Source organism: Streptomyces sp. NPDC002787 (assembly GCF_053592095.1).
In genome coordinates this window covers 1-56,798 of the sequence record NZ_JBSFVC010000007.1, presented here as the reverse complement: position 1 = coordinate 56,798, position 56,798 = coordinate 1, and the positions used below count along the sequence as shown (strand labels likewise).

The following is a 56,798-nucleotide window of genomic DNA, read 5'->3' as shown; positions in this document are numbered from 1 at the left end:
CGTGACGTGGCCGACCACCTCGCCCGCGTCCAGGAGCAGGTCGTCGGCTTCGACGAGCTCCTCAACTCGATCCTCCAGGCGAACCTGGCGCAGGCCTCCGTCGCGCAGAACGAGGACATGCGCAAGATCACGTCCTGGGCGGCCATCATCGCCGTACCGACGATGGTGTGTGGCGTCTACGGCATGAACTTCGAGTACATGCCGGAGACGCAGTGGAAGTACGGCTACCCGGTGGTCCTCGGGGTGACGGTCGCGCTCTGCCTCGGTATCCACCGCACGCTCAAGCGGAACGGATGGCTGTAGGTCGGCGGGGAGCGGTGGCTCCGGGGCGGCGTGGCCGGGGGCCTTCGAGGAGGCCCGGTTAGGCTGCCTCCATGACCGCCGACTCGCTGGGCGCCGACGCGCTGCTCGATCAGGCCCTCGTGGAAGAGGCCACCAAGAAGTCCGGGCTCATCTGGGTGCGGGGGCAGGGGCCGGGTGAGCCGTCACGTGTGTTGTGGCACGTCTGGCACGAGGGCGCGGCGTGTGTGGTCGGTGACGGGCCGGGTGAGCAGCCGTTGACCGGGCTGGCCGACGGGGGCTCGGCCGTCGTCACCGTCCGCAGCAAGGACAAGGGCGGTCGGCTGGTGAGCTGGGCCGCGAGCGTCGTGGAGCTGGCCCCCGACTCCCCCGAGTGGCAGGCGGCCGTGGCCGAGCTCAAGGGCAAGCGTCTCAACGCCCCCGACGGCGAGGCGATGCCGGCGCGCTGGGCGAGGGAGTGCCGGGTGCTCCGGCTGCGGCCGACGGGCCCGACCCTGCCGCTGCCCGACGGCGACCTGGCGGAGGCGCCGGTCCCCACACCCGCGACGACCCGCCGGCCGATTCCGGCGGGGGTCCCGCGGCTGCTCTTCGGCCGCCGCAAACGGAAGTAGAGGGGCCCGAGGCCAAGGAGTCGGCGGGGCCGGATCAGCCGGCGGGGACACCCGACCGACCGACAATCTGTCGGCGGGGACAGCCCACCCGGTACCGACCGACAAGCCGTCGCTGCTCAGCCTGCGGCGGCGGAGCGTCGCGTCACGACGTCGGGAGTTGCTTGCCGTAGTCGACGACCGACTTCTTGTCCGGCTCCTCGAGGGTGAAGTTCTTGCCCCAGTCGGTGAGGAGGATGGTGCCGGCGTCGCCCGCGCGGACGAGGCGGAGGGGGTAGGGGGTGCCTTCGAGGGAGACGTCGAGGGTGCCGCCGGAGCCCTTGTCGCCGGTGATGCGGATCGTGCGGGTGCCCGACTGCTCGTGGTGGCCCTCGGTGGACAGCGTGCCGTGCAGGGTGAGGAGGCCGTCGAGAAGGACGTCCTTGTCGGTGAAGCCGCTGAAGCGCTTGTAGGCGGGGTCACCGGTCGGCACCTTCACATACATGCCGTCCAGTTTGTCCGCCGCGGCCGCCTCCGAGTCGTCCTGCTCCTCCCCGTTCCCGCCGCCCTTCCCGGAGTCCTGGTTGTCCCAGAAGTCCTTGTCGGCCTTGAGGAAGAGGTGCTCGCCGACCTTCAGCAGCCGGAAGGTGGAGCCCTCGGACGTCACCGAACCCGTACCGCCGTCCTCCTTCAGGCGCATGTCCAGCCTGTAGGTCCTGCCGTTGCTCACCACGGACCCGGACAGCCGCACCGTGTCCGCCGCCGTGGCGGCCGCCTTGGTCCTGCTCTGGATCTTCGCGGGTTCCAGCTTGCCGACCCCGTTGGTGCCCTCGTTGGGATCCTCGCCGCACCCCGTGAGCCCCAGCCCGCTGACCACGAGGGTGCAGACGGCGCTCACCAGTGCGGCCCTTCGCGGACGGGGAATCACAGTCACAGGCGATGCACCTCTTCGTGGGGAGTCCAGGCCTACCGCAGAGTACCGGGGGTCCCGGCATGCCACGGAGCCAGTCCGTCCGCACCGCTCACCAGGGCATATCCGATCGGGACGGGCTAGCCTGAAGCCCTCCTCGGCGGACAATCCCCCTGCGACGGAAGGAAAGGGGCGGCTCATGGCGGCGGTGGCGCCCCGGATCTTCGTCTCCCACCTCTCCGGCGTCGCCGTCTTCGACCCGAACGGCGACCAGGTGGGCCGCGTCCGCGACCTCGTGACCATCCTCCGGGTGGGCCGGAAGCCCCCACGGCTGCTCGGGCTGGTCGTCGAGCTGTCCACGCGCCGCCGGATCTTCCTGCCCATGACCCGGGTCACCGGCGTGGAGTCCGGCCAGGTCATCACCACCGGTGTCCTGAACGTACGCCGGTTCGAGCAGCGGCCCACCGAACGGCTCGTCGTCGGGGAACTGCTCGACCGCCGCGTACAGCTGGTGGAGACGGGCGAGGAGGTGACGGTCCTCGACATCTCAGTGCAGCAGCTGCCGGCCCGCCGGGACTGGGAGATCGACCGGGTGTTCGTGCGGAAGGGGAAGGGCGGGGCCTTCCGGCGGCACAAGGGCGAGACGCTGACGGTGGAGTGGTCGGCGGTCACCGGGTTCTCGCTGGAGGAGCACGGGCAGGGCGCCGAGAACCTCCTCGCGACCTTCGAGCAGCTCCGCCCGGCCGACCTGGCCAACGTCCTGCACCACCTCTCCCCCAAGCGCCGGGCCGAGGTCGCCGCCGCCCTCGACGACGACCGGCTCGCCGACGTCCTGGAGGAGCTGCCCGAGGACGACCAGATCGAGATCCTCGGCAAGCTCAAGGAGGAGCGGGCCGCCGACGTCCTGGAGGCCATGGACCCCGACGACGCCGCCGACCTCCTCGCCGAACTGCCCAAGGACGAGCAGGAACGCCTGCTGACGCTGATGCAGCCGGACGACGCGGCCGACGTCCGGCGGCTCATGGCGTACGAGGAGAAGACCGCCGGCGGTCTGATGACCACCGAGCCGATCGTGCTGCGCCCGGACGCGACCGTCGCCGACGCGCTCGCCCGGGTCCGCAACCCCGACCTGTCCCCGGCGCTCGCCGCCCAGGTGTACGTGTGCCGGCCGCCGGACGAGACCCCGACCGGCAAGTACCTCGGCACGGTCCACTTCCAGCGGCTGCTGCGGGACCCGCCGTACACCCTGGTCAGCGCGATCATCGACGACGATCTCCAGCCGTTGGACCCCGAGGCGGCGCTGCGGGCCGTCGCCGGGTTCTTCGCGACGTACGACATGGTCGCGGCGCCCGTCGTCGACGAGAGCGGATCGCTGCTGGGCGCGGTGACCGTGGACGACGTGCTGGACCACATGCTGCCCGAGGACTGGCGGGAGACGGAGTTCCATCTGCACGAGGACAACGGCGTCGCCGACGACGAGGGGGCCGCCGATGGTTCCCGAGCGTGACGGGCGCGAGGGGCGGGACGGGGGGCGCGAGAGGGCGCACTCCGGTGTGGGCGCACGCGAGCGCACACTGCACTCCGGGGCGCCCCTGCGGGAGCGCACGCTCTCGGGGGCCACAGCCCGCCCGCGTACACGTCTCGACCAGCCGCTGCCGCGCCGGGCCAGGTTCCTCCCCGAGTGGGACCCGGAGGCGTTCGGACGGCTGTCGGAGCGGATCGCACGGTTCCTGGGCACGGGCCGGTTCATCGTCTGGATGACCGTCGTCATCATCCTCTGGGTGGTGTGGAACGTCTCCGCCCCGCGTGACCTGCGCTTCGACAACTACCCCTTCATCTTCCTGACCCTGATGCTCTCCCTGCAGGCCTCGTACGCCGCCCCGCTGATCCTTCTCGCGCAGAACCGCCAGGACGACCGCGACCGGGTCAACCTCGAACAGGACCGCAAGCAGAACGAGCGGTCGATCGCCGACACCGAGTACCTGACCAGGGAGATCGCCGCGCTGCGGATCGGCCTCGGCGAGGTCGCCACCCGCGACTGGCTGCGCTCGGAGCTTCAGGACCTGGTCAGGGAGCTGCAGGAGCACGACGGTGACGGGCCGCGGGGGACGCGGACCGTATTCCCGCCGGAACACCCGCGCGGACGTGACATGGGCGACCGCTGACGGGGCTCCCAGGGGCCCCGCGGGTCGCCGTACCATCGTCCTTATGGCTACGGAAGACGCGGTGCGCGAAGCACTGTCGACGGTGAACGACCCCGAGATCAACCGACCCATCACCGAACTCGGGATGGTCAAGTCGGTGGAGATCGGTGCGGACGGAGCGGTCGCGGTCGCCGTGTACCTGACGGTCTCCGGCTGCCCCATGCGCGACACGATCACCCAGCGTGTGACCGAGGCGGTCTCGAGCGTCGAGGGCGTCACCCGCGTCGACGTCGAACTCGACGTCATGAGCGACGAACAGCGCAAGGAGCTGGCGAGCGCGCTGCGCGGCGGCCAGGCCGAGCGCGAGGTCCCCTTCGCCAAGCCGGGCTCCCTCACGCGCGTGTACGCCGTCGCCTCCGGCAAGGGCGGCGTCGGCAAGTCCTCGGTGACGGTGAACCTGGCGGCCGCCATGGCCGCCGACGGCCTCAAGGTCGGCGTCGTCGACGCCGACATCTACGGCCACTCCGTGCCCCGCATGCTGGGCGCCGACGGCAGTCCCACCCAGGTCGAGAACATGATCATGCCGCCGTCCGCGAACGGCGTGAAGGTCATCTCGATCGGCATGTTCACCCCGGGCAACACCCCGGTCGTCTGGCGCGGCCCGATGCTGCACCGGGCGTTGCAGCAGTTCCTCGCGGACGTCTACTGGGGCGATCTGGACGTCCTGCTCCTGGACCTCCCGCCGGGCACGGGCGACATCGCCATCTCGGTGGCCCAGCTGGTCCCGAACGCCGAGATCCTCGTCGTGACGACCCCTCAGCAGGCGGCCGCCGAGGTCGCCGAGCGCGCCGGTTCCATCGCCGTGCAGACCCACCAGAAGATCGTCGGCGTCGTCGAGAACATGGCGGGCCTGCCCTGCCCGCACTGCGACGAGATGGTCGACGTCTTCGGCACGGGCGGCGGCCAGTCCGTCGCCGACGGCCTCACCCGCACCACCGGCGCCACCGTCCCGGTCCTCGGCTCCATCCCCATCGACGTCCGCCTCCGCGAGGGCGGTGACGACGGCCGCCCGGTCGTCCTCTCCGACCCCGACTCCCCCGCCGGCTCCGCCCTGCGAGCCATCGCGGGCAAGCTGGGCGGCCGCCAGAGGGGCCTGTCGGGCATGAGCCTGGGAATCACCCCGAGGAACAAGTTCTAGGGGCGCCTGTCGAAGCCAGGGCCGCTGGAAAGGGGCGCGGGGAACTGCGCGACAAGCCACGACGCACCCGCACCCCCGAACCACCGAATCCCCAACGGCGATGAAGGGCACCGCAACACAACCCTGCGGTGCCCTTCGGGACTACGCGTACGCCTCGATGTCCTTGATCACGGCGAAGCCGAGCCCATACGCGCTCATGCCCCTCCCGTAGGCGCCCACGTGCACCCCCTGCGAGGTCGACCCGGCGAGCACCCACCCGAACTCGGACTCCCGGTAGTGGAACGGCGTCGGCACCCCGTCCACCGGCAGGGACAGCGTCGACCAGTCCGGACCGGCGAGATCGTCCGCGAGGACCCACGCCGTCTCGGTCTGCTGGTCGAGCCAGTCGTCCCGCCGGGTGTGGTCCAACTGCCCCGGCCAGGTGAAGGACAACAGCCCCACGCCCGCCAGCCAGGCGGCGGAGGAGACCGACGTGGCCTCCAGCACTCCCGTCCCGTCGGCGCTGCGACGCACGTCGTTCGCCGCGACGGTCACCACGACCGCGAAGCGCTCCTTGACCTCGTCGTCCGCCCCGGCGGTGTACTCGTTGCGCACCGAGGGCTCGTCACCGTGGCCGATCGAACCGTGCTCGACGGCTCCTTCCGCCGACGTACCGACCTGCATCAGCCAGCGCGGTCCCGTGAAGGCCTCGTCGAGGCCGTACCACGGGAAGGGCGCCAGCAGGTAGCCGTCGACCGTGCGTCGGGCGGAGGGGACAGGTTGTCCACCCTCCGCGGCCGACGCCTGCGCGCCTACCCGACTCGTCGTCTCCATCTGCCCGGACGCCTCCTCGCTCTCGGCGGACCGGAGCGGCCCGCCCCCCACTCGGGCGTCGTCGCTCGCTCTCCTTACGGTCCGCACAACAACTGGGCAGCATAGCCACAGCTCTCCGAGCAGCAGGGAAAGCGCCCGGCGCGTAGGACGGCGTACGGGCGGCTTCAGGCCGTACGAGGGTGCGTGGCGGTATGAATCGCGTCACGTACGGGGCGCGGCGGCACACGGGCGTACGGCACGGAAGGGCAGGCCTGAGGCGGTACGGGCGGTGAGCGGGCGTAAGACGGCGGGACCTACGACGGCCGGGCTTACAGCGGCAGGACCTACGGCGCGCCGGAGTCAGGGCGTCCCGGGCTTAAGGCGTGCCGGGCCTACCGCTCAGGTGGCGTCCATGTCGTACGGCGGACGCTCTTCGATCTCGAGCTTCTTCTTCGTCATGTCGACGGCACCGCCGGTCGAGCCCGAGGAGGAGCCACCGGAGTCGGCGCCGGACGACGAGGAGGCCGACGACTCTGACTCGCGGCCGTGGACCGCGTCCGTGAGCTCGGCCATCTCCTTCTTCAGGTCGAAGCCGTTGCGGATCTCCTTGAGCCCCAGCTCGTCGTTGTCCAGCTGCTTGCGGAGGAACGTCTTGGGGTTGAGGTCCTCGAACTCGAAGTCCTTGAACTCCGGGCCGAGTTCGTTGCGGATGTCCGCCTTGGCGCTGTCCGAGAACTCGCGGATCTTGCGGATGGTCCGCGTGACGTCCTGGATCACCTTCGGGAGCTTGTCCGGACCGAAGACGAGCACGGCGAGGACGACGAGCGTCACCACCTCGAGCGCACCTATGTCATTGAACACCTGAAGCTCCTTGCGATGTCCTCGGTCCCGTCCTCGGGCCTCGGCAGGTCTTCCGTGGTCCGGGCCGGATCCACGGTACCCGGCGATGCCGCCGATCCGGTACCGTCGGGCGGCTTCGGACCAGGTCCGCCCGGCGGGTTTTCCCAGCTGTTTGCCTGGCGGAATGGGGTACGGGACCCTCTTCTGTGAAGTTGCTGTCAGTCGCCGGACGAGCCGAGGGTCAGGGTGACCGTCTGCTCCTCGCCGTTCCGCTGGAGGGTCAGCTCCAGCCGGTCGCCGGGCCGGTGGGCGCGGACCTTGACGATCAGCTCGTCGCCGGAGTGGACGCGCTGGCCGTCGACCTCGGTGACGACGTCCCCCGAGCGGATGCCCGCCCGGTCGGCCGGGCCGCCCTCGGTCACCGCGGACCCGCCGCCGCTGCCCTCCTCGCCGATGCGGGCGCCGTCACCCGAGTAGTCCATGTCGAGGGTGACCCCGATCACCGGATGGGTCGCCTTGCCCGTGTTGATCAACTCCTCGGCGACGCGCTTGCCCTGGTTGATGGGTATCGCGAAGCCGAGCCCGATCGAACCGGCCTGTCCGCCGTCCGACTCGGAGCCGCTGCCGGCGGAGCGGATGGCGCTGTTGATGCCGATCACCCGGCCCTTGCCGTCGAGGAGCGGGCCGCCGGAGTTGCCCGGGTTTATCGGCGCGTCGGTCTGCAGCGCGTCCACGTACGACACGTCGCTCACGCCGCCGGCCGTGATGGGCCGTTCCTTGGCGCTGATGATGCCGGACGTGACGGTGTTGGCCAGGTCGAAGGGGGCGCCGATGGCGACGACCGGGTCGCCGACCTGGACCTGCTCCGAGTTGCCGAGGGTCAGCGGCTTGAGTCCGCTGACGCCGGACACCTTGACGACGGCCAGGTCGTAGCCGGTGTCCCGGCCGACGATGGTGGCCTTGGCCGTCTCGCCACCGCTGAACGTCACCGATATGTCGCCGCTCGTGCCGGCGGGGTCGACGACGTGGTTGTTGGTGAGGATGTGGCCCCGCTCGTCGAGCACGAACCCCGTGCCGGTGCCCTGCGCGCTGCTCCCGCTCACATGCAGGGTCACGACGCTGGGCAGGGCGCTGGCGGCGATCCCGGCGACGCTGTCGGGCGCCCGCCCTGTCACCCCGTCGGCGGCCTGCGGCAGTTCGACCTCGCCGACCCCGCCGTTGCGCTCCAGATACGCGCCCACGACACCGCCGACGCCGCCGGCCACCAGAGCGATCAGCAAGGCCCCGGCCAACAGCCCCTTCCCTCTCCGGCCCCGCCGCCGCGCGACGCCGCCCACTGCGGCCCCGTTCTGTTGCAACGACCCCGAACCGGCCCAGGGGTCGTAGTTCTGCCAGGGCCCGGGCGATGTCTGCGGCACGGCTCGGGAGGCGTCCGCGTAGCCGGCCGACGGAGGCTGAGCCCCCTCCGCGTACGGAGTCGCCGCAGCACGCGCCGCCTCCCCGAAGGGCGGCGGCCCCGGCTGCGACGGATAGGCATAGGAGGCCCCCGGGGGCTGGGGCGCCACCTGGGGCTGCTCCGGTTCGGGGGCCACCCCTGGCTGACCTGCCGCCGCCGTGGGCTGAGGCACGGTCGGGGGTACGGCGGTGCCGTGGGCCGGGGTCACCGAAGAGGGCGGAGGCGCTGCCGAGGCCGCTTCCGCGAGGGGTGTCGACGTGCTGGCCGAAGGGGGGCCCGAGTGCGCCAAGGCACCCGCCGCCGTCTCCCCGGCATGGGTTGGCACCCCCACCGAGGGGGCGTCGACGTGCGTGCCGTGCGCGGGAGTCGTCGCCGGGTGCTGGACCGGCGGAGCGGGCGCCCAGGGGCCTGGCTCGCCGTACGGAGGGGTGCTGTAGGGATCGGGGTCGTGCAGCGGCTTGGGGCGCTCGGAGAGCCCTCCAGCGGCGCTCAGGGCACCTGGCTCACCCGACAGCTGGGCCTCAGCGACAGCCGTGGCGGCCACCGCGGTGGCTGCCACAGCGGCAGAACCGGACCCACCGGGCTCCCCCGCGCGCCGGGCCACAGCCGCCTGGGAAACAGCTGCAGCCCCCGTGGCACTCTTCTCCAGCCCGAGCCGCGCGGTCACCTCATCGGAAGCCGGTGGACTCGCCCCGGCCCCCCGCGCGTCGCCCGCGTCGGCAGTACGGGGATCGCCCCCGTCGGCGTTCGTCGGCATCGCCGCCCCGTCGCCGTGGCGCGCGGCCTCGGCTGTAGCGGCCCCTTGGGCGACGCCGTCCGCCGCCTCGGCGAGCACGGCTCCGTGACTCGCCCCGGCCGCAGCACCACGCCCCTCCTCCGTCAGTGCCGGCCGCTCCAGCTCGAAGTCGCCGTTCGTGTCGGGAACCGGCGTGGAGCCGGACCGGTGCGGGGCTTCGGCGGCCGGGCGGGCCAGTTCGAAGTCGGTGTCGGCGGCGGTGTCGGCGCTGCGCGTCGCAGGCGCCGACGCCGGTCGTTCCAGCTCGAAGTCGCCCTCGCTGTTCGGCCCACCGACCGCGTCCTCGGGCACTTCGGTGTGGTCCCCCGTCGTCCCGGCCCCCGCGCCGTGCGCTCGGGGGCGGCTCCACCATTTCGCCTTCGTGGGCTTCCCCTCGTTCATGCTCTCCCCACACCTAGGGCCTGCCCCAAGGACCGGCCCGCCGCCCACCGTTTGCCGAGTGCCGCAGGCCGGAACCGGCCCGAGCGGACACGGCCCACTCTGGATTCAACCAGGTTCGCGGGCCGGCGGGCAGAACGCGGGGTCAGCGAAGGACGGGCGAGGTGGGTGTGGGAGACGAGGTGGCGTCGGGAGCCGTCAGCAGGCCCGGGCCGATGAGCTCGGGTGCCGGGGACAAGTCGGTCAGCTGGAGCGGCGGTGCGGCGGTGAGCGGACGTATGAGCGGTGACATGACGGCGGCGCCGGCCAGCACGGGTGTGGTCAGCGGGTGTACGGCCTGACGGTCCTGCCCGGCCGGAGCGGGGACTCCGGGCAGCAGGGGTGCGGAGATCTCCGTCGGGGCGACGGGCACCTCACCCAGGGACTGCTGACCCTGTCCGAGCAGCGGCCCGACGGTTCCCCGGCGGCGCTGCGACTCGGGGGACGGGACCGTCCCCGAGGGCTGGTTCCGCAGCGGGGTGACATTGCTGCCGGTGCCGGAGCCACCCCGGGCGTCGGCCGTCTCGACCGGCATCCCGTTGGTCACGCCGCCGAGGGCGATCGCGGCCAGCGAGACCGCGCCGGCCGCCACGAAGGCGAACCGCATGCCGCGCGAGGCCGAACGCTCGGCCTCCTGGCGGCTGACGTCATGGATCCGAAAGCCACGGTCGCCCGTGCCCCCTCTGTCATCCGCGGATCTCTCCTCGCGGTCCGGGCCGGCGTCCGCGTCCCTGGAGAGGTCACGTCCGCCCCCGAGGAAGCCACGCTCGCCCAGCGCCCCCCGGTCGCCCAGGAAGCCGCGCCCGCTCAGGAAGCCCCGGTCACCGAGGAACCCACGACCGCCGGACAGTCCTCGGCCGCCGAGCAGTCCGCGGCCCTCCGACGGCGTCAGCGCGCCGCCGTGTGGTCCCGACGGGACGTACCCGAAGGAGTCACCGGGTCCGAAGACACCGAAGTCGGCGAAGTCCCGGGAGTCGGAGGGGTCACCAGGCAGGCCCGGCCTGCCGGCCGCGCCCCCGAGTCTTCCTCCGAAGCCACCGGACAGCGGCGAGCCGCCGTCGGTGTCGCCGCCCGCCGGGAGCATCTGCAGACGGGCCAGGAAGCTCTCGGAGGGAGGCGGCGGGGCGGCCTCCGCGAACACGTTCTTCAGGCGGCGCTGCTCGTCCGCCTCCGTCTTGCACTTCGCACAGGTGGCGAGATGTGCCAGGACGCGGTCGCGCGCCTCATGACCGAGCTCTCCGTCGACCAGGGCGGAGAGACGGTCTCCCAGGTGCTGCTCTGCGGGCGTAGGACGGGATCCACTCACGCGGTCGCGCCCCCTCCTCCCAGCACGGGCACCCGGGGCACCGTGAACCCGCGGCGCTGCTCGGCCCGGGCCTCCGGGGAGCGGTGCGCGAGGGCCTTGCGGAGCTGCGAGCGGCCGCGGTGGATCCGGGAGCGGACTGTGCCCAGCTTGACGCCCAGGGTCGCGGCGATCTCCTCGTACGACAGTCCTTCGATGTCGCAGAGGACGACGGCGGCGCGGAACTCCGGCGCGAGCGTGTCGAGGGCCTGCTGGACGTCGGCGTCGAAGTGCGCGTCGTTGAAGATCTGCTGGGGGGTGGGCTCGCGGCTGGGCAGGCGCTCGGCCGCGTCCTCCCCCAGGGCGTCGAAGCGGATGCGCTGCTTGCGCCGGACCATGTCCAGGAAGAGGTTGGTGGTGATGCGGTGCAGCCAGCCCTCGAAGGTGCCGGGCGTGTAGGTCGACAGGGAGCGGAAGACGCGGACGAAGACCTCCTGGGTGAGGTCCTCGGCGTCGTGCTGGTTGCCGGTCAGACGGTAGGCGAGCCGGTACACGCGGCCGCTGTGGGTGCTGACGATCTCCTCCCAGGTGGGCGGAGTCCACGCCTGTGCGTGCGCGTCCGTGGTGAAGGTCGCGGTCTGTGCTCCGCCCGCGGCGAAAGCGTCGGCGTGGCTGTGGTCAGCGGTGTCGTTCACGGATTTCGGCCTGCCCGCCGATCCGAGAAAGCGCCGCAGCACTCCTCCCCGATCCACAGGCGCAGCCGCACCTCCCCTGTCGGCTCTGGTGGTGTCCAGTGGAGCCCCTACCATAGCCACCTCGCCCGTTAGCTCCGGATAAGCGGTTTTATAAGAAATTGATGTGCGCTGATGTGGCTCATATGGCTGATGCGGCCCATATGGCTTTGTCAGCACCCGCACCGATGCCCGCACCTGCTCGTCGGTCCGATCCATCCCGTGCCCCCCGTCGCGGCCCCCGTCACTCACTCATCCCTTTAAACGACCGGTCCCATCAGCAGGTTCCCGACGGCAACGGATACAGTCACGCCCAGGCAACCACGGGGACATAAGGAGAGGGTCATTACCGGCAACCGGCTGACGAGCTGGGCGTTCGCCGACGCCTTTGTCGCCGAGGACGACGCGCTGCGCTGGGCCCGTGACCGGGCCCGGGAGGCAGGGCTGCGCTCGGTGTCGCCCGGCACGGGCGCCGCGCTGCGGGTGCTCGCCGCCACCGTGGACGCGAAGGCGGTGGCGGAGATCGGGACCGGGACCGGTGTCTCCGGGATCCATCTGCTGCACGGCATGCGGCCGGACGGGGTGCTGACCACCGTGGATCCGGAGCCGGAGCACCAGCAGTTCGCCCGGCAGGCGTTCCGCGCGGCCGGCTTCGCCAGCAATCGGGCGCGCTTCATCCCGGGCCTCGCCCTGGACGTGCTGCCCCGGCTCGCGGACTCCGGGTACGACCTGGTCTTCTGCGACGGCGACCGGCTGGAGTCCCTCGACTACCTCGCTGAATCGTTGCGCCTTCTGAGGCCCGGCGGCCTCGTCGCCTTCGAGGGCGTCTTCGCCAGCGGCCGCACGGTGGACTCCAACCCCCAGCCGACCGAGGTCATACGACTGCGGGAGCTGCTGCGCACGGTCCGCGAGAGCCCCGAACTCGTCCCGTCCCTGCTCCCGGTGGGCGACGGCCTGCTGTGCGCGGTCAAACGCTGAGGGACACCTCGGGCCGGTGCGTCGGCTCCGCGCGCACCCCGCCACAACAGCGCCCCGGCACCGCCGGGAGGGGCGGTGCCGGGGCGCTGAAAGGGTATGGTCGCTACGCGCGTCAGCCGACGACCTTCTTGAGGGCGTCGCCGAGTGCGTCGGCCTCGTCCGGGGTCAGCTCGACGACGAGCCGACCGCCGCCTTCGAGCGGAACGCGCATGACGATGCCCCGCCCCTCCTTGGTCACCTCGAGCGGGCCATCGCCCGTCCGCGGCTTCATGGCCGCCATGCTCGTACCCCTTCCTGAAACCAGCTCATCGCCAAAGCCGACGGCCCTGAAGGGCAGGCGCGGTCCCACCTGGGGACACGCGACACCGGCATCGAACACATTGCTTCCAGGCCATTATCCCGCATCTCATGACCCGATGACCAACATCGGTCGGCATCGCTTGGGCAACGCGCGCGAGCAAAACCACCCAATTCGGCGATGTGACTGCGATACTGCGCCACCGCACGGTCCCGGGTCGTCGCTCGGCCGTTGGAGATTCTTTGACGCAGGTCACACGTCCGACCCCCGCCGCCACCCGTGATCTCCGCCATGCTGTGCTGTGACGCAGGACGTACTGACCAGTACGTCGCCAGCCGTGACACCGGAGGGGAACCCCTATGGCCGACACCGTGCTCTACGAGGTGCGCGACGGACTCGCGACGATCACGCTGAACCGACCCGAGGCGATGAACGCGCTGAACATCGCGACCAAGGTGGCCCTGCGGGAGGCCGTGGAGGCCGCCGCCGGGGACGACGCCGTGCGGGCGGTGCTGCTGACCGCCGCCGGTGACCGGGCGTTCTGTGTGGGCCAGGACCTGAAGGAGCACATCGGGCTGCTGGCCGAGGGCTCGGGCCAGGTCATGAGCACGGTCAAGGAGCACTACAACCCCGTGGTGAAGGCCATCACCGGGATGGCGAAGCCCGTGGTGGCCGGGGTGAACGGTGTCGCGGCCGGTGCCGGTCTGGGGTTCGCGCTCGCGGCGGACTACCGCGTGGTCGCGGAGACCGCCTCCTTCAACACGTCGTTCGCCGGGGTCGCGCTCACCGCCGACTCCGGGGTCTCCTGGACGCTGCCCCGGGTGATCGGCCCGGGTCGGGCCGCCGACCTGCTGCTCTTCCCGCGCAGCATCAAGGCCCAGGAGGCGTACCAGCTGGGGATCGCGAACCGGGTCGTTCCGACGGCCTCGCTGCACTCCGCCGCCGAGCAGGTGGCCCGGATGCTGGCCGAGGGTCCGACGGTGGCGTATGCGGCGATCAAGGAGGCGGTGGCGTACGGGTTCTCCCACTCTCTGACCGAGACGCTGGACAAGGAGGACGAGCTGCAGACTCGGGCGGGGGCTTCGGAGGATCACGCGATCGCTGTGCGGGCCTTCGTGAACAAGGAGACGCCGGCCTACTTGGGGCGGTGACGGCTCGTGGGGAACCGCGGGTTCAACGTGGTCGATCAAGCAGTTCCGCGCGTCCCTCGAGGGGCGCTTCTGGCGACGCATGTCTCCAGGTGGTCGTTCACCAAGCCGCACGCCTGCATCAGCGCGTAGGCCGTGGTCGGGCCCACGAAGCGGATGCCCTGCTTCTTCAGAGCCTTCGACAGGGCCGTGGACTCGGGGGTGACCGCCGGGACGTCCGCGAGGGTTCGGGGGGCCGGGCGGGTCGTCGGGTCCGGGGCGTGGGACCAGATGAGTGCGTCCAGGTCGCCCGGGGTCCAGGTGGACAGCACGCGCGCGTTGGCGATCGTCGCCTCGATCTTGGCTCGGTTGCGGATGATGCCGGGGTCGGCGAGGAGGCGTTCCTGGTCGGCTTCCGTGAAGGCGGCCACCGAGGCGATCTTGAAGTCGGCGAAGGCGGCGCGGAAGCCCTCGCGGCGGCGCAGGATGGTGATCCAGGAGAGGCCGGACTGGAAGGCCTCCAGGCAGAGCCGCTCGTACAGGGCGTCGTCGCCGTGGACGGGGCGGCCCCACTCCTCGTCGTGGTACGCGACGTAGTCCTCGGTGGACAGGGCCCAGGGACAGCGGAGGGCGCCGTCGGAGCCGGCCAGGGCGGTGCCGTCACTCACTGGTGGTCGCCCTCCTCCGGCTTGTGCAGCGAGGTCACCGTCGCCGCGCGGACGCCCGCGAGCGCGGACTCCAGGTCGGCGATACGGGCGTCCCGCTCGGCGATCTCGGCGCTGAGGCGGCCGAGGGCGTCGTCCACGTCCACCATGCGGTAGCCACGGAGGGCGAGCGGGAAGCGGAGCGCGTCGATGTCCGCGCGGTTGACCGGGCGGTCCGTCGGCAGCGGGTCCTGGAGCCGCTCGCCCTCGGCCTCCGGCAGTGCCGCGCTGTCGCCGCCGCCCACCACGGCGAGCGTCACCGCGGCGACCACCACGGCGAGCGCGACGACCAGGAACAAGAACATGAACATCGCTGGGTCCCCTCGAGTGTGTTCGGCTCCGATCGTGCCATGCGAGTCTGACAGTTAAGGTCGCAGGCGGTTGGGCAAGGTGGTCCATCACGGGGCGTACTGGGAGAGGTCACAGCGGATGCTCAAGCTGGGCAAGCGGGAATTCGGCCCGCACGAGCCGGTGATCATGGCGATCGTGAACCGGACCCCGGACTCCTTCTACGACCAGGGCGCCACCTTCCGGGACGAGCCGGCGTTCGCACGTGTGGAACAGGCGGTCGCGGACGGCGCGGCCATCATCGACATCGGTGGGGTGAAGGCCGGGCCCGGCGACGAAGTGACCGCGGCGGAGGAGGTCCGGCGGACCGTGGGGTTCGTCGCGGAGGTGCGGCGGCGGTTTCCCGATGTGGTCATCAGCGTCGACACCTGGCGGCACGAGGTCGGTGAGGCGGTGTGCGAGGCCGGAGCGGATCTGCTCAACGACGTGTGGGGTGGGATCGATCCCCGGCTCGCGGAGGTCGCGGCGCGGTATCGGGTGGGGCTGGTGTGTACGCACGCGGGTGGGGCGGAGCCTCGTACGCGGCCGCATCGGGTCGAGTACGACGACGTGATGGCCGACATCCTCCGGGTGACCGGGGGGCTGGCGGAGCGGGCGGTGGCGTTGGGGGTGCCTCGGGAGTCGGTGCTGATCGATCCGGGGCACGACTTCGGGAAGAACACGCGGCACAGTCTTGAGGCGACTCGGCGGTTGGGGGAGATGGTCGCGACGGGGTGGCCGGTGTTGGTGTCCCTGTCCAACAAGGACTTCGTGGGCGAGACCCTGGACAAGCCGGTGAAGGAGCGGGTGGTGGGGACGTTGGCGACCACGGCTGTCTCGGCCTGGCTGGGGGCTCAGGTGTTTCGGGTGCATGAGGTCGCGGAGACTCGGCAGGTGGTGGAGATGGTGGGGGCGATCGCCGGGTATCGGGGGCCTGCCGTTGCCCGGCGGGGGCTGGCCTAGATTCTTTTCACCCCCGCCGCCCCTACCCGTCCCTCCCCCAGGGGCTGCGTGCCCCTTCGGCCCCCGGTCAAAGACTCGGGGCTCCGCCCCGGACCCCGTTCGCGCAGTTCCCCGCGCCCCTGATTCGCGCGGTTCCTCGCGCCCCTGGACAGGGGCGCGAGGGGGTTCTGCTGGTTACCGGCCCGCCTCCTTCGAGACCAGGGCCACCGCCTCGTCCACGTCGTCCGTCACGTGGAACAGGGTCAGGTCCTTCTCGGCGGCCTTGCCCTGGGCGATGAGGGTGTTGGTGAGCCAGTCAACCAGGCCGCGCCAGTAGGACTCGCCGAAGAGGACGATGGGGAAGCGGGTGACCTTCTGGGTCTGGACGAGGGTGAGGGCCTCGAAGAGTTCGTCGAGGGTGCCGAGGCCGCCGGGGAGGACCACGAAGCCCTGGGCGTACTTGACGAACATCATCTTCCGGACGAAGAAGTAGCGGAAGTTGAGGCCGATGTCGACGTAGGGGTTGAGGCCCTGTTCGAAGGGCAGCTCGATGCCGAGGCCGACGGAGGTGCCCCCCGCTTCCAGGGCGCCCTTGTTGGCCGCCTCCATCGCGCCCGGCCCGCCGCCGGTGATCACGGCGAAGCCGGCCTCCACCAGGCCGCGGCCGAGCCGGACGCCCGCCTCGTACTCCGGTGAGTCGGCCGGTGTGCGGGCGGAGCCGAACACGCTGATCGCGGGCGGGAGTTCGGCGAGGGTGCCGAAACCCTCGATGAACTCGGACTGGATGCGCAGGACGCGCCAGGGGTCCGTGTGGACCCAGTCCGAGGGACCGCCCGCGTCCAGCAGCCGCTGGTCCGTGGTGCTCGCCTGCACCTGGCCGCGTCTGCGCAGCACCGGCCCCAGCCGCTGCTCGTCCGGTGGCTGCTTCTTGCCCTCGGGGTTGCCGGTCGCCATGTCCGCTCCCTCCGCCGTGCTGGTGGTTCACCTCAGCGTAGATCCATGCGGGTTACGGAGGGGGGACGCGAGCGTGTCCGCCATGAACCGCCGTCCCGGACACTTCACGCCGTCAGCCAGGACCTCAGCCGTTCCTCGCCGACCAGGATCTTCGCCGTATCCACCCGTTCGTCGCGGCGGTGTGCCAAGTGCGGGTTGCCGGGACCGTAGTTGACGGCCGGCACACCGAGGGCGCTGAAGCGGGAGACGTCCGTCCAGCCGTACTTGGGCTGGGCCGTGCCGCCGACCGCCTCGATGAAGGCCGCGGCCGCCGGGTGGGACAGACCGGGCAGCGCACCGGGGCTGTGGTCGTCGACGACGAACTCCTCGACCCCGCAGTCGGCGAAGACCTCGCGGACGTGCGCGATGGCCTCCTCCTCCGAACGGTCGGGCGCGTAGCGGAAGTTGACCGTCACCACGCACGCGTCGGGGATGACGTTGCCGGCCACGCCACCCGAGATGCCGACCGCGTTCAGGCCCTCGCGGTACTCCAGGCCGTCGATCATCGGGTAACGCGGCTCGTACGACGCCAGCTTCGCCAGGATCGGGGCCGCCGCGTGGATGGCGTTGGAGCCCATCCAGCCGCGAGCGGAGTGGGCGCGCTCGCCCTTGGTCGTCAGCAGCACCCGCAGAGTGCCCTGGCAGCCGCCCTCGACCTCGCCGTTCGTGGGCTCCAGGAGGACCGCGAAGTCACCCTCCAGCCACTCGGGGTGGGCCTCGGAGACGTGCTTCAGACCGTTCAGGTCGGCGGCGACCTCTTCGTTGTCGTAGAAGACGAAGGTCAGGTCGCGGTTGGGGGCCGGGACCGTGGTCGCGATCCGCAGCTGGACCGCGACGCCGGACTTCATGTCACAGGTGCCGCAGCCCCACAGGACGCCGTCCTCGTCGAGGCGGGAGGGGACGTTGTCCGCGATGGGCACGGTGTCGATGTGGCCGGCCAGGATCACGCGCTCCGCCCGGCCCAGGTGCGTACGGGCGACGATGTTGTTGCCGTACCGGTCGACCATGAGGTGGGGCAGGCCACGCAGGGCGGTCTCGATCGCGTCCGCGAGGGGCTTCTCGGTGCCGCTCTCGGAGGGGAAGTCGACGAGCTGCGCGGTGAGCCGCGCGGCGTCCAGCGTGAGGTCAATCGGGGTCTCGGCCATGCCCCCGACCCTAACGCGCCGCCGGCGCGGGGCCGCCCGGCGAGTGGATCCGGTCAGCTCCCCTGTGAGTGTTCACAACTCCTGCACGTCCGCCATTACTCTCCAGTACCTTGGACCGCGTGTCAGAGCCGTACCCCTTTTCCCCAGCTGCTCGCCCCCGCCGTCGCGGCCGTCGTGTGCTGCGCTTCCTGGCGGCGCTCGTCGTTCTGACCGCCCTCGGGGCGTATCTCGCCGTCCAGTATCTGACCGGCGGGAACGGCACACCGCGGTGCGTGGTCGTGTCCGGGACGGACGACGGGGCGTCGTACGAGTTCACGCCCGAGCAGGCGGCGAACGCGGCGACGATCTCGGCGGTCGGCACCTCGCGCGAGCTGCCCGAGCGGGCCGTGACGATCGCGCTGGCGACCGCGCTCCAGGAGTCGAGCCTGCGCAACATCGCCCACGGCGACCGGGACTCGCTCGGGCTCTTCCAGCAGCGGCCGTCGCAGGGCTGGGGCACCGAGGAACAGATCCAGGACCCCGTGTACGCGGCGGGCGAGTTCTACGAGCACCTCGTCAAGGTCGAGGACTACGAGCGGCTGCCGCTGACCGTCGCCGCCCAGCGGGTGCAGCGCAGCGGCTACCCGGATGCCTACGCCAAGCACGAACCGGACGCCGCGCTGCTCGCCGCCGCGCTGACCGGACGGTCGGCGGCCACGCTGACCTGCGAGGGGCGCCGGGACGCCACCGGCGCCTCCGCCGCCTACGCGGGCGGCCCGGACGCGGTGCGCGGCGCGCTCGCGCGGGACTTCGGGGACGGCGCGTTCGAGGCGGCAGGGGCGGTCGTGAGCACGGAGGGCGATGCCTCCGCCCAGGCGAGCCCGACGCCCAGCCCGGCCGTCTCCCCCGCCGCCGGGACCGTCACCATCCCCCTCACGGACACCGGTGACGCCGGCGAGGTCCGGCGGCGCGGCTGGGAGCTGGCGCACTGGGCCGTGGCCAACTCCTCCCGTCTGGGCGTCGAGCGCGTCTCGTACGCGGGCCGGGAGTGGATCGCCGAGGGCCGGGCCGGGGCGTGGCGCAAGGCCAGGACCGCGGGGGGCGCCCTTGTTGCGGGCTCCACCGCCGAGGTCCGAATCGTCACTGGACAGTAGGGCGCACGGCTCACCCGTGCGGGGTAGGTCCGGCGCGTCGGGTGGACGGGACGCGCAGCTTTTCGCCCGCTCACCCTCGTATCGCGGAAATCCTTGAGACCACAGGGCTGTAAGGATTCGGCGGACTTTCGAACCGGGTGACGTTCGTACGCTTTGATCCGCATTTGATAATGAGACGCATTACCAACTCTTTACGTGGAGTCGCCGCAACCTTCGCGGACTTCGAGCGGTAGTCACTGCGTCCGAGCCCGGAACGATCAACTCCCGGGTGCGGTCGGACACTTCAACGTTCTCTTCCGTCAAAGGAGCACCATGTCCCTCCCCCTGACCCGCCGGATCGCCCGTGCCGCGCTGCTCACCGCAGCGGGAGCGGCCTCCGTGGTCGGTGCGGCCGGCTCCGCGAGCGCGGCGCCCGAACTCCCGGCCACCCCGAACCTCGGCGGCCTGTCCGCCGTCGACGGGGCCAACGCCGGCAACACCGTGGACGGCGCGGCGCAGAACGTCACCGGGGTCGCCGGCGACGCCGGTACCAAGGCGACCAAGCAGACCCTGCCGACCGTGAGCAAGACCGGCGGGAAGGCCGTCAAGACGACGACGCCCGTCGCGCAGAAGGCCGCCGGGGAGGCCGCCGGCTCCGCCGGTACCGTCCTGGGTGACACGACCAAGACGGCCACCAAGGGCGGGCTGCCCACCGGGCAGCTCCCGGCGAAGAGCCCGCTCGGCTGACGCCTGGTTCGACCGCGCAGGGGTCCGGGGTCTCCCCCGGGCCCCTTCGGGTTTCGTGCGGCGGGGCCGGGACAGCTACGCCTGAGCCAGGCGCTCCACCGCCGCCGCCACCCTCTCGTCCGTCGCCGTGAAGGCCACGCGTACATGGTGGTCGCCCGCGGGGCCGTAGAAGTCGCCGGGTGCCACGAGGATGCCCAGGTCGGCGAGGTGGGCGACGGTGGTCCAGCAGGATTCGCCCCGGGTGGCCCACAGGTAGAGGCTGGCCTCGCTGTGTTCGATGCGGAAGCCGTGGGAGACGAGGGCTTCGCGGAGGGCCGCGCGGCGGGCCGCGTAGCGGGCGCGCTGCTCCTGGACGTGGGCGTCGTCTCGGAGGGCGGCGACCACGGCGGCCTGGGTGGGGGCCGAGGTCATCATGCCGCCGTGCTTGCGGATCTGGAGCAGGGGGCCGAGGACGGCCGGGTCACCGGCGAGGAAGGCCGCGCGGTAGCCCGCCAGGTTGGACCGCTTGGAGAGGGAGTGGACGGCGACGATGCCCTCGTACGAGCCGCCGTTGACGTCCGGGTGGAGGACGGAGACCGGGTCGGCGTCCCAGCCCAGCTCCAGGTAGCACTCGTCGGAGAAGATCAGGATGCCGTGTTCGCGGGCCCAAGCGACGATCCGGGTCAGTTCGGCCTTGGACAGGACCTTGCCCGTCGGGTTGGACGGGGAGTTCAGCCAGAGGAGCTTGAGGCCGGCGGGGTCCAGGACGGTGGGGTCGTCGTAGACCTCGTGGTCGGCGCGGGCGAGGCGGGCGCCCACCTCGTACGTCGGGTAGGCCAGGCGCGGGTGGGCGACCCGGTCGCCGGGGCCGAGGCCCAGCTGGGTGGGGAGCCAGGCGACCAGTTCCTTGGAGCCGACGATCGGCAGGACGTGGTGGTGCGTGACGTCCCGGGCGCCGAGGCGGCGCTCCAGCCAGCCCGTGATCGCGTCGCGCAGTTCGACGGTGCCCCAGACGGTCGGGTAGCCCGGCGAGTCCGCCGCGGCCACCAGCGCCTTCTGGATCAGGTCGGGCACCGGGTCGACCGGGGTGCCGACGGAGAGGTCGACGATGCCACCGGGGTGAGCGGCGGCCGTCGCCTTGTACGGCTCCAGCTTGTCCCAGGGAAAGGTCGGGAGGCGGTCGCTGACTGCGGACACGGGATCTGGCTCACTTTCTCGTACGTACGTTCCCGAGCGGTGGGCCGGACGCGTACGTGCCGCTCGTACGGCGAACGCCTCGGTCCCGTACGGCGATCATGGTGATCGGGCCGTACGGGACCGAGGCGGCGCGGATGCGGGCCGCCGGGGCGTCACCCCGGGGCCTGCGGCGTCGCTCTCAGGCCTGCGGCGGGAGTGCGGCGACGAAGGGGTGGTCGCGCTCGATCAGGCCGAGCTTGCTGGCACCACCGGGCGAGCCGAGCTCGTCGAAGAACTCGACGTTCGCCTTGTAGTAGTCCTTCCACTCCTCCGGGGTGTCGTCCTCGTAGAAGATCGCCTCGACCGGGCACACCGGCTCGCAGGCACCGCAGTCGACGCATTCATCCGGGTGGATGTAGAGGGACCGCTGACCCTCGTAGATGCAGTCGACCGGGCACTCCTCGATGCACGCCTTGTCCTTGACGTCGACACAAGGCTGCGCGATGACGTAGGTCACGCTGTCGTTCCTCCTCGATAGGGCGCTGGCGGGCCTCCTCAGGCTCCGCCGCCTGGCGCGCGGGAGCGCGGCGTCGTCGATGCCCGCACCTAGTATCTCCGTTCCTGGGCATGATCCGAACAGGAGGGGTGAACTGACCTGTGGAAATCTCTGCCGGTGGACGTCTCGAGATCCGTGTCTCCGCTGCTGACGTGGGCAAACGCGTCTCCGTGCGGCGCGTGGACGACACTGCCGCGGGGGGTGGGAAATTCACTGACACGGTCGGTGTTCTCACATCATGGGACGACGGTGTCCTGCTGATCACCCGCCGGGACGGCGAGCGGGTGCGGATCGAGGAGTCGTCGCTGGTCGCGGGAAAGGTGGTGCCCGCCGCCCCCGCCCGTCGGCGCGGTCCCGCCGCCTCCTATGAGGAGCTGGCGCGGGTCGCCGCGCGGGCCTGGCAGCCGGTCGAGCGGGAGCGGCTCGGTGAGTGGGAGCTGCGGGCCGCCTCCGGCTTCACCCGTCGCGCCAACTCGGTGCTGCCCCTCGGTGACCCCGGCCTGCCCCTGGACGACGCGCTGACGGCCGTACGCGGCTGGTACGCGGCCCGGGGGCTGCCCGCGTTCATACAGCTGGCCACGGGCGCCGAGGGCACCCAGGAGCTGCTGTGCGCCGAGGTGGCGGACCGGGGGTGGGTGCGGGAGGTCACGGCCGAGCTGTGGACCGGGGCGCTCGCGCCGGTCGCGGACCGGGAGGCGCCCGGGGTCGAGCTGTCCCGGACGGCGGACGAGGCGTGGCTCGGCCGCTACCGGCGCAAGGGCGTCGGGGAGGTCGCGCTGAAGGTGCTCGGGAGCGGACCGTCGGTGTGGTTCGCGACCGTGCCGGGGGCCCAGGACGCGGGGCCGGCCGCCATCGGGCGGTGTGTCGTGGACGGGCGCTGGGCCGGTTTCGCGGCCGTCGAGGTCGACCCCGCGCAGCGGCGGCGGGGGCTCGCCACGGCCGTGATGGCCGCGCTGGCCCAGCGGGCGCTGGACGAGGGGGCGTCCGCGGGCTGGCTGCAGGTGGAGACGGACAACGCGGGGGCGCGGGCGCTGTACGGCGCGATGGGGTTCTCGGCGCATCACTCGTACCACCACTACCGGGAACCTGGGAGTGGCCGTCGGGGGCCGGGGAGTGCGGCCGAGGGCTCCGGCTTCGGCTCCGAGTCGTATCGATCGTCGTGAACGGGCATCACCCTGCTGTGCCGGGTCCCTATCCCCCTGAGCCGGAGCGGGCCGCTGAGGTGCGGCGGCGGTTCGCCGAGGAGGCGCGGGCCGAGCGGCCCGATCTGGCGATGCTGTGTCTGCTGGTGGGCGCGGCGGGAGACGGTTCGCTCGACGAGGACGGTGTCGACGCCGCCGAGATCGAGCTCGACCGGCTGGCCGGGCTGATGCCGTACCGGCCCGGTGAGCCCCGTGCGTGGGCGGTCGCGGCGGCGGAGCTGCTCGGGGAGCGGTGCGGGTTCCGTGGTTCCGCCGGGGACTACCAGCGGCTGGAGTCGTCGCTGCTGCACCAGGTGCTCCTGCGGCGGCGGGGGCTGCCGATCCTGTTGTCGGTGGTGTGGATGGAGGTGGCCCGGAGAGCGGGGGCGCCCGTGTACGGGGTGGCGCTGCCGGGGCACTTCGTGGTGGGGTTCGGTCCGCGTGAGCGGCAGGTGCTCGCCGACCCGTTCGACGGGGGGCGGGTGCTGACCGGGAGCGATGCGGAGCTGCTGGTCGCGGGGGCCACGGGGGCTCCGCTGGACCCCGGGATGCTGAGCCCCGCCGATCCGTTGGACGTGGTGGTGCGGATCCTCAACAACGTGCGGGCGTGGGCGGCGGCGCGGCCCGAGCGGTCGGATGTCGCGTTGTGGGCGCTGGAGTTGTCCTTGGCGATGCCCTCGCATCCGGCGCGGTTGCGGTACGAGTGGGCGCGGTTGCTGGTGCAGCGGGGGGAGTTTGTGCGGGGTGCTGCCGCGTTGGAGGAGTATGCGGAGGTGGTGGCGGGCGTGGATGCGGGGGCGGCCGAGAAGGTGCGTCGGCAGGCTGATGCGGCTCGGGCGCGGCTGAACTGAGGGCGCCTGTTCGCCTCGGGTTTGTTGTGCGTTGGCGGGTGCGGGTGATTCGTGGCTGGTCGCGCGGTTCCCCGCGTCCCTTCGGGGCGCGCTACAACCAGCCCTTCTCCCTTGCGGTGCGGACCGCCTCCGTTCTGTTGCGTACCGCCAGCTTGTGGATCGCCGTCGACAGGTAGTTGCGGACCGTGCCCTGGGAGAGGTGGAGGGCCTTGGCCAGTTCCGCGTTCGTCGAGCCGTCCGCCGCTGCTCGCAGGACCTCTCGTTCGCGGTCGGTCAGGGGGTTCGCGCCCTCGGCCAGGGCCGCTGCCGCGAGCGTCGGGTCGATGACCCTTTCGCCTGCCAGGACCCTGCGCACCGCGTCCGCGAGTTGGGCGGCCGGGGCGTCCTTGACCAGGAACGCGTCGGCGATGGCGTCGGCCTCTTCGAGGTAGTGCGTGGCGAAGAGGACCGTGCGGCCCTGGTCGGCCTGTTCGCGCATGGTGACCCAGAAGGCCTGGCGGGCGGAGACGTCCATGCCGGTGGTGGGCTCGTCCAGGACGATCAGGTCGCTGTCGCCGGCCGTGGCGAGGGCGAAGCGGACCCGCTGGGCCTGGCCGCCGGAGAGCTTGTCGACCTTGCGGCCGGCGATCTGGGTGATGCCTGCGCGGGCGAGGACGTCGGGGACCGGGTACGGCCTCGGGTGCAGGGCGCAGGCGAGCCGGACCAGTTCGGCGACCGTGACCTCGTCCATCAGGCCGCCGCTCTGCAGCATGGCGCCCACGCGGCCGGCGACGATCGCCTCGCGCGGGCTGGTGCCGAAGAGGCCGATCGTGCCGCTGTCGGCGTTCTTGAGGCCGAGCAGCAGGTCCAGGGTGGTGGACTTGCCGGCGCCGTTCGGGCCCAGCAGGGCCACGGTCTCCCCCGGGTGCAGGGCGAGCGTCAGACCGTCCACGGCCCGCACGTCGCCGTACACCTTCGTCACGTTGTCGAATCCCACCACCGTCGAGTCGGTGGCCGTCGTCGTGGTCGTCATGGGCACCATCGTCGGCGCGCCGGGGGTGGGAGCGGCAGTGTCGGTGGTCCCTACCCCGGGATGACAGAAGTCATAGCCGGGACAGTGACGAGGGGGCACCCGGCGTTCGCCGGGTGCCCCCTTCACGGCTGTGGAGCCACGGAACTAGCTCGGGTCCGTCTCGATGACCGCCGTACGGTCCGTCGTGCTCTTCAGGGCCTGGCGGAGGGCGCCGTAGACGTCCTCGACGGTGACGGGGGTCTTCTCGCCGTTGCCCCGGGTGATGAGGACGCCGTCGAAGGTGCCGCCGTAGAGCTCCTTGAGGGCCTTCTCGTCGTAGGAGTCGACGAGCTTGCCGTCGATGGTCTTGACGGTGAGGAACTTCCAGAGGGAGTTCTCCGGGCTCAGCTCGATGCTGTGCGCGGCGTCCGTCTGCACGATGACGTTGGCGGACATGGCCGGCTCCGCGAACTCCTTCATGAACCGGTCGACCTCGGCCTTGTCGACCGACGGGTCCTTGGTCGTGGTCGGCAGCTGCACGGCCGCGGCCTTGCCGGTCTCGACCTGGGTGCGGTAGGCCTCCTCGACGGCGTCGGTGGACTCGCCGACCGCGATGCCCTTGCCGGCCTTGCCATAGACGGGCACGGCCTTGCCGGCCTCGTACTTGACGGTGCCGTCGCTCGCCGAGCCGGAGCTGCCCGCGGCGCGCTCCAGGGCGGCCTGGAGCTTCTCCTCGTCGACGGGCATGACGGGCTCGACGACCCGTTTCTGGCCGAAGAGGGCGCCGACCACCGAGACGGGGTTGTAGTCGCTGACGGCGGCGGCGCTGACCGTGGCCTGCTTGTCGAACTGCAGTCCGGCCTGGTCGGGTTTGAGGGAGACGGTCTCGCCGTCGACCGTGAGCTTCAGCGCCTCGTCCGTGCGGTCGCCGAAGGCCTCGTCGAGCTTGTTGACGGCCTCGTCACGGGTGCTGCCGCCGATGTCGACGCCGAGGACGGTGGTGCCCTTGGGAACGTCGGAGTGGTTCAGCAGCAGACCGGCGCCGTAGACACCGCCGCCGAGGACGATCACGCCGCCGACGAGCAGGCCCAGCTTGCTGCGGCCCTTCTTCTTGGCCGGCTTGGCGGACTTCGTGTTCTTCGCCGGGGTGGACTTCTGCTGCGGGCCGGGGTCGGGCAGCTTCGGCGGGGTGTGCTGCACCGCGCCGTCGGGTCCGCCCGCGCCGAAGGGCGTGCCCTGGCTGCCGGGGGGCACGACGGGGATGCCGCTGGTCAGGGTGTGCCCCGAGGGGTTGTCGACGACAGGGCCGGAGCCGCCGTAGCCGGGGGTGCCCGGCTCGGGGGCCGGCCGCTGCGGGGTGAGGACCGCAGTGTCGTCGCTGAGGCCGCCGCCGGGGCGGGCGTAGGCGCCGGGCGCGGAGAAGTCGGGCGCGGAGAAGTCGGGCGCGGAGAAGTCGGCTTCGGGGCCGCCGAAGGGGCTCCCCTGGCCGGGAGGCGGGCCGAGCGGACTGTCGCCGGTGACCGGGCCGGTGGTGGGGCCCGCCGGGCCGGAGCGGCCGTTCGGGCCGTCGGGGCCCAGGCCGGTGCCGTGGTCCGAGAAGTACGGCAGGTCGTCGCGCTCGGGCTTGGTGCCGGCCAGCGCGGCCGAGACGTCGAAGGAGCCGGTGCCGCCGCCGTGGCCGGGTGCCACCGGCTGGCCGCCGGTGGCGCCGGGGAGCCCGGAGCCGTTCGTACCGCCGGGCCGGGGGCCGCCGCTCGCGCCGGGGCGCGGGCCCGCGGGCTGCGCTCCGCCGGGGCCGCCGGCCAGCGGACCCGTGCCGCCGGGGCGGGCGCCCGCGCCTGGGCCGGCCGGCGTGCCGGGGCCCGGGCCGCCGAGCGGACCGGTGGGGAACCCGGCCCCGTTGCCGGCGCCGACGTTCGTGCCCTTCGGCGGGGTGGAGCCCTTGCGTGGCGCGAACCAGTCGCTGGCGGGCCTGTCGTCGGCCGGCCCTGCCGGTTCCGGCGCCGGGGGCTCCGTGAAGACGGGCATGGCCGTCGTGCCGGTGGTCTCCGACTCGGACCCGGCGTCGTCCGACGCGCCCTCGCCGTCCCCGACCGGCTTGCGCACGACGACCGGCGGGATGGGACGCGACCCGGGGATGTTGATCCGGACCCGCGTCGTCAGTGTGGTCTCGGTCTTGGGGCCGTCCGGTCGCTCGCCTGCGGCCGACCGGGCCGCGTCGGCACCGGCCTCGGTGGCCATGGGCGTGCCGTACGGCGGTGTCCCCGACGGGTACGCGGTGCTGCCGCGCCCATTGGCCCCGGAGGACGAAGTGTCAGTTTCACGACTCAAGGCAGGTTCTCCCGGTTTGCTCCGCCGCCCGTCACGACCTCAGCGGGCGGCTCGGCGGCGCGCACCACCATACTGGCCACTTCCGGCGCGTATCCCACGACCGCGTGGGAAACCCACACGGGACCCGCACCCGCGTACCGCGGCGAAGTGGTACGTCACTTCCCAAGTCGGGCGTCGGACCCGGTCGGTTGCCGCCCCCGCCCAAGGGTGGCGCACATCACAGCCACAGCCATGCCGCCGAGCAGGAAGAGATACGAGCCGGCTCCCGCGCCGAACAGGAAGTCTCCCTCCGGTCGGGTGGACGTGAGCAGGATGACGGAGATCATCCACCCGGCGGCCGGCGCAACGGCCCCCGCTCTGCCGCCCATCGCCCGGGCGCCCCCCAGGAAGAGGCCGGTCGCGCCGGCCAGCGCGAGCAGCAACCCGGCGGGGAACCAGGCGGCTTGGAGCAGCCCGCCGGCCGCGCCGACCACGGCTCCCAGCACGAAGAGCCCCAGGTGGGCGGCGGTCCGCCCGAGCGGGGGCAGCGTCAACGGCTGTGCGAGCGCGCTGCCTTGTCCGGCCGAGGGCCGGTCGGTCGCCTTCATCGCCGGCCTGCCTCTCGGCGGTCGCGCGAGCGCACCACTCGTTTGTCATACACATGCGTACGCATCACAGGGCCGTTCCGTTCTGCCGTTCCTCGAAAGACTCGCAAGAAATGCCGGGAACCCCCTCGAACAAGTCGCTCTCCCGGCTCCCTCCTTCACGTCTGCCGCGTACCAACTCGTAGTACTCGGTGGTCAGGAGAGGCTGTGCGAGTTTGTTGGAGAGGGCGAAGTACGGTCCGGCGACCTCGATCTGGGTGGCGTGCGCGCGCATCGCGGCGGCCTTCGCTGCCGCGAAGTCGGTGCCGTCGATCTCGGTCGTGACGATGTGGTCGTCCACCACCCCCGGCACATCGGCCACACTCGCCGCGTGCTGGAACGGCAGCCGTCCGGGCTCTGCGAGGTCGCGGCGGAGCCGGGCGAAGCCCTCCAGGACCACGCCGCGCGGCACCCGGTTCCAGTAGACCTTGGCGATCTCCCAGGGCTCGCCCAGGTCGGGCCGGAAGTCCGGGTCGGGGGTCAGGTCGGCGGCGCGCATGGCGACGCGGTGGGCCTGGATGTGGTCGGGGTGGCCGTAGCCGCCGCCCGGATCGTAGGTGACGAGGACCTGGGGGCGTACCTCGCGGATCACCTGGACCAGATGGGCGGCGGCCTCGTCGAGGTCGGCGGACCAGAAGGCGCCGGGCCGCTCGTTCTGCTCGACGCCCATCATCCCGGAGTCGCGGTAGCGTCCGGGGCCGCCGAGGAAGCGGTGGTCGGTGACGCCGAGCTCCTTCATGGCCTCGGCCAGTTCGCCCACCCGGTACGGGCCCAGCGTGTCGTCACGGTCGGGCGCGAGGTGGGCGAGACGGGGCGGGATGACCTCGCCCTCCTCGCCGAGCGTGCAGGTCACCAGCGTCACCCGCGCTCCCCCGGCCGCGTACTTGGCCATGGTCGCGCCGTTGTTGATCGACTCGTCGTCCGGGTGCGCGTGCACCAGGAGCAGTCGGCGGCTGGGCAGATCCGTCATGGACCCACCCTACGAGGCGCCCGGGCCGCGCCTGTGTCGGGCGCGGTCATTCACGGGAACGGTCGGCCGCGGGGGTCGCGGACCTGGTGGCACAGGCCCTGGGAGAGGCCCCCGGCGGCCGGAGGTGTCAGAACTTGATACTGCCGATCATGCCCGCGATGTTGGTCGTCAGCTCGCTGATCGTCGGCGCGATGGTCGAGGAGGCGAGGTAGAAACCGAGCAGGATGCAGATGATCGCGTGTGGTGCCTTCAGCCCTGACTTCTTGATCAGGATGAAGACGATGATCGCCAGCAGCACCACCGCCGAAATCGAGAGTGCCACGGCGGCTCACCTCCAAAAGTTCCCTGGGACCTGGGGAGCGAAGCAGTTGTCGAGGGCTGACGGCGGAGCCGTCGTCAACCGGTGACGTGGGTGACGCAGTTGTAAATCCATACAGCGGCCAGCAGGTTCATACCCACCCAGCGATAGTGATCATAACTATCCATACGCGCGCATCGATCGGCGCACGGCCGCACAAGGGGGCGCATGGCCAATATGGTCGGGGGATGACGACCCAGCCCGAGTCCTTCCCTCGCCGACACGCCCGGACACAGCGTTTCACCCTGGGCGCGCCACGGGCGTTCTCCGTCGCTCCGGACGGTTCCCGCGTGGCGTTCCTGCGATCCGCCTCCGGCACCGAACGGGCCAACAAGCTGTGGGTGCTTGACCTCCCGGAGGGCGGCGAGAGGGTCGCCGCCGACCCTGGCACGCTGCTCCGCGGCTCCTCGGAGGAGTTGTCGGCCGAGGAGCGCGCACGCCGGGAACGCAGCCGCGAGGGCGGCGCCGGAATCGTCGGCTACGCCACCGACGCGGCCGTGGAGTTGGCCTCTTTCGCCTTGTCAGGGCGGCTTTTCGTGGCCGAACTGCGGGCCGGCACGGCACGTGAACTGGACGTACCCGGACCGGTGATCGACCCCCGCCCCTCGCCCGACGGCCGGTACGTCGCCTACGTCGCCCGGGGCGCGCTGCGGGTCGTCGAGGCGGAGGGCGCCAACGATCTGGCGCTCACCGAGGAGGACCTGGAGAACGTCACCCACGGCCTGGCGGAGTTCATCGCGGCCGAGGAGATGGGTCGTTCGCGTGGCTTCTGGTGGTCGCCGGATTCGGACCGCCTGCTGGTGACCCGTGTGGACGACACGCCGGTGCGCCGCTGGTGGATCTCGGACCCCGCACAGCCGGAAAGGGACCCGCAGCGGGTGGCGTACCCGGCGGCCGGGACCGCCAACGCGGAGGTACGGCTCTTCGTGACCGACCTCTCCGGAGGCCGCACCGAGGTCGTGTGGGACCGGGCGCGCTATCCGTATCTGGCGCATGTGCACTGGTCAGCGGCGGGAGCGCCGCTGATCCTGGTGCAGGCTCGGGACCAGCTCAGCCAGCTGTTCCTGGCCGTGGACGCGGACTCGGGGGCCACCCGGATGGTGCACGCCGACGAAGATCCACATTGGCTTGATCTTTTCCCCGGGGTGCCTTCGTGGAGTCCGTCGGGGCAGCTCGTGCGTGTCGCGGACGAGGGCGGCGCGCGGGTGCTGGCGGTCGGCGAACGTCCGCTGACGGGGCCGCAGTTGCACGTCCGCTCGGTTCTCGACGTGACCGACGCCGACGTGCTGGTCTCGGCGTCGGCGGGTGAGGCGGCCGCCGATCCGGAGATCGGGGAGATCCACGTCTACCGCGTGAACGAGCTGGGCCTGGAGCGCCTGTCGCAGGAGCCGGGCGTGCACTCGGCGGTGCGCTCCGGGGGTGTGACCGTACTCGTCTCGGCCATTCCCGAGCGGGCGGGCACCCAGGTACAGGTGCTGCGGGACGGCAAGCGCGTGGCGACCGTGGCGTCTTATGCGGAAGATCCCGGTCTGTCCCCGCGCGTACGGTTCACCCAGGGGGGCGCACGCCGCGTACCGTGCGCCCTGCTTATGCCGAGCGACTACGACGGGGACACACCCCTACCGGTTCTCCTGGACCCCTACGGCGGCCCCCACGGCCCCCGGGTGCTCGCCGCCCACAACGCGCACCTCACCTCGCAGTGGTTCGCCGACCAGGGTTTCGCGGTGGTGGTCGCCGACGGGCGCGGCACCCCCGGCCGCTCCCCCGCCTGGGAGAAGGCGATCGACGGCGACTTCACGCTCTCCCTGGACGACCAGGTGGAGGCGCTGCACGACCTGGCGAAGTCGCATCCGCTGGACCTGTCCCGGGTGGCGATCCGCGGCTGGTCGTACGGCGGCTGGCTGGCGGCCCTCGCGGTGCTGCGCCGACCGGACGTCTTCCACGCGGGCATCGCGGGCGCCCCGGTCACCGACTGGCGGCTGTACGACACGCACTACACCGAGCGCTACCTGGGCGATCCGGCATCGGCCCCGGAGGCGTACGCGAAGAGCTCGCTGGTGACGGACGAGGGGCTGTCCGCCCCCGCCGAGCCGCACCGGCCGCTGATGATCGTGCACGGCACCGCCGACGACAACGTCGTCTTCGCCCACGCCCTGCGCCTGTCCTCCGCGCTCCTCGCGGCCGGCCGCCCGCACGAGGTGCTGCCGCTCTCGGGGGTGACGCACATGACCCCGCAGGAACAGGTCGCGGAGAACCTGCTGCTGCTCCAGGTGGACTTCCTGCGGCGCGCTTTGAACCTGGGCAGCAAGGGCCTTCCAGAGAGCACCGCAACCATCAAGTGAGGAACCACGACGAAGCACCAGCCAGGTTCGCGAGAGCGGCACCGGCTTAGGCGCAAAGGCAGCAACGGGCCGGGGCTACATGGCGAGCCCCGGCCCGTTTACGGCACCCGCACGGCCGTACGTGATTCAGATTCGCGTGTCCGTATATCGGAACGGGGTCAGCCAAGTTGCCTGCGTGTTAACGCGTTTGGTGTGGATTTTTAGGCTTATTCTGCCCCATCCGCATGATCGTCCGTCGACTCCTCCGGCGGCTCCTGCGTCGGCTCCTCCGGCGGCACCACCTGCTTCTCCTCCGCGAAATGGCAGGCCGAGTCATGGGCCGCCGGGCCGGTCGTGAACCGGAACTCCGCAGGTACCGCGAGCAGCGGCACCTCCAGCGCGCACCTTTCCCGGGCCTTCCAGCAGCGCGTGCGGAAGCGGCACCCGGAGGGGATGTTCGTCGGGGAGGGCACGTCGCCGAAGAGGATGATCCGCTCCCGGTGCTCGCGTGCCTCGGGGTCCGGGACGGGCACGGCGGAGAGCAGCGCCTGGGTGTAGGGGTGCGTCGGATGGTCGTAGATCTCGGCGTCACGGCCGATCTCCACGATCCGCCCGAGGTACATCACGCCGACCCGGTCGGAGATGTGCCGCACGATCGACAGGTCGTGCGCGATGAAGACGTACGACAGCCCGAACTCGCCCTGGAGCCGGTCCAGCAGGTTGATGACCTGGGCCTGGACGGAGACGTCGAGGGCGGAGACGGGTTCGTCGGCGACGATGATCTCGGGGCGGAGCGCCAGGCCCCGGGCGATGCCGATGCGTTGGCGCTGGCCGCCGGAGAACTGGTGCGGGTAGCGGTTGATGTACTCGGGGTTGAGGCCGACGACGTCGAGGAGTTCCTGGACCCGGCGCCGGCGGTCGCCCTTGGGCGCGACCTCGGGGTGGATGTCGTACGGCTCCCCGATGATGTCGCCCACGGTCATCCGGGGGTTGAGCGAGGTGTACGGGTCCTGGAAGACCATCTGGATGTTGCGGCGGACGGTCTTGAGGGCCTTGCCGGAGAGCCGGGTGATGTCCTCGCCCTTGTAGCGGATGGAACCGGCGGTCGGCCGTTCCAGGTGGACCAGCATCCTGGCGACCGTGGACTTGCCGCAGCCGGACTCTCCGACGATGCCGAGGGTTTCCCCCGGGCCCAGGGTGAAGTCAACGCCGTCGACGGCCTTCACCGCGCCGACCTGCTTCTTGAAGAGGATGCCCTCGGTGAGCGGGTAGTGCTTGACCAGCCCCCTGACCTCCAGGATCGGCTCGGCCTCAGCGGTGGTGGTCATCGAGGCACTCCCTCCAGAAGTGGCAGGCGCTGACCCGGATCCCGTCCGACGGCTCCACGTCGTACAGCGGGGGTACGTCGGTCCGGCACAGGTCGCGGGCCATCGGACAGCGCGGGTTGAAGGCGCAGCCGGGCGGGATGTTCATGAGGTTGGGCGGCAGGCCCTTGATGGCGTAGAGCTCCTGGCCCTTCTGGTCCAGGCGCGGGATCGAGTCGAGGAGGCCACGGGTGTACGGGTGGGCCGGGGCCTTGTAGAGGTCGTGGACGGGGGCGGACTCGACGATGCGGCCCGCGTACATCACGGCGATGCGGTCGGCGACGTCGGCGACCACACCGAGGTCGTGGGTGATGAGGATCAGGCCCATGTTCAGCTCGCGCCGGAGTTCGGCGAGGAGGTCCATGACCTGGGCCTGGACGGTGACGTCCAGCGCCGTCGTCGGTTCGTCGGCGATGATCAGCGCGGGTTCCAGGGCCAGCGCCATGGCGATCATGATGCGCTGGCGCATACCGCCGGAGAACTGGTGCGGGTAGTCCCGTACGCGCTCCTTGGCGGCCGGGATGCGGACCCGGTCCATCAGCTCGACGGCCTTGGCGCGGGCCTCCTTCTTGGACATGCCCCGGTGGACGACGAACATCTCGCCGAGCTGGTCGCCGACGGAGAGCACGGGATTGAGGGAGGACAGGGCGTCCTGGAAGATCATCGCCATCTCGGCGCCACGGATCTTCCGGCGTTCGTCCTCCTTGAGCTTCAGCAGGTCCTGGCCCCTGAAGAGGATCTCGCCGCCGGTGATCCGCCCGGGCGGCATGTCGAGGATGCCCATGACGGCCTGCGCGGTCACCGACTTGCCGGACCCGGACTCGCCGAGCACGGCCAGCGTCTGCCCCTCGTCCACCCCGTAGTTGACCCCGTTGACGGCCTTGGCGACCCCGTCCCGGGTCCGGAACTCCACGTGCAGATCCCGCACTTCGAGCAGCATGGCCGGCTCACCTCAACTTCGGATCAAGGGCGTCGCGCACCGCGTCGCCGAGCATGATGAAGGCCAGGACCGTGATCGCCAGGGCCCCGGAGGGCCAGAGGAGGGCGTGGGGGGCGTTGCGGATGTACGGGGAGGCGGCGGAGATGTCGATGCCCCAGGAGACGCTTGGTGGTTTGAGGCCGACGCCGAGGTAGGAGAGGGTCGCCTCCAGGGCGATGTACGTGCCGAGGGCGATGGTGGCCACGACGATGACCGGGGCGACCGCGTTCGGGGTGATGTGGCGCAGCAGCATGCGGGAGTTGGAGGCGCCGAGGGCGCGGGCGGCCTGGACGTAGTCGTTCTGTTTGGCGGTGATGACCGCGCCGCGGGCGATGCGGGAGATCTGCGGCCATCCCAGCAGGACCATGAAGCCGATCACCGGCCAGATGCTGTTGTCGGTCACCACGGACAGCAGCACCAGGCCGCCGAGCACCACCGGGATCGCGAAGAAGACGTCGGTGATCCGGGACAGGATCGCGTCCCAGAACCCGCCGAAGAACCCGGCGAGCCCGCCCAGTACCGAGCCGAGGATCGCGACGCCGAGCGTGGCGCAGACGCCGACGGCGATGGAGATCCGCGCCCCGTAGACGGTACGGGTGTAGACGTCGCAGCCCTGGCCGTCGTAGCCGAAGGGGTGGCCGGCCTCCGAGCCCTGCTGGGCCTTGGACAGGTCGCACGTGAGCGGGTTGCCGGAGGCGATCAGCGACGGCCAGAGGGAGATGACGACCAGGAAGAGGATCACCAACCCCGAGACGATGAAGACGGGGTTGCGGCGCAGGTCGCGCCAGGCGTCCGACCAGAGGCTGCGGGGCTTGTCGGACGGGTCGCCGCCGTCGCCCAGGCCCTTCTCCAGGGTCTCCCCCTCGGTGGTGGCCAGGTCCATCGCGCCGCCCATCCCCGTCGCGGCGATCGCCCCGTCCTCGGCGGCCCGTCCGCCGCCCGAGACGTGCGGCTCCGGGGGCTGCGGCTCAGGCATAGCGGATCCTCGGGTCGAGTACGGCGTAGAGGAGGTCGACGAGCAGGTTGGCGAGCAGGAACACCAGGACGAGGACGGTCACGAAGCCGACGACGGTCTGGGTGTTCTGGCGGAGGATGCCCTGGTAGAGCTGGTAGCCGACGCCGTGGATGTTGAAGATCCGCTCGGTGACGATGGCGCCGCCCATGAGGGCGCCGATGTCGGTGCCGATGAAGGTGACCACGGGGATCAGGGAGTTCCGCAGCAGGTGCTTGCGGATCACGCGGTGCCGGGGCAGGCCCTTGGCGACGGCGGTGCGCACGTAGTCGGCGCGGGCGTTCTCGGCGATGGACGTACGGGTCAGCCGGGTGACGTAGGCGAGGGAGACGGAGGCGAGGACGAGCCCGGGGACGATCAGCTCGTCGAAGGGGGCGTCGGAGGAGACCGAGGGGCGGATCCAGCCCCACTCGACACCGAGCAGCAGCTGGAGCAGCAGGCCGGTGACGAAGGTGGGGACGGAGATGACGACCAGGGTGACCAGCAGCACGCCGGTGTCCACGGGCCGGCCGCGCCGCAGCCCGGTGACGACACCCAGCGTGATCCCGATGACGATCTCGAAGAGGATCGCGACGATCGTCAGCCGGATGGTGACCGGGAAGGCCGAGCCCATCAGCTCGGTGACCTCCTGCCCGTTGAACGCGGTGCCGAAGTCGCCGGTGAAGACGTTGCCCATGTAGGTCAGGTATTGCTGCCCCACCGGCTTGTCGAGGCCGAACTCGCGGCGCAGCTGGGCGGCCGTCGCCGGATCGCACTCCCGGTCGCCGCAGAGGCCCGCGATGGGGTCGCCCATCACGTTCACCATCAGGAAGATCAGGAGGGTGGCGCCGACGAAGACCGGGATCATCTGCAGCAGGCGCCGGACGACGTACCGTCCCACGGGAGGTCAGCTGACCTTGATCTGGTCGTACACCGGCACGCTGAACGGGTTCAGGGACACGTCGGAGAGCCGCTCGGAGTAGCCCGCGCTGCCGTTCTGGTACCAGAGCGGGATGGCGGCCATGTTGTCCCGGACGACCTCCTCGGCCTTCTGGAACGTCTCCACGGCCTTCGCCGTGTCGGACTCGGCGTTGGCCTCGTCGACGAGCTTGTCGAACTCGGCGTTGGACCACTTGCCGTCGTTGGAGGAGGCGTTGGTGTAGTAGAGCGGCTGGAGGAAGTTCTGGATGAGCGGATAGTCCATCTGCCAGCCGGCGCGGAACGGGCCGCTCATCTTCCGGTCGGTGATCTGGTTGCGGAAGTCGGCGAAGGTACCGACCGGGTTACCGACGCACGCCTTGTCGTTGTCGAGGGCGTTGTTGATGGAGTTGCAGACGGCGTCGACCCACTGCTTGTGGGAGCCGGTGTCCGCGTTGTACGTGATCCTGACCTGGCCGCCGGGGAGGCCGCCGCCCTCCTGGATCAGCTTCTTGGCCGCGTCCGGATCGTGCTCGCAGGCGTCACCGCACAGACCCTTCTTGTAGCCGCCCTCCTCGCCGAGGACGGGGGAGGTCCAGTCGGTGGCGGGGGTGCGGGTCCCCTGGAAGATGGTCTCGGTGATCTGGTCACGGTCGATCGCCCGGGACAGGCCCTCGCGGACCTTCTCCATTCCGTCCTTGCCCCAGTTCCTGTCGTAGTAGGGGAAGGCGAGCGTCTGGATGATGCCGGCCGGGGTGTTGATGTACCGGTCGCCGAGGTCGGCCTCGACGTTCTTCAGCTGGGCGGCGGGGACGTCGTCGACGAGGTCGAGGTTCCCGGCCATCAGGTCGGTGTAGGCGGTGTTGTTGTCGGTGTAGACCTTCAGGTCCACGCCGCCGTTCTGCGCCTTGTCCTCACCGGGGTAGTCGTCCCACTTGCGCACCGACAGCTGGGCGCCCTTGGTGTACGACTCCACGGCGTACGGGCCGTTGCCGACGGGCTTGCTCAGCCAGGCGTCGTGGTCGGTGAAGAACGACTGCGGCAGCGGGGCGTAGGCGTTGTAGCCGAGGGTGTCGGGGAAGGTCGAGAACTTCTGGGTGAGCTTGACCGTGAAGGTGGCGTCGTCGACGACCTTCAGCCCGGATAGGGTCTCGGCGGTCTGCTCGCCGCCGTCGGCCGGGTGCGTCTTGTCGTAGCCCTCGATGTACTCGAAGAAGTACGCGTTGCGCTGGTTGTTCTTCAGACTCGCCCCGTAGTTCCAGGCGTCCACGAAGGACTTGGCGGTGACCTTCTCGCCGTTCTGGAAGGTCCAGCCGTCCTTGATGGTGATGGTGAAGTTCTGCGAGTCGGTCGTCTCGATCTCCTCGGCGAGCATGTCCTTCGCCTCACCGGTCTTGGGGTCGTACCGCTTCAGCCCGCGGAAGATCATGTCGAGCACCTTGCCGCCCTGCACCTCGTTGGTGTTGGCCGGCTCCAGCGGGTTCTGCGGGTCCCCCCACGAGGAGCTGAGCACCGCTCCGGTGTCACCGGCGCCGCCACCGCCGTCGTCGTCCCCGCCCCCGCAGGCGGTCACGGCGAGGGCGACCGCCGCCGCACCGGCGACCCATCGGGCGTGCGTGGCTCCACGCATGGAGTGCCTCCTCGTCGTACATGCGCGATGTTCTTGTTACCGGACAATATCGGCGCATAACACGCAAAGTGCACATCTGGAGGGCCGTATGGGTGTGTGCTCGGGTTGGGGTGTGTGCTCGGGTTCGGGTGCCTGTTCGGGTGCGGGCGAGTGGGGATTACTCGCCACTGGCCGCACCCCAGGGTCAGCCCAGCTCCCCCCGCTCCACGCAGAACTCGTTGCCCTCGGGGTCGGCCATGAGGACCCAGCCGCCGCCGTCGGGGCGGGTGTGGTCGGCGATCACACGGGCGCCCAGCCCGAGGGCGCGCTCGACCTCCTCGGCGCGGGTGCGGCCCTGGGGTCGCAGGTCGAGGTGTACCCGGTTCTTGACCGACTTGGCCTCGGGGACGCGGATGAAGAGCAGCCTCGGGCCACCGGCCGGGTCCTCGATGATGGCCTCCGGGTCACCGGGCTTGTCGTCGTCGGCCAGGGGCCGGCCGAGGAGTTCGCTCCAGAAGAGGCCGAGGTCGTACGGGTCGCCGGTGCAGTCGATCGTGATGTTGTGGATGGTGGCGGGTGTGAGGCTCAACTGGTGTCTCCGTCGCGATGTGTCGGTGGTGTGTGCTGTGCGTCTTCCGTGCAGTGCAGGATCGCCCCCGCCGCCTCCGCGGCCGACCCGAAACACGCGTGCGCGTCCCGGAGTTCGTCCGGCCGGTGTGTGGAGGCCACCGCGTACACCGTGCAGCCGGCCGCGAGTCCCGCCGCCATGCCCGCCGGCGCGTCCTCGACGACCAGGCAGCGGGCCGGGTCGGCGCCCGGGCGAGCGGCGGCGATCAGACAGCCCTCGGGCGACGGCCCGCCCTCGGAGACGTCCTCGGCGCGGACCCGCACCTCGGGCACGACCGGCCCCGTACGGGCGAGCCGGGCGGCGGTCGGCTCGGCGCGGCTGGAGGTGACGACGGCCCAGCGGCCCGGCGGCAGGGCGCGCGGCGGTCCGGCGACCCCGTCGAAGGCTCGGAACCCGGGTTTCCCGGCCGCCATCAGCCGGTCCAGGGACCGGTGTTCCTCGTCCGGGTCACGCTCCGGCGCCGACGACCGCAGGTTGTCCTCCCGCCGCCGGACCCGGCCGTGCGCACCGGCGGTGTCGGTCGGCACGCCGTCCACGTCGAAGAGAACGGCGGCCACCGTACGGTCGTCGATCAGCCGTCCCGACCCCATATGTCCGCGCGCCCCCGTCGAAAGCGTTCATCCACGAAGCAGGGCCCGTCGCACAGCGGTGATGGCCCCCGTTACCGGGATCATCACCGTCGTACGACGAGCCCTGAAAGACCCGATCAGGTCAGTCCTTCGTGATCTCAGTCCTTCGTGCCCTTCGCGTCGGACTCCCTCGGCGCGCTGTCCTCCAGCGCCTTGAGCGCGGGGTCCAGGACGACGTCCTCGGCGCGGGCCTCGGTCGTCGGGTCCTCCGGGAAGTGGCAGGCCGTCAGGTGGCCGGCCAGGTTGCCGGAGAGCTGGACCAGCGGCGGCTCCTCGCTCGCGCACTTGTCCTGCGCCTTCCAGCAGCGGGTGCGGAAGCGGCAGCCGGACGGCGGCGAGATCGGCGAGGGCACGTCACCGGCGAGCCGGATCCGCTCCTTCACCTCGACCTCGTCGTCGATCGCGACCTCCGGCACCGCCGAGAGGAGCGCGTGGGTGTACGGGTGGCGGGGCCGGTTGTAGAGCGAGTCCCGGTCGGCGACCTCGACGATCTTGCCCAGGTACATGACCGCGACGCGCTTGGAGAAGTGCCGGACGATGGCGAGGTCGTGGGCGATGAAGAGGAACGCGATGCCCAGCTCGTCCTGGACCTTCTGGAGCAGGTTGACGACCTGCGCCTGGATCGACACGTCCAGCGCCGAGACCGGCTCGTCCGCGACGATCAGCTTCGGGTTCAGGGCGAGCGCGCGGGCGACACCGATGCGCTGACGCTGACCGCCGGAGAACTCGTGCGGGAAGCGGTTGTAGTGCTCGGGGTTGAGGCCGACCAGCTCCAGCAGCTCGCGGACCTTCTTCTCCCGGCCGCCCTCGGGGTTGATCCCGTTGACCTCCATCGGTGACTTGATGATCGTGCCGACCGTCTGCCGAGGGTTCAGCGAGGAGTACGGGTCCTGGAAGATCATCTGGATCTCGGACCGCACGGGCGCCAGCTGCTTGCGCGAGGCGTGCGTGATGTCCTGGTCCTTGTAGGTGATCTTCCCGCCGGTGGGCTCCATCAGACGGGTGATCAGCCGCCCGGTGGTCGACTTGCCGCAGCCCGACTCACCGACCAGACCGACGCTCTCGCCGACCCCGACGGTCAGGTCGATGCCGTCCACCGCCTGCACGGCACCGACCTTGCGTTTGATCGGGAAGCCGCCGTAGATGGGGAAGTGTTTCGTCAGGCCCTCGACCCTGAGCAGCGTTTCGGCCGCGGTGTCCGTGGAGCCCTGCTGTGCGGGGAGGGTGAGGTTGTCGCTCATGATCTCGGTTCTCCCTAGCGCAGCCGGGGCTGGATCTTGTCGATGAAGATGGTCTGCTTCTGCTCCGCCGTCAGGTGGCAGGCAGAGGCGCGCCCCTCGCCGAGCGGCGGCCGCTCCGTGCTGCACCGGTTGCCGGTGACCTCACCGGTGAACGCGCAGCGCGGGTGGAACGGGCAGCCGGTGGGCGGGTTGAGCAGGCTGGGCGGGGAGCCGGGGATCGGGGTGAGCGCCTGGCCGGTGTCGCCGCCGAGGCGGGGCATCGAGCTGAGCAGGCCCCAGGTGTAGGGGTGCTTGGGGGTGCGCAGCACCTCACGGACGCTGCCGCGCTCCACGGCCCGGCCCGAGTACATCACCAGCAGGTCGTCGGCCATGTCGGAGATGACGCCGAGGTCGTGGGTGATGAAGATGATCGCGGAGCCGAACTCCTGCTGGAGGTCCTTGAGCAGGTCGAGGATCTGCGCCTGCACGGTCACGTCGAGCGCGGTGGTCGGCTCGTCGGCGATCAGCAGGTCGGGGTCGCAGACCAGCGCCATGGCGATCATGGCGCGCTGGCGCATACCGCCGGAGAACTGGTGCGGGTAGTCGTCCACACGGGTCTGCGGCTGCGGGATGCCGACCTTGGCCAGCATCTCGATCGCCCGCTGCCGGGCCTCCTTCTTGGAGGCGCCGGTGTGCTTCATGAACGGCTCGGCGATCTGCCGGCCCACCGTGTAGTACGGCGAGAGCGCCGTCAGCGGGTCCTGGAAGATCATCGCCACCTTGTTGCCGCGGAGCTGCTCCAGCTCCTTCTCCTTGGCGGTGACGAGTTCCTTGCCGTCGAGGACGATCTCGCCCTCGACGGTGGTGGTCTTGGGGTTGTGCAGGCCGAGGACGGTCAGGTTGGTCACGGACTTGCCGGAGCCCGACTCGCCCACGATGCCCAGCGTCTTGCCGCGCTCGACGTCGAAGGAGAGCCCGTCGACGGCCTTGACTATGCCGTCCTCGGTGGAGAACCGCACCCGCAGGTCGCGGACCGAGAGGAAGGCCTCCGGCCCGGTCGGGGCCTTCTCACCTTCGGTCTTGGTCAGAGTGGTCACGGTATTTCTCCTAGCTGAGGCGCACGCGCGGGTCGATGTAGGCGTAGGCGATGTCCACGATGATGTTCAGCATCAGGATGAAGAACGCGCCGAACAGCATCACGCCCATCGTCAGCGGAATGTCCTTGCCGACCGAGGACTCGACCGCGAGACGCCCGATGCCGGCCAGGTCGAAGGTGTACTCCGTGACGACCGCGCCGGAGAGCAGCGCGCTCAGGTCCATGCCGATGATGGTGACGATCGGGATGAGTGAACCCCGCCAGGCATAACGGAAGAATACGTACCGCTGCTTCATGCCCTTCGCGCGGGCCGTACGGACGTGTTCCTCCGAGAGCTGCTCGATCATGGTCGAGCGGGCCATACGCGTGTACTGGGCGGTGAAGATGGTGGCCATGACCGCCCAGGGGATCAACAGGCCCATGAACCAGCCCACCGGGTCCTCGGTGATCGGCACATACTTGGGACTCTCCATCCAGCCGGTGCTGTAGACGAGGAGGCCGAGGACGATCGGGCCGAGGAAGTAGATCTGGAACGAGCTGAGCACCATCGAGGCGCCGCTGACGGCCTTGTCCACGGCGGTGCCGCGCTTCCAGGCGGCGAGCAGACCGGCGCCGAGACCCAGCACCAGGAAGATGACCAGACCGCCGATGGTCAGCGACAGGGTGAGCGGGAAGCTGTCGACGATGGAGTCCCAGACGAAGTCGCCGGACTGGAAGGACATGCCCAGGCACGGAGCGGAGCAGTGCCCCACCGCGAAGTCACGGCCGACCACGATGCCGGACATGAACTCCCAGAACTGCGTGGTGATGGGCTTGTCGAGGCCGAGGTTCTCTCTGATGACCGCGATGTTCTCGGGGGAGCAGTTCTTGCCGCAGGACAGCTGCGCGAAGTCTTGGGGGATCGTATAGAACAGGAAGAACGTGAAGGCGCCGATCAGGAACATGATGACGACAGCGCCGATCAGCCTGCGGATGAGGAACTGAAGCATGGCGGGTGGATGCTCTCTTCGAAAACGCGGCGGTCGGAGGGGGTGGAACCGACCGCGGGGGTGCGCTCCGCCTGGCGCACACCCCCGCGGATCAGCCGGACTGACCTGACTGGCCGGACTGACGGATTACGGCTGCTTCAGGAACACGTCGTTGATGTCGATGTAGCTCGACTCCGTGCTGTACCGGGCACCACCGATGTTCGATCCGAAGAGCTGGATCTGCTTCGAGTAGTAGACCGGGGCGGCCGGGTTGATCTCCTCCACGATGCGGTGGTGAGCCTCTTCCCACGTCTTGGCGGCGGCCTCGGGCTCCTCGGTCAGCGCCTTCTTGATCAGCGCGTCGACCTTGGTGTCCTTGATGTGGGAGTAGTTCGAGCCACCGTCGGCGACCAGCGTGCCGTCGTAGACCGGGGTGATGACCGTGGACGGGGAGGACCAGTCCTGGCCCCAGCCGGTCATGTAGATGTCGTACGGGTTGTCCAGCTTGCCGATCTGCTCGTAGTAGCTGGCCCGGTCGATCTCCTTGGCCTGGACGTCGAAGCCGAGCTTGCCCAGCGCGTCCTTGATGATCACCTGCTGGGCCTGGCCGCGCGGGGTGTTGGAGTAGGCATAGCTGAGCTTGGTGCCCTCCTTGACGCCCGCCTCCTTCAGCAGCTCCTTGGCCTTGTCCAGGTCACCGTTGGGCTTCTTGGTCTTGCCGAACGGGTCATAGGACGCGTCGTAGCCCGGCAGGGTCGGCGCCATCAGACCACCGGCGACCTCACCGCCGTAGCGGCCACCGTCGGCCTGGACCATGGCCTGGGACGGGATCGCGTAGGTGATCGCGTCGCGGACCTTCTTGTCCTTGACGGCGGCGGCGTCGAGGTTGAAGGTCAGCTGCCACACGTAGGGCTGGTAGCCCTGGATCGTGCGCTTCTTGGTCTCCGGGTTGGAGATGACCGTCGACATCTGCGCCGGGTCCACGGAGTCCGTGAACTGCATGGCGTTCTTGGCCTCGCCCTGGTCGGCGATCAGACGCTTGGTCTGGCTGGCCTGGTCGATGGTGTTGGTGAAGTTGAAGCCGTCGACGTACTGGTGGCGCACCGCGTCCGTCTTCGGGTCCCACTGGTCGTTCTTGACCAGCGTCAGCGACTTGCCGGCCTTGAGCTCGGAGATCTTGTACGGGCCGAGGGAGGCCGGCGCCTTGTCGTACTTCTCCTTCGTGTCCTGCTTCTCGGGCACGATGGCGTAACCGGCCATGGCGAGGGCCTGCGGGAGGTCCGGGCGCGGCTGGTCGAAGTGGAAGACGACCGTCTTGTCGTCCGGGGTCTCCAGGACCGAGTCCGGCAGGTGCTTGCCCTTGAACGGGCCGTCCGGCAGCGCCTTGCGGTAGTCGGAGCCCGACAGCCAGCTCTGGATGTACGTCGGGCCGTCGAAGATGAACTTGGCGTACTGGCGCTCGATGGTGTGGCGGACGTCGGCCGAGGTGATGGCGTTGCCGTCCTCGTCCTTGATGCCGTCCTTGAGCTTGTACGTCCAGGTCTTGCCGCCGTCGGAGGACTGGCCGGAGTCGGTGGCGATGTCACCGACGACCGTCAGGTTGCCCTTCTCGTCCTCCTGGTAGTTCGTCAGCCCGCGGTGGATCAGGTTGGAGAGCTGACCGGCGTCGGAGACGTAGATCTGACCCGGGTCCAGGTGCGTGATGTCCGACTGCTGGTAGACGTTGATGACACCGCCGGACTTGGCGCCCTTGACCTCCTCGGCCGGGCCGGTGGACGCCGCGGCGTCACCGTAGGCGACAGGCTTCGACTGCTCGGCGGCGTCCTCCTTGCTCTTGGAGGTGTCCTTCGTGTTGCTCTTGCCGTTGTCCGAGCAGCCGGCCAGCGCGAGCGAGCCGGCCACGAGGGCGACGGCCACGGCGCGCGTGGTGCGGTTTCTGATGGGCTTCATGATGCCTATGCACCTACCTGTCGATAGTTGTCCACGAGTACTGCCTGACGGCCCGGGAGAACCCGGGTCGGGGGCGGCAGTCCCCCCACCCACCAATGGACGATTACCGTCCGGTCTTGGGGTCGAATGCGTCCCGGACGGAGTCGCCGAGAAGGTTGAAGCAGAGCACGAAGACGACCATCGCCACGCCCGGGAAGAACATGAACATCGGGTCCTGCTCGTAGACCTCGGCGCCGACGGCGAACATGCGGCCCCAGTCGGGAGTGGGCTCGGTGAAGCCGACGCCGACGAACGAGAGGAAGGCGATGGAGAGGATCGTGCTGGGCAGGATGTACGTGCCCTGCACCAGGATCGGGGTGACGATGTTCGGCAGGATCTCCTTGCGGACGATGCGCCAGGGCGAGGCCCCGGACACCTTGGCCGCCTCCACGAACTCGCGCTCACGCAGCGAGAGCACCGAGCTGCGCACCAGTCGGGCGAGGCTCATCCAGCCGAGGAACCACATCACCAGGACGATGGCCACGGCCCGCAGGTAGGTCGGCGTCTCGTCGCGCGGGTCGACGAAGAGCGCGGTGACGACGGGCATGAAGGCGATGAAGAACAGCTGCTGGGGGAAGCCGAGGAAGAAGTCGGTGATCCGGCCCACCCAGTAGTCGACACGACCGCCGAAGTAGCCGCCGATCATGCCGATGAGGACACCGGTGGTCACGCTGAACAGGGTGACGATGACCGCCATGTACAGCGAGGTCCGCATGCCGTACAGCAGCATCGTGAACACGTCGCGGCCCAGCTTCGGCTCGACACCGAACCAGAAGTCACCCGACATGCCACCGAAGGAACCGGTGGGCATCGCGAAGTCGTCGAGCAGGAACGGGTAGTCGGGCTCCTGCGCGTAGAGCGTGTAGGGGTCCTTGCCGTACAGGCTCGAGATGACCGGCGCGAGCGCGGCGATCACGAAGAAGAAAATCACTACGCACGCGGAGATGACTCCCGTACGGTCCCGCTTGAACCGTTGCCACATCAACTGCCCGGGGGAACGACCCTCAAGCTTCTTCTCACCCTTGGCGACCTCGGCGGTCGTCTCGAGCTCGGGGTCCAAGGCGACCGCGGACCCGGAGCCCTCGGCCTTGGTTGGACTGGTCATGTCTGTTCTTCCCCCGGGGGGTTGGAGAGTTGAGCGCAGCACAGATACCGGCAGGTTCTGTGGTTTGGGGGAACTTTCGCCAAACGGGTCAACGCGCGTCAAGGGCGGAAGGCATAGGGATCTCCCTACCGTCCATATTTTGAGCAAAAATTGCAAAGATTGACACCTGCGCGCGCTTGACAGGCGGGACGGCAAACCGGCGAAACGGACATACGCGGAGCGATTTTTGTTTACATGTCCGAAACTTGATCGCTGGATCACCGATATCCGAACAGTGCTTCACAGCTCACGGATAGTCAACGAAGGGTCCCGGCCGGAAGTCCAGCCTCCCTTGCGCGCCCTTCGCAACCTCCCCGGGATCCTCAGCATCCCCACGAGACCTCCCCTGTACGCGGATACGCCTGAAGCCCGACCCTCCACAGGCCGGGGAACCGGGACTTGACGCTCCGACAGAAGACTCGACAGGCGCGCCGGCGCGTAGTGCGACCCAGCCATTCTACACGCGTAGCGTCGTACGTCCGGCACGCGGCATGCCGCCACCGGACGTCGGGGCACCGCCCGCCCGCACGCCTTGGTCCGGGTCCCCTGGGAACTCGGGGGTCCCGGACCAAGGCCCCGGAACGTCAGCCGTGCTTGGCGCGGCTCGCGGCACGCGCGCGTTCCCGCGCGTCCAGGTTGACCTTGCGGATGCGTACGGCCTCCGGGGTCACCTCGACGCACTCGTCGTCGCGGCAGAACTCCAGGGACTGCTCAAGCGACAGCTTGCGCGGCGGGACGATCGACTCGGCGACGTCAGCGGTCGAGGACCGCATGTTCGTCAGCTTCTTCTCCTTGGTGATGTTGACGTCCATGTCGTCGGAGCGCGAGTTCTCGCCGACGATCATGCCCTCGTACACCTCGGTGCCAGGCTCCACGAAGAGCACACCGCGCTCCTGCAGGTTCGTCATCGCGAACGCGGTGACGGCGCCGGAGCGGTCGGCGACCAGGGAACCGTTGTTACGGGTCTGCAGCGCGCCGAACCAGGGCTCGAAGCCCTCGTGGATGGAGTGCCCGATGCCCGTGCCGCGCGTCTGCGTGAGGAACTCGGTACGGAAGCCGATGAGACCGCGGGACGGCACCACGAACTCCATACGGACCCAGCCCGAGCCGTGGTTGGACATGTTGTCCATCCGGCCCTTGCGGACACCCATGAGCTGCGTGACCGCGCCCATGTGCTCCTCGGGCACGTCGATCGTCATGCGCTCGACCGGCTCGTAGACCTTGCCGTCGATCTCCTTGGTGACCACCTGGGGCTTGCCGATGGTCAGCTCGAAGCCCTCGCGGCGCATCTGCTCGACCAGAATGGCCAGCGCCAGCTCACCACGGCCCTGCACCTCCCAGGCGTCGGGACGCTCGGTCTCCAGGACCCGGAGGCTGACGTTACCGACCAGCTCGCGGTCGAGGCGGTCCTTGACCTGGCGGGCGGTGACCTTGCGGTCCTTCACGGCCGCCTTGGCGTCGGCGCCCTTGCCGGTGCCGCCGCGGCCCACCAGCGGCGAGGTGTTCGTACCGATGACCATGGAGATCGCCGGCTCGTCCACCGTGATCAGCGGCAGTGCGATCGGGTTCTCCGGGTCGGCCAGCGTCTCGCCGATCATGATGTCGGGGATACCGGCGACGGCGCAGATGTCACCCGGGCCGGCCTTCTCGGCGGGCTTGCGGGTGAGCGCCTCGGTCATCATCAGTTCGCTGATGCGGACGTTGGCGACGGAGCCGTCGCGCTTCATCCACGCGACCGTCTGGCCCTTCTTCAGCTCGCCCTGCTGCACCCGCAGCAGCGCGATACGGCCGAGGAAGTTGTCGGCGTCCAGGTTGGTGACGTGCGCCTGGAGCGGGGCCGTCTCGTCGTACGTCGGCGCCGGGATGTGCTCCAGGATGGTCGAGAAGAACGGCTCCAGGCTGGTGGAGTCGGTCGGGACCGTGCCGTTGTCGGGCTTGGTGAGGGACGCGACACCATCGCGCCCACACGCGTAGACGATGGGGAACTCGATCTGGTCCTCGTCGGCGTCCAGGTCGAGGAAGAGGTCGTACGTCTCGTTGACGACCTCGTCGATCCGGGCGTCGGGGCGGTCCGTCTTGTTGATGCAGAGGATGACGGGCAGCCGGGCCTGCAGCGCCTTGCGCAGCACGAACCTGGTCTGCGGCAGCGGGCCCTCGGAGGCGTCGACGAGCAGGACGACACCGTCGACCATCGACAGACCGCGCTCGACCTCGCCACCGAAGTCGGCGTGGCCGGGGGTGTCGATGATGTTGATGGTGATGACGTCCCCCCCGTCCTTCGGGTGGTACTTCACCGCCGTGTTCTTGGCCAGGATCGTGATGCCCTTCTCACGCTCCAGGTCGTTCGAGTCCATCATGCGGTCGTCGACGGAGTCGAGCTGGTGGGCGGCGAAGGCACCGGCCTGCTTCAGCATGCCGTCGACGATGGTGGTCTTGCCGTGGTCTACGTGAGCGACGATGGCGACATTGCGAATGTCGTGGCGCGTGGCCATAGTGCGGCGAATCTCCCGGGGTGTGTGGACGGCCCTCGCGTATGTCTCTCGTCACGCGGACCCTGCCGGGCTGGACACGCCACGGCCTCACCCCATGGTACGGGGCCGCCGCGGCAAGGGCTCCCCGGGCTGCTCCGGCCCAGCTCAGACCGGGCCGGCCCCAGCTCAGGGAGGGTGACCCCTACTTTTCCGAGGGCCGCGCCGGTCCCTTCGCGCCCTTCTTCAGGAAGCCCATGTCCTCGTGGACGGGGGTCTGGAAGCCGAAGGCTCCGGCGTTCGCGAGGGTGGTGCGGGCGGCGACGAGCTGGGGCCGCTGGTAGAGGGGGATGGACGCGGCGGCGGCCCAGATGCGGGCGTCCGCCTTGCGGATCAGGGAGCGGGTCTCGGACTCGTCGAGCGTGGACACCGCCCGGTCGAAGAGTTGGTCGACCTGGTTCGTGCCGACGCGCGTGTAGTTCTGCTCGACGCTCAGCGAGCCGTCGGCCGCCGGGACCGGCTTGGCGTAGATCGGCCGGGCGTCGGTGGCGGGGAAGGCGGAGGCCGGCCAGGAGTACAGCGCGAGGTCGTACTGCCCGTTCGCGATGTGGTCCTTGAAGTAGCTCTCGTCGGCGACCTCGGAGATCTCCGTACCGATTCCGACGCGCTCCAGCATCATCGCGATCCGGTGACCGACCCGCCGCAGCGATTCCGTGCCGTTCCCCGACGGCAGCACGAATCTCAGCGTCAGCGACTTGCCGTTCTTGGCGAGCGGCGCCCGCGCGGCGTCGGCGGGCGCCCGCGTCCCCGTCGGCGCGTACGCGCCCGCGACGCCACCGGGGGCGTGCTGCTTGCCGTCCTGAGCGAGCTGTTCGCCCTCCTCACCCTTCTTCCCGTCGTCGCGGCCCTTGCCCTTCCCGGCCCTCCCGGCCTCGGCCTCGGCCTCGGCCTCGGCCTCACCGAGCGTGCCGCCGGCGGCGCCCACCTCGTCGTCGCTCTCGAACGGCTTGTTGTCCTCGCCGACGATGTACGTGCTGGCGTCCTCGGAAGCCTTCGAGTCGCCCTCCTCGCGTCCCTTGACCTCCTTCTTCGTTCCTTCCGGCGTCTTCGTCCCTTCCGGCTTCTTCGTCCCTTCCGACCCGGCCGCCTTCTTCCCCTGCCCGGTCTCCGCCATCGGCCCGCCCTGCTCCCAGCCGGCGTCGGCGAGCAGCGCCCGCGCCTCCTTGGTGTCCTGGCCGCCGAGCGCGCCGCTGTTGTCGGCGTAGGCGGCCTGGCCGGCGAGGGCGAGGTGGCTGCCGACGGGGACGGCGGGCAGACCGAGGGGTTTCAGGACGAGCGCGGCGAGTTCCTCGCGGTCGATGGCGCGGGCCACGGCGCGGCGGACGCGCTCGTCGGAGAGGGGGCCCTCGGAGCCGTTGAGGGCGAGCTGGGTGAAGGCGGGTTCGAGGGAGCGGCGGACGGTGAAGCCGCGCAGGGCGGACTGCTGGGTGGTGTACTCGACGATGGCCGCGCGCCGCTTCGCGCGAACGCTGACCTCGTCCTTCGCGGCCTCCTCGTCCGAGCCGTGCGCGATGGCCCAGGACCGCAACGACTTCGCGGGCGTCAGCTCGGAGCCGGGACCGTGAGCGAGTTCACCACCCCGGGAGAGGGAGCCCTGCCCGGCGAGGGGACCGCTCTGCGAGAGAGGCCCGGCGCCCTGCGTCTTCTTCTCGTCACGGGAGGCCGCCGTGATCCGCTCGGCCTGCGCGGAGTCGATCTCGGCGATGTCTACCTGGTTCCCGGCCAGCGCCTCGGCCCGCTTGTCGCGCGGTACGGCGCGCAGGACCAGCTCGGAGAGCTTGGCGGTGCGGCCCCACCAGCGGGGATTGCGGACGAGGGTGACCTCGCCCTCCTTGCGGTCGATGCCCTTCAGCGCGAAGGGCCCGGCGGTGACCTTGAGCTTCTTGCGGGCGCCGTCGTTGAAGGAGTCGGGGGTGCCCATCACCTGCTTGGGGTACAGCGGCGAGAACAGCGACTTCCAGTCGGCGTACGGGCGGGCGAAGGTGACCCGGACCTCCAGGTCGTTGTCGCCCCGCTCGATCTTCTCGATGCGTTCGTAGCCGGCGTTCCTGGCCGTCCAGTACGCGGAGTCCTTGCCGGACAGGGCCCGCCACTGCGCGGCGAAGTCGGCGGCGCCGATCTCCCGGCCGTCGCTCCACACCGCCTCCTGGTGGAGGTTGTAGAGCACCACCTGCTTCGGCTCACGCTCGACGACCTTCGCCGACTCCACGTACTCGGGGTTGAGCTCGGGACGGCCACTGGCGTCGAGGCGGTACATCGACGGCAGTACGGCGCCGGCGATCCGTGCCGTCGCCGGGTCGGCGTCCGCCTGGAACGTGTTCAGCGTCTCCGGTACGGCGTCCACCGCCCAGCGCAGCGTGCCGCCGTCCTCGACCTGGTCCCGGGAGGCCGGGGCGATGTCCTGATCGGCGACGGGTCTGCCCGCCGGATCCTCTTCGCTGCACGCGGAGAGCAGGGGCACCGCGAGCGCGCCCGCGGTCAGGAAGGCGACCGAGCGCATGAGCGCGCGCAGTCCGACGCCGTCGTGGGACATCTCTGCTACCTCCGGTGGGCCGCACCGCCGGCGAACGGGGTTTATGATCACTTTTGGGTGCATATGGAGTTGATCACATCTACGGCCACACACTGAAGAGGAAGGGACGGACCGACCGACGGCGACACGGCGACGGGGAGCGAAAAGCCACCCGTGCGGCGCAACGCGCCGCACCCGCCCCCCGGCGCACTCCGAGCGTGTACGGGCGTGCACGGGCGGTATGCAATCCGCCAATCGATGCACATCCCTTCACAGCGCAACGTGTGACGCGCAACACTCGCAGGCGCATGAACGTTGCCGCCTCGGACCTCCACGACCCGCGGAAGTGAGGGCAAGTCATGTCCGTGCAAGATGAAATGACATCGGTCCAGCGGTGCCTCGACGACCTGTACCGGTCGGTGGGCCGTCTGGAACAGCAGATCGGCGGGGGCGGGCCCGACATGCGCCGGGTCCGCGCCGACATCGCCCATCTGCGCGAGAGCGTCGCGCTGCTGCGTGAGACGGCCGCCGGCTCCTCGGCCCCCAAACGGCCCGAACTCGTCACGATCCCCGACACCCCGTACGACGACTCGCTGTGGACGGACTCCGACGACGAGGGCCTGGGCGCCCGCGACCGCCGCGCCCCCTGAACCCGAGCGTCCGGCAGTCCGAGACCTCGACGACCTGAGCACCCGACCGGGAGTCCACGTTGGCCACTGGTACGGAACCACCAGCAACAGAACCCCATCCCGGACGCGGCGGCGTACACACCGGTACGCGCGCCGCGATCGCCGCCCCGCATCTGCGGACCGACCGCTGGTGGCTGGCCCCCGCCGCCACGGCGGCCGGTCTGCTGGCCTTCATCGTGTACTCGACCTGGCGGGCCTTCGCGGACGCGCACTACTACGCCGCCCCGTACGTCTCGCCGTTCTACTCGCCCTGTCTGGCGGAGCGCTGCGAGCCGATGCACGCGGGCCCCAACTGGGAGATCTTCGGCGCCTGGTGGGGCATCTCACCGGCGATCATCATCCTGATCTTCCCGCTCGGTTTCCGTCTGACCTGCTACTACTACCGCAAGGCCTACTACCGCGGCTTCTGGGCGTCCCCGCCGGCCTGCGCGGTGGCCGAGCCCCACAGGAAGTACACCGGTGAGACCCGCTTCCCGCTGATCCTGCAGAACATCCACCGGTACTTCTTCTACGCCGCGATCGTCGTCGCCGGGATCCTGACATACGACACCGTCCTCGCCTTCCGCGACGAGAACTACGAGTGGGGCCACATGGGCCTCGGCACGATCGTCTTCCTGATCAACATCGTGCTGATCTGGGCGTACACGATCTCCTGCCACTCGTGCCGGCACATCGTCGGCGGCAAGCTCAAGCACTTCTCCCGGCACCCCGTGCGCTACCGGATGTGGCAGTGGGTCGGGAAGCTCAACGCCCGGCACATGCTGCTCGCCTGGGCCTCGTTGGTGAGCGTGGCGCTCGCCGACTTCTATGTGTACCTGGTCGCGTCCGGCGCCTTCGACGATCCGAGGTTGTTCTGATGTCCGTGGTCGAACGACAGGAGTGGGACGTCGTCGTGGTCGGCGCGGGCGGCGCCGGGCTGCGCGCCGCGATCGAGGCCCGGGAGCGGGGCGCCCGTACGGCCGTGATCTGCAAGTCCCTGTTCGGCAAGGCCCACACGGTGATGGCCGAGGGCGGCATCGCGGCCAGCATGGGCAACGCCAACCCGAACGACAACTGGCAGGTCCACTTCCGCGACACGATGCGCGGCGGCAAGTTCCTCAACCAGTGGCGGATGGCCGAGCTGCACGCGCAGGAGGCCCCTGACCGGGTGTGGGAGCTGGAGACCTGGGGCGCCCTGTTCGACCGTACGAAGGACGGCCGCATCTCGCAGCGCAACTTCGGCGGCCACGAGTATCCGCGCCTGGCGCATGTCGGTGACCGTACGGGTCTGGAACTGATCCGCACGCTCCAGCAGAAGATCGTGGCGCTCCAGCAGGAGGACCACAAGGAGACCGGGGACTACGAGTCCCGGCTCAAGGTCTTCCAGGAGTGCACGGTCACGAGGGTCCTGAAAGACGGCTCGCGGGTGAGCGGCGTCTTCGGCTACGAGCGCGAGTCGGGCCGTTTCTTCGTCCTCGAAGCGCCCGCCGTCGTGATCGCCACCGGGGGCATTGGCAAGTCCTTCAAGGTGACGTCGAACTCGTGGGAATACACGGGCGACGGGCACGCGCTGGCGCTGCTCGCGGGGGCGCCGCTGCTGAACATGGAGTTCGTGCAGTTCCACCCGACGGGCATGGTCTGGCCGCCGTCGGTGAAGGGCATCCTCGTCACGGAGTCGGTGCGCGGGGACGGCGGGGTGCTCAGGAACTCCGAGGGCAAGCGGTTCATGTTCGACTACATCCCGGACGTCTTCAAGGAGAAGTACGCGGAGTCCGAGGAGGAGGGCGACCGCTGGTACGAGGACCCGGACCACAACCGCCGTCCGCCCGAGCTGCTGCCCCGTGACGAGGTGGCGCGGGCCATCAACGCCGAGGTGAAGGCGGGCCGGGGCTCCCCGCACGGCGGGGTGTTCCTGGACGTGTCCACGCGGATGCCGGCGGAGACCATCCGTCGCCGACTGCCGTCCATGTACCACCAGTTCAAGGAGCTGGCGGACGTCGACATCACGGCGGAGGCGATGGAGGTCGGGCCGACCTGTCACTACGTGATGGGCGGCATCGCGGTCGAGTCGGACACGGCGGCGGCACGCGGCGTACCGGGCCTGTTCGCGGCCGGTGAGGTGGCCGGCGGGATGCACGGCTCCAACCGGCTGGGCGGCAACTCCCTCTCCGACCTGCTGGTGTTCGGCCGCCGGGCGGGGCTCCACGCGGCCGAGTACGCGGCGGGCCTGGCCGGCGCACGTCCCCCGGTGGACGACATCGAGGTCGACACGGCCGCCGCCGAGGCGCTGCGGCCCTTCTCCGCGGAGGGCCCCGCCCCGGGCGAGGACGAGACGGGACGCCCGCCGGAGAACCCGTACACCCTCCACCAGGAACTCCAGCAGGCCATGAACGACCTGGTCGGCATCATCCGCCGCGAGGGCGAGATGGAGCAGGCGCTGGAGAAGCTGGCCGATCTGCGGGTGCGGGCGCGCCGGGCGGGTGTCGAGGGCCACCGGCAGTTCAACCCGGGCTGGCATCTCGCCCTGGACCTGCGGAACATGCTGCTGGTCAGCGAGTGTGTGGCGAGGGCCGCGCTGGAGCGCACGGAGTCCCGTGGCGGCCACACCCGTGAGGACCACCCGACGATGGACCGCGACTGGCGCCGGATCAATCTGCTCTGCCGGCTCACCGATCCGACGGGCTGGCCGGCGGCCGCGGACCCCGTCCTCGGCCAGATCTCCCTCAGCCGTGAGACCACCGACCCCATCCGTCCCGACCTGCTCGCCCTCTTCGACAAGGAGGAGCTGGTCAAGTACCTCGCCGAAGAGGAGCTGTACGAGTGAGCAGCTACGAGGAGCCGCGGTCATGAGCGGCGGCTACGAGGCCCGCTTCAAGGTGTGGCGGGGCGACGTGAAGGGTGGCGGACTCGAGGACTTCGAGGTCGAGGTCAACGAGGGCGAGGTGGTCCTCGACATCATCCACCGCCTCCAGGCCACCCAGGCCCCCGACCTCGCCGTCCGCTGGAACTGCAAGGCGGGCAAGTGCGGTTCGTGCTCGGCGGAGATCAACGGGCGTCCCCGGCTGATGTGCATGACCCGGATGTCGGTGTTCGAGCGGGACGAGACGATCACGGTCACTCCGCTGCGGGCCTTCCCGGTGGTCCGCGACCTGGTCACGGACGTGGGGTTCAACTACACCAAGGCGCGTGAGGTCCCGTCCTTCGTGCCGCCGGAGGGTGTGGGCCCGGGCGAGTACCGGATGATGCAGGAGGACGTGGACCGTCCGCAGGAGTTCCGCAAGTGCATCGAGTGCTTCCTGTGCCAGGACACCTGCCATGTCGTCCGCGACCACGAGGAGAACAAGCCGGCGTTCGCGGGTCCGCGCTTCCTGATGCGGGTGGCGGAACTGGACATGCATCCCCTGGACGCGGCCGAGGACGCCGGCCTCGACCGCAAGGCCGCCGCCCAGGACGACCACGGCCTCGGCTACTGCAACATCACCAAGTGCTGCACCGAGGTCTGCCCCGAGGGCATCAAGATCACCGACAACGCGCTGATCCCGCTGAAGGAGCGTGCCGTCGACCGCAAGTACGACCCGCTGGTGTGGCTGGGCTCGAAGATCAGGAGGCGTTCCTCAGCGGGGTGAGGAACCGCTGGAGGCTGTGGGGTCGGTGGAGTTGAGGGTCCGACGCGTGGTCGTCACGGAGTGGTGACGCGACCGGGGCGGGTCGCGAGGAACGACAGCACCATGTTCGTGACGATCAGGACCAGGCCCGCCGGGCCGAACACGTCCGCGCGGTCGTTCGTCATGCCGACGCACCACAGGCACAGCCCCGCGCCGCCGACGATCGTGGCCCAGCCCCACAGCGCCGGCCGGAGCGTACTGCGGCGCAGCCACGGCAACAGCCACCCCGTACGGATCGCCGCGACACCGAACACGGCGGTGGCGACCACCACCGCCGCGAGGCACCCGATCCCGATGTTCGTCAGCATGTCCTGCCTCCCCCTCGCGGACGAGGCGATCATGACATGCCCCCGCCACCGGCACCACCCTCCGTCTCGCCCACTGAGCCCCCTCCCGCTCGCGACCGCGCAACACCCGCCATACGCTCCCAAACGTGACGTCGCGTCTGAGGAGCACCCGGTCGCCCACCGCCCCCTCCCATATAGCCACCCGCCTTGCCCACGCCATGTTCGGGGTACTGGCGGCCGCGGGCTGGCTCCTGGTAGGCGGGCAGGTCGTGGAACCGGCCGTCGTCGGGCAGTCCGAGGCTCCGGCCGTCGGCAGGCAGCGTCTGGGGCCGGTCGGTGGCAGGCAGCTTGCCGGTCCGGCCGACCGGGGCGTGCCGGTGGTTCCGGTCGTCGGCGGGCAGCCCGCGGTTCGGGCCGACTCAACGGCCCCCGGGGACGACGAGGCCTCCGGGGTTGATCTGATCCTGCCGGTGGCCGCCGCGGGTGCGGCAGCCGCCGTCGCCGCGTACTCACTCGTACGACGCAGGCGCCGCATCCAGCTTCGTACGACGCCGACCGGCACCTACGAACCGCCGGTCGCCCCCCTGCCCGACCTGCGCCGCCGGGCGGAGCGGCTGCTCGTCGACACGGACGACAGCGTGCGCACGAGCGCCGAGGAACTCCGCTTCGCGGCGGCCCGGGCAGGCCGCCGGACCGAAGAGCCGCACGCGGAGAGGCCGACAGGCGGTGCGGAGACCGGACGCCACGCGGAGAGGCCGACGGCCCCCGAGGCGACCGAGCCGCGTACAACGAGCCCGGCGAGTGACGAGGCGAACGGACGGCCCGCCGAAACGTCGGCGGCGCACGACCGGCACCCCACCGAGCCGCGCGCCGAGAAACCGGCGGGTCCCCACGACGCCGAGACACCCGCGCAGGGCCCAGCGGACGACGGCGATGCCGAGCCCTCGGGCGAGAGCCCGGCGAGTGAGGAGGACGCCGGGCGGCACGCCGAGAAGCCGGCCGTCCCCGACGAGGCCGAACCACACGCCGACAACCCGCCCGCCCCCGACGCGAGCGAACCGCCCGCCGACGAACCGGTGGCGCCCGACGCGCACGTCGAGAAGCGGGGCACGCGGCACCCGACCGGGCCGCACGCGGAGAACCCGGCGGCGGACGACCCCGCCGAACCGCCCGTCGAGAAGTCGGCGGGCGGGGCCGGCGCGAGGCCCGTCGCGCTTGACCCGGGCAAGCCGTACGCCGAGACGCCCGCGGCGCGGGACGCGGTGATGCCGTTCGTGGAGGCGTTGGAGGACGCGCGGGGGGAGTTGGTGGGGGCCTTTCGGGCGGGGCTGCGGCTCGACGAGGGGGCCGGTGTCCTGTCGCCCGACGAGGAACGCGCGCTGCTGGAGGAGATCCTGACCCGGTGCACGACGGCACAGCGGCGGCTCGACACGGCGACGCCCGCCTTCGATCAACTGCGCGCCCTGGAGAGGGACATCAGCCCGGCCCTGGAGTGCGCGGAGACCCGCTTCCGCGAGTTGACGGGGCGTACAGCCACCGCCGCCACCACCCTCACGGCCCTCCGCGACGGCTACGCCCCGGCCGCCTCCCTCCCCGTCACCGGCCACGTCGAACAGGCCAAGGACCGCCTGGTCTTCGCCACGACCGAGCTGAACCGGGCCCGCCAGGCCGCCTATCCGGGTGACCTGCACACCGCGGCCGTACACCTGCGCGCCGCCGAGGGCGCGATCGACCAGGCGGACGTGTTCGTGACCGGCGTGGAACGACTCGCCGCCGAGCTGGCGGAGGCCGCCACGACCGCGCAACAGGACGATCCCCTCACCGGCCCCTACGACGACCCCCTCGACGTCCTCCGCCGCCAGGGCCGCCCCCTCCTCCCGGCCCGCAGCGCCGTCGCCGCCGCGTCCGACTTCATCACCACACATCGGGGGGCGGTCGGCGTAGCGGCCCGGACCCGACTCTCGGAAGCGGAACGCCACTTGGCCCAGACAGGCACAGACACCACAGGCACCGGCGCCGACAGCGGCAGCGCCGCCCCCGGGAACGCCCCCGCAGCCCAGCGCGCCCACGCCCTCGCCGAGGAAGCCCGGCGCCTGGCCGAGCAGGACGTGCGGGCGTACGGAAACCCCTACGGCGGCCTCGTGGGCGACGGCCTGGCCGGTGCCCTGCTGGGCGGCATCATCCTCCGCGAGCCCCCCGACGCGACCGGACGGGAGGGCCTACGGGGCCCCGCCTGCTACGGCGGAACAGCAACCCGCGGCCGCAGAACAGCGGCCCACGCCTTCTGACACCGGCCCACACCACCGCCCCGAAAGGGGGCCGTACCCACACCACCGAGCCCTAGATGTACTCGGTCATGACGTTGGTGACAGTCGACTGATCGGTGGCTGGCCGCCGAGCGCAGTGTGTCGGCGGCCAGTGTTGTAGAAGTCGAGCCAGG

At 70.6% G+C, this 56,798-nt stretch carries 51 protein-coding genes (1 of these 51 running past the window's edge); 18 read left to right on the top strand and 33 right to left on the bottom strand.

The genetic code is table 11. The annotated features are described in order from the left end of the window. Window positions 1-303: the end of a CorA family divalent cation transporter gene (locus ACWD26_RS11515; protein ID WP_451268680.1), read on the top strand. It extends 822 nt beyond the left edge of the window; 303 of the gene's 1,125 nt are visible here — the last part of the coding sequence; its start codon lies beyond the left edge, outside the window; the stop codon is at window positions 301-303. Window positions 304-374: 71 nt separating this feature from the next. Then, the gene (locus tag ACWD26_RS11510; protein WP_451268678.1) at window positions 375-911 is read left to right on the top strand and encodes a hypothetical protein; all 537 of its coding nucleotides are present in this window, start codon (window positions 375-377) and stop codon (window positions 909-911) included. Window positions 912-1,053: 142 nt separating this feature from the next. On the opposite strand, the gene ACWD26_RS11505 is transcribed toward ACWD26_RS11510, so the two are convergent. Continuing rightward, on the bottom strand, window positions 1,054-1,821 hold the full coding sequence (locus ACWD26_RS11505; RefSeq protein ID WP_451268676.1) for a hypothetical protein: 768 nt from the start codon (window positions 1,819-1,821) through the stop codon (window positions 1,054-1,056). A gap of 175 nt (window positions 1,822-1,996) precedes the next feature. Between ACWD26_RS11505 and ACWD26_RS11500 the strand changes: the two genes are divergently transcribed. The 3 genes from ACWD26_RS11500 to ACWD26_RS11490 are packed head-to-tail and all read left to right on the top strand — an operon-like array spanning window position 1,997 to window position 5,139. Continuing rightward, the gene (locus ACWD26_RS11500; RefSeq protein ID WP_451268674.1) at window positions 1,997-3,304 is read left to right on the top strand and encodes a magnesium transporter MgtE N-terminal domain-containing protein; all 1,308 of its coding nucleotides are present in this window, start codon (window positions 1,997-1,999) and stop codon (window positions 3,302-3,304) included. Continuing rightward, entirely contained in the window at window positions 3,288-3,962 is a 675-nt protein-coding gene (locus ACWD26_RS11495; RefSeq protein WP_451268672.1) for a DUF1003 domain-containing protein, read from the top strand. The genes ACWD26_RS11500 and ACWD26_RS11495 overlap by 17 nt, the downstream gene beginning before the upstream one ends. A gap of 43 nt (window positions 3,963-4,005) precedes the next feature. After that, complete coding sequence (locus ACWD26_RS11490) at window positions 4,006-5,139, top strand: Mrp/NBP35 family ATP-binding protein (RefSeq protein ID WP_451268670.1); 1,134 nt, start codon at window positions 4,006-4,008, stop codon at window positions 5,137-5,139. 141 nt (window positions 5,140-5,280) lie between these two features. Here the strand turns inward: ACWD26_RS11490 and ACWD26_RS11485 are convergent, their stop codons facing one another. The 5 genes from ACWD26_RS11485 to sigE form a co-directional block, all read right to left on the bottom strand. After that, entirely contained in the window at window positions 5,281-5,952 is a 672-nt protein-coding gene (locus tag ACWD26_RS11485) for a hypothetical protein (RefSeq protein ID WP_451268668.1), read from the bottom strand. A gap of 378 nt (window positions 5,953-6,330) precedes the next feature. Further along, window positions 6,331-6,792 (bottom strand): sec-independent translocase, encoded by a 462-nt coding sequence (locus ACWD26_RS11480; protein WP_451268666.1) that lies wholly within the window; start codon window positions 6,790-6,792, stop codon window positions 6,331-6,333. Window positions 6,793-6,989: 197 nt separating this feature from the next. Then, window positions 6,990-9,404, bottom strand: coding sequence for a trypsin-like peptidase domain-containing protein (locus ACWD26_RS11475; RefSeq protein ID WP_451268664.1), 2,415 nt, complete (start codon window positions 9,402-9,404; stop codon window positions 6,990-6,992). A gap of 142 nt (window positions 9,405-9,546) precedes the next feature. Further along, the gene (locus ACWD26_RS11470) at window positions 9,547-10,746 is read right to left on the bottom strand and encodes a zf-HC2 domain-containing protein (protein ID WP_451268662.1); all 1,200 of its coding nucleotides are present in this window, start codon (window positions 10,744-10,746) and stop codon (window positions 9,547-9,549) included. Then, a complete protein-coding gene (sigE, locus tag ACWD26_RS11465; protein ID WP_451268660.1) occupies window positions 10,743-11,459 on the bottom strand; it encodes an RNA polymerase sigma factor SigE in 717 nt (238 codons plus the stop codon). Before sigE ends, ACWD26_RS11470 begins: the two co-directional genes overlap by 4 nt. 270 nt (window positions 11,460-11,729) lie before the next feature. Between sigE and ACWD26_RS11460 the strand changes: the two genes are divergently transcribed. Beyond that, complete coding sequence (locus tag ACWD26_RS11460; RefSeq protein WP_451269124.1) at window positions 11,730-12,431, top strand: O-methyltransferase; 702 nt, start codon at window positions 11,730-11,732, stop codon at window positions 12,429-12,431. A 112-nt stretch (window positions 12,432-12,543) separates the two neighbouring features. Here ACWD26_RS11460 and ACWD26_RS11455 read toward each other — a convergent pair whose 3' ends face one another. Further along, window positions 12,544-12,711, bottom strand: a complete 168-nt coding sequence (locus ACWD26_RS11455) for a DUF3117 domain-containing protein (protein WP_003966491.1) — start codon at window positions 12,709-12,711, stop codon at window positions 12,544-12,546. 377 nt (window positions 12,712-13,088) lie between these two features. Between ACWD26_RS11455 and chcB the strand changes: the two genes are divergently transcribed. Continuing rightward, on the top strand, window positions 13,089-13,880 hold the full coding sequence (gene chcB, locus ACWD26_RS11450; protein ID WP_451268658.1) for a 2-cyclohexenylcarbonyl CoA isomerase: 792 nt from the start codon (window positions 13,089-13,091) through the stop codon (window positions 13,878-13,880). Between the two features lie 35 nt (window positions 13,881-13,915). Here the strand turns inward: chcB and ACWD26_RS11445 are convergent, their stop codons facing one another. Both ACWD26_RS11445 and ACWD26_RS11440 read right to left on the bottom strand, forming a co-directional pair. Beyond that, window positions 13,916-14,524: a DNA-3-methyladenine glycosylase I gene (locus tag ACWD26_RS11445; RefSeq protein WP_451268656.1), complete on the bottom strand. Its 609-nt coding sequence runs from the start codon at window positions 14,522-14,524 to the stop codon at window positions 13,916-13,918. After that, on the bottom strand, window positions 14,521-14,871 hold the full coding sequence (locus ACWD26_RS11440; protein WP_451268654.1) for a DivIVA domain-containing protein: 351 nt from the start codon (window positions 14,869-14,871) through the stop codon (window positions 14,521-14,523). Before ACWD26_RS11440 ends, ACWD26_RS11445 begins: the two co-directional genes overlap by 4 nt. A 118-nt stretch (window positions 14,872-14,989) precedes the next feature. Here ACWD26_RS11440 and folP point away from each other — a divergent pair, with 118 nt between their 5' ends. Beyond that, the gene (gene folP, locus ACWD26_RS11435) at window positions 14,990-15,850 is read left to right on the top strand and encodes a dihydropteroate synthase (RefSeq protein ID WP_451269122.1); all 861 of its coding nucleotides are present in this window, start codon (window positions 14,990-14,992) and stop codon (window positions 15,848-15,850) included. 174 nt (window positions 15,851-16,024) lie between these two features. Here folP and ACWD26_RS11430 read toward each other — a convergent pair whose 3' ends face one another. Together ACWD26_RS11430 and dapE are read right to left on the bottom strand one after the other, a co-directional pair. Next, entirely contained in the window at window positions 16,025-16,783 is a 759-nt protein-coding gene (locus tag ACWD26_RS11430; protein WP_451268652.1) for an LOG family protein, read from the bottom strand. A gap of 104 nt (window positions 16,784-16,887) precedes the next feature. Then, window positions 16,888-17,967, bottom strand: a complete 1,080-nt coding sequence (dapE, locus tag ACWD26_RS11425) for a succinyl-diaminopimelate desuccinylase (RefSeq protein WP_451268650.1) — start codon at window positions 17,965-17,967, stop codon at window positions 16,888-16,890. Window positions 17,968-18,086: 119 nt separating this feature from the next. Here dapE and ACWD26_RS11420 point away from each other — a divergent pair, with 119 nt between their 5' ends. Next, complete coding sequence (locus ACWD26_RS11420) at window positions 18,087-19,100, top strand: heavy metal transporter (RefSeq protein WP_451268648.1); 1,014 nt, start codon at window positions 18,087-18,089, stop codon at window positions 19,098-19,100. 312 nt (window positions 19,101-19,412) lie between these two features. After that, the gene (locus ACWD26_RS11415; protein WP_451268646.1) at window positions 19,413-19,826 is read left to right on the top strand and encodes an ATP-binding protein; all 414 of its coding nucleotides are present in this window, start codon (window positions 19,413-19,415) and stop codon (window positions 19,824-19,826) included. Between the two features lie 75 nt (window positions 19,827-19,901). On the opposite strand, the gene ACWD26_RS11410 is transcribed toward ACWD26_RS11415, so the two are convergent. Together ACWD26_RS11410 and fdxA are read right to left on the bottom strand one after the other, a co-directional pair. Beyond that, window positions 19,902-21,002: a bifunctional succinyldiaminopimelate transaminase/glutamate-prephenate aminotransferase gene (locus ACWD26_RS11410; RefSeq protein WP_451268644.1), complete on the bottom strand. Its 1,101-nt coding sequence runs from the start codon at window positions 21,000-21,002 to the stop codon at window positions 19,902-19,904. A gap of 178 nt (window positions 21,003-21,180) precedes the next feature. Continuing rightward, entirely contained in the window at window positions 21,181-21,498 is a 318-nt protein-coding gene (fdxA, locus tag ACWD26_RS11405) for a ferredoxin (RefSeq protein ID WP_005480604.1), read from the bottom strand. 140 nt (window positions 21,499-21,638) lie between these two features. On the opposite strand from fdxA, the gene ACWD26_RS11400 reads away from it, so the two are divergent. Beyond that, window positions 21,639-22,700: a GNAT family N-acetyltransferase gene (locus ACWD26_RS11400; protein WP_451268642.1), complete on the top strand. Its 1,062-nt coding sequence runs from the start codon at window positions 21,639-21,641 to the stop codon at window positions 22,698-22,700. A 17-nt stretch (window positions 22,701-22,717) separates the two neighbouring features. Then, a complete protein-coding gene (locus ACWD26_RS11395) occupies window positions 22,718-23,569 on the top strand; it encodes a transglutaminase-like domain-containing protein (RefSeq protein ID WP_451268640.1) in 852 nt (283 codons plus the stop codon). A gap of 91 nt (window positions 23,570-23,660) precedes the next feature. Here ACWD26_RS11395 and ACWD26_RS11390 read toward each other — a convergent pair whose 3' ends face one another. From ACWD26_RS11390 to ACWD26_RS11370, 5 genes are all read right to left on the bottom strand, one after another. Beyond that, on the bottom strand, window positions 23,661-24,590 hold the full coding sequence (locus tag ACWD26_RS11390; protein ID WP_451268638.1) for an ATP-binding cassette domain-containing protein: 930 nt from the start codon (window positions 24,588-24,590) through the stop codon (window positions 23,661-23,663). 135 nt (window positions 24,591-24,725) lie between these two features. Further along, the gene (locus ACWD26_RS11385) at window positions 24,726-26,891 is read right to left on the bottom strand and encodes a hypothetical protein (protein ID WP_451268636.1); all 2,166 of its coding nucleotides are present in this window, start codon (window positions 26,889-26,891) and stop codon (window positions 24,726-24,728) included. A gap of 155 nt (window positions 26,892-27,046) precedes the next feature. After that, window positions 27,047-27,478 carry a DUF6113 family protein gene (locus ACWD26_RS11380; RefSeq protein WP_451268634.1) on the bottom strand — a complete coding sequence of 144 codons (432 nt, stop codon included), beginning with the start codon at window positions 27,476-27,478 and terminating at the stop codon, window positions 27,047-27,049. Between the two features lie 64 nt (window positions 27,479-27,542). Next, a complete protein-coding gene (mshB, locus tag ACWD26_RS11375) occupies window positions 27,543-28,484 on the bottom strand; it encodes an N-acetyl-1-D-myo-inositol-2-amino-2-deoxy-alpha-D-glucopyranoside deacetylase (RefSeq protein WP_451268632.1) in 942 nt (313 codons plus the stop codon). Window positions 28,485-28,611: 127 nt separating this feature from the next. Beyond that, on the bottom strand, window positions 28,612-28,806 hold the full coding sequence (locus tag ACWD26_RS11370; RefSeq protein WP_005480627.1) for a hypothetical protein: 195 nt from the start codon (window positions 28,804-28,806) through the stop codon (window positions 28,612-28,614). Window positions 28,807-29,030: 224 nt separating this feature from the next. On the opposite strand from ACWD26_RS11370, the gene ACWD26_RS11365 reads away from it, so the two are divergent. Beyond that, on the top strand, window positions 29,031-31,184 hold the full coding sequence (locus tag ACWD26_RS11365; RefSeq protein WP_451268630.1) for a prolyl oligopeptidase family serine peptidase: 2,154 nt from the start codon (window positions 29,031-29,033) through the stop codon (window positions 31,182-31,184). 206 nt (window positions 31,185-31,390) lie between these two features. Here ACWD26_RS11365 and ACWD26_RS11360 read toward each other — a convergent pair whose 3' ends face one another. From ACWD26_RS11360 to ACWD26_RS11295, 14 genes are all read right to left on the bottom strand, one after another. Further along, window positions 31,391-32,491: an ABC transporter ATP-binding protein gene (locus ACWD26_RS11360; RefSeq protein ID WP_451268628.1), complete on the bottom strand. Its 1,101-nt coding sequence runs from the start codon at window positions 32,489-32,491 to the stop codon at window positions 31,391-31,393. Beyond that, window positions 32,475-33,467: an ABC transporter ATP-binding protein gene (locus tag ACWD26_RS11355; RefSeq protein ID WP_451268626.1), complete on the bottom strand. Its 993-nt coding sequence runs from the start codon at window positions 33,465-33,467 to the stop codon at window positions 32,475-32,477. Before ACWD26_RS11355 ends, ACWD26_RS11360 begins: the two co-directional genes overlap by 17 nt. 7 nt (window positions 33,468-33,474) lie before the next feature. Continuing rightward, window positions 33,475-34,482: an ABC transporter permease gene (locus tag ACWD26_RS11350; protein WP_451268624.1), complete on the bottom strand. Its 1,008-nt coding sequence runs from the start codon at window positions 34,480-34,482 to the stop codon at window positions 33,475-33,477. Next, complete coding sequence (locus tag ACWD26_RS11345; RefSeq protein ID WP_451268622.1) at window positions 34,475-35,398, bottom strand: ABC transporter permease; 924 nt, start codon at window positions 35,396-35,398, stop codon at window positions 34,475-34,477. Before ACWD26_RS11345 ends, ACWD26_RS11350 begins: the two co-directional genes overlap by 8 nt. A 6-nt stretch (window positions 35,399-35,404) precedes the next feature. After that, window positions 35,405-37,045, bottom strand: a complete 1,641-nt coding sequence (locus ACWD26_RS11340; protein ID WP_451268620.1) for a peptide ABC transporter substrate-binding protein — start codon at window positions 37,043-37,045, stop codon at window positions 35,405-35,407. Between the two features lie 184 nt (window positions 37,046-37,229). Further along, complete coding sequence (locus ACWD26_RS11335; protein ID WP_451268618.1) at window positions 37,230-37,613, bottom strand: VOC family protein; 384 nt, start codon at window positions 37,611-37,613, stop codon at window positions 37,230-37,232. After that, window positions 37,610-38,242, bottom strand: coding sequence for an HAD-IA family hydrolase (locus ACWD26_RS11330; protein WP_451268616.1), 633 nt, complete (start codon window positions 38,240-38,242; stop codon window positions 37,610-37,612). Before ACWD26_RS11330 ends, ACWD26_RS11335 begins: the two co-directional genes overlap by 4 nt. Window positions 38,243-38,379: 137 nt before the next feature. Beyond that, window positions 38,380-39,522 carry an ABC transporter ATP-binding protein gene (locus ACWD26_RS11325; RefSeq protein ID WP_451268614.1) on the bottom strand — a complete coding sequence of 381 codons (1,143 nt, stop codon included), beginning with the start codon at window positions 39,520-39,522 and terminating at the stop codon, window positions 38,380-38,382. 14 nt (window positions 39,523-39,536) lie between these two features. Next, window positions 39,537-40,598, bottom strand: coding sequence for an ABC transporter ATP-binding protein (locus ACWD26_RS11320; RefSeq protein WP_451268612.1), 1,062 nt, complete (start codon window positions 40,596-40,598; stop codon window positions 39,537-39,539). Window positions 40,599-40,608: 10 nt separating this feature from the next. Further along, window positions 40,609-41,586, bottom strand: a complete 978-nt coding sequence (locus ACWD26_RS11315; RefSeq protein WP_451268610.1) for an ABC transporter permease — start codon at window positions 41,584-41,586, stop codon at window positions 40,609-40,611. A 126-nt stretch (window positions 41,587-41,712) separates the two neighbouring features. After that, entirely contained in the window at window positions 41,713-43,515 is a 1,803-nt protein-coding gene (locus ACWD26_RS11310; RefSeq protein ID WP_451268608.1) for an ABC transporter substrate-binding protein, read from the bottom strand. Between the two features lie 103 nt (window positions 43,516-43,618). Next, complete coding sequence (locus ACWD26_RS11305) at window positions 43,619-44,659, bottom strand: ABC transporter permease (protein WP_451268606.1); 1,041 nt, start codon at window positions 44,657-44,659, stop codon at window positions 43,619-43,621. A gap of 623 nt (window positions 44,660-45,282) precedes the next feature. Continuing rightward, window positions 45,283-47,190 (bottom strand): translational GTPase TypA, encoded by a 1,908-nt coding sequence (gene typA / locus ACWD26_RS11300; protein ID WP_451268604.1) that lies wholly within the window; start codon window positions 47,188-47,190, stop codon window positions 45,283-45,285. 181 nt (window positions 47,191-47,371) lie between these two features. Continuing rightward, window positions 47,372-49,759 carry an ABC transporter family substrate-binding protein gene (locus ACWD26_RS11295; RefSeq protein WP_451268602.1) on the bottom strand — a complete coding sequence of 796 codons (2,388 nt, stop codon included), beginning with the start codon at window positions 49,757-49,759 and terminating at the stop codon, window positions 47,372-47,374. A gap of 338 nt (window positions 49,760-50,097) precedes the next feature. Between ACWD26_RS11295 and ACWD26_RS11290 the strand changes: the two genes are divergently transcribed. From ACWD26_RS11290 to ACWD26_RS11275, 4 genes are read left to right on the top strand one after another with little or no spacing between them, the layout of a single operon-like run. Continuing rightward, window positions 50,098-50,388: a hypothetical protein gene (locus tag ACWD26_RS11290; protein WP_451268600.1), complete on the top strand. Its 291-nt coding sequence runs from the start codon at window positions 50,098-50,100 to the stop codon at window positions 50,386-50,388. A gap of 59 nt (window positions 50,389-50,447) precedes the next feature. After that, the gene (locus ACWD26_RS11285) at window positions 50,448-51,284 is read left to right on the top strand and encodes a hypothetical protein (RefSeq protein ID WP_451268598.1); all 837 of its coding nucleotides are present in this window, start codon (window positions 50,448-50,450) and stop codon (window positions 51,282-51,284) included. Continuing rightward, window positions 51,284-53,230 carry a fumarate reductase/succinate dehydrogenase flavoprotein subunit gene (locus ACWD26_RS11280; RefSeq protein WP_451268596.1) on the top strand — a complete coding sequence of 649 codons (1,947 nt, stop codon included), beginning with the start codon at window positions 51,284-51,286 and terminating at the stop codon, window positions 53,228-53,230. The genes ACWD26_RS11285 and ACWD26_RS11280 overlap by 1 nt, the downstream gene beginning before the upstream one ends. Before the next feature lie 22 nt (window positions 53,231-53,252). Continuing rightward, complete coding sequence (locus ACWD26_RS11275) at window positions 53,253-54,032, top strand: succinate dehydrogenase/fumarate reductase iron-sulfur subunit (protein WP_451268594.1); 780 nt, start codon at window positions 53,253-53,255, stop codon at window positions 54,030-54,032. 53 nt (window positions 54,033-54,085) lie between these two features. Here ACWD26_RS11275 and ACWD26_RS11270 read toward each other — a convergent pair whose 3' ends face one another. Further along, window positions 54,086-54,379 (bottom strand): hypothetical protein, encoded by a 294-nt coding sequence (locus ACWD26_RS11270; protein ID WP_451268592.1) that lies wholly within the window; start codon window positions 54,377-54,379, stop codon window positions 54,086-54,088. Between the two features lie 125 nt (window positions 54,380-54,504). Between ACWD26_RS11270 and ACWD26_RS11265 the strand changes: the two genes are divergently transcribed. Continuing rightward, window positions 54,505-56,646 (top strand): hypothetical protein, encoded by a 2,142-nt coding sequence (locus tag ACWD26_RS11265; protein WP_451268590.1) that lies wholly within the window; start codon window positions 54,505-54,507, stop codon window positions 56,644-56,646. Window positions 56,647-56,798: the final 152 nt, after the last annotated feature.

Bases quoted from the DNA above. Each gene is read 5' to 3' on its own strand.
- ACWD26_RS11510 (WP_451268678.1), top strand. From the start codon at position 375: ATGACCGCCGACTCGCTGGGCGCCGACGCGCTGCTCGATCAGGCCCTC.
- ACWD26_RS11500 (WP_451268674.1), top strand. From the start codon at position 1,997: ATGGCGGCGGTGGCGCCCCGGATCTTCGTCTCCCACCTCTCCGGCGTC.
- ACWD26_RS11495 (WP_451268672.1), top strand. From the start codon at position 3,288: ATGGTTCCCGAGCGTGACGGGCGCGAGGGGCGGGACGGGGGGCGCGAG.
- ACWD26_RS11490 (WP_451268670.1), top strand. From the start codon at position 4,006: ATGGCTACGGAAGACGCGGTGCGCGAAGCACTGTCGACGGTGAACGAC.
- ACWD26_RS11485 (WP_451268668.1), bottom strand. From the start codon at position 5,952: ATGGAGACGACGAGTCGGGTAGGCGCGCAGGCGTCGGCCGCGGAGGGT.
- ACWD26_RS11475 (WP_451268664.1), bottom strand. From the start codon at position 9,404: ATGAACGAGGGGAAGCCCACGAAGGCGAAATGGTGGAGCCGCCCCCGA.
- ACWD26_RS11455 (WP_003966491.1), bottom strand. From the start codon at position 12,711: ATGGCGGCCATGAAGCCGCGGACGGGCGATGGCCCGCTCGAGGTGACC.
- chcB (WP_451268658.1), top strand. From the start codon at position 13,089: ATGGCCGACACCGTGCTCTACGAGGTGCGCGACGGACTCGCGACGATC.
- ACWD26_RS11440 (WP_451268654.1), bottom strand. From the start codon at position 14,871: ATGTTCATGTTCTTGTTCCTGGTCGTCGCGCTCGCCGTGGTGGTCGCC.
- folP (WP_451269122.1), top strand. From the start codon at position 14,990: ATGCTCAAGCTGGGCAAGCGGGAATTCGGCCCGCACGAGCCGGTGATC.
- ACWD26_RS11430 (WP_451268652.1), bottom strand. From the start codon at position 16,783: ATGGCGACCGGCAACCCCGAGGGCAAGAAGCAGCCACCGGACGAGCAG.
- dapE (WP_451268650.1), bottom strand. From the start codon at position 17,967: ATGGCCGAGACCCCGATTGACCTCACGCTGGACGCCGCGCGGCTCACC.
- ACWD26_RS11415 (WP_451268646.1), top strand. From the start codon at position 19,413: ATGTCCCTCCCCCTGACCCGCCGGATCGCCCGTGCCGCGCTGCTCACC.
- ACWD26_RS11390 (WP_451268638.1), bottom strand. From the start codon at position 24,590: ATGGTGCCCATGACGACCACGACGACGGCCACCGACTCGACGGTGGTG.
- ACWD26_RS11380 (WP_451268634.1), bottom strand. From the start codon at position 27,478: ATGAAGGCGACCGACCGGCCCTCGGCCGGACAAGGCAGCGCGCTCGCA.
- mshB (WP_451268632.1), bottom strand. From the start codon at position 28,484: ATGACGGATCTGCCCAGCCGCCGACTGCTCCTGGTGCACGCGCACCCG.
- ACWD26_RS11365 (WP_451268630.1), top strand. From the start codon at position 29,031: ATGACGACCCAGCCCGAGTCCTTCCCTCGCCGACACGCCCGGACACAG.
- ACWD26_RS11360 (WP_451268628.1), bottom strand. From the start codon at position 32,491: ATGACCACCACCGCTGAGGCCGAGCCGATCCTGGAGGTCAGGGGGCTG.
- ACWD26_RS11355 (WP_451268626.1), bottom strand. From the start codon at position 33,467: ATGCTGCTCGAAGTGCGGGATCTGCACGTGGAGTTCCGGACCCGGGAC.
- ACWD26_RS11350 (WP_451268624.1), bottom strand. From the start codon at position 34,482: ATGCCTGAGCCGCAGCCCCCGGAGCCGCACGTCTCGGGCGGCGGACGG.
- ACWD26_RS11340 (WP_451268620.1), bottom strand. From the start codon at position 37,045: ATGCGTGGAGCCACGCACGCCCGATGGGTCGCCGGTGCGGCGGCGGTC.
- ACWD26_RS11330 (WP_451268616.1), bottom strand. From the start codon at position 38,242: ATGGGGTCGGGACGGCTGATCGACGACCGTACGGTGGCCGCCGTTCTC.
- ACWD26_RS11325 (WP_451268614.1), bottom strand. From the start codon at position 39,522: ATGAGCGACAACCTCACCCTCCCCGCACAGCAGGGCTCCACGGACACC.
- ACWD26_RS11315 (WP_451268610.1), bottom strand. From the start codon at position 41,586: ATGCTTCAGTTCCTCATCCGCAGGCTGATCGGCGCTGTCGTCATCATG.
- ACWD26_RS11310 (WP_451268608.1), bottom strand. From the start codon at position 43,515: ATGAAGCCCATCAGAAACCGCACCACGCGCGCCGTGGCCGTCGCCCTC.
- ACWD26_RS11305 (WP_451268606.1), bottom strand. From the start codon at position 44,659: ATGACCAGTCCAACCAAGGCCGAGGGCTCCGGGTCCGCGGTCGCCTTG.
- typA (WP_451268604.1), bottom strand. From the start codon at position 47,190: ATGGCCACGCGCCACGACATTCGCAATGTCGCCATCGTCGCTCACGTA.
- ACWD26_RS11295 (WP_451268602.1), bottom strand. From the start codon at position 49,759: ATGTCCCACGACGGCGTCGGACTGCGCGCGCTCATGCGCTCGGTCGCC.
- ACWD26_RS11290 (WP_451268600.1), top strand. From the start codon at position 50,098: ATGTCCGTGCAAGATGAAATGACATCGGTCCAGCGGTGCCTCGACGAC.
- ACWD26_RS11280 (WP_451268596.1), top strand. From the start codon at position 51,284: ATGTCCGTGGTCGAACGACAGGAGTGGGACGTCGTCGTGGTCGGCGCG.
- ACWD26_RS11275 (WP_451268594.1), top strand. From the start codon at position 53,253: ATGAGCGGCGGCTACGAGGCCCGCTTCAAGGTGTGGCGGGGCGACGTG.
- ACWD26_RS11270 (WP_451268592.1), bottom strand. From the start codon at position 54,379: ATGCTGACGAACATCGGGATCGGGTGCCTCGCGGCGGTGGTGGTCGCC.